At 37.8% G+C, this 47,497-nt stretch carries 37 protein-coding genes, 1 tRNA gene, 9 pseudogenes and 1 other annotated feature; of the genes and pseudogenes, 14 read left to right on the forward strand and 33 right to left on the reverse strand.

Features of this window, described 5'->3' with window-relative positions:
• Positions 1–174: pseudogene (locus F957_RS21900) on the reverse strand (hypothetical protein); the annotation flags it as partial.
• Positions 175–484: 310 nt separating this feature from the next.
• Here F957_RS21900 and F957_RS08635 point away from each other — a divergent pair.
• The 3 genes from F957_RS08635 to xseB all read left to right on the forward strand — a co-directional run bounded on the left by F957_RS08635 (position 485) and on the right by xseB (position 3,448).
• On the forward strand, positions 485–1,843 hold the full coding sequence (locus tag F957_RS08635; protein ID WP_016542000.1) for an amino acid permease: 1,359 nt from the start codon (positions 485–487) through the stop codon (positions 1,841–1,843).
• A 155-nt stretch (positions 1,844–1,998) separates the two neighbouring features.
• Entirely contained in the window at positions 1,999–3,258 is a 1,260-nt protein-coding gene (xseA, locus tag F957_RS08630; protein ID WP_016541999.1) for an exodeoxyribonuclease VII large subunit, read from the forward strand.
• A complete protein-coding gene (gene xseB, locus F957_RS08625; RefSeq protein WP_016541998.1) occupies positions 3,251–3,448 on the forward strand; it encodes an exodeoxyribonuclease VII small subunit in 198 nt (65 codons plus the stop codon). Before xseA ends, xseB begins: the two co-directional genes overlap by 8 nt.
• Before the next feature lie 215 nt (positions 3,449–3,663).
• Here xseB and F957_RS08620 read toward each other — a convergent pair whose 3' ends face one another.
• The 4 genes from F957_RS08620 to F957_RS08605 form a co-directional block, all read right to left on the reverse strand.
• On the reverse strand, positions 3,664–4,284 hold the full coding sequence (locus tag F957_RS08620; protein WP_016541997.1) for a thiol:disulfide interchange protein DsbA/DsbL: 621 nt from the start codon (positions 4,282–4,284) through the stop codon (positions 3,664–3,666).
• Positions 4,285–4,539: 255 nt separating this feature from the next.
• Positions 4,540–6,189, reverse strand: coding sequence for a phosphoethanolamine transferase (locus tag F957_RS08615; RefSeq protein ID WP_016541996.1), 1,650 nt, complete (start codon positions 6,187–6,189; stop codon positions 4,540–4,542).
• A gap of 539 nt (positions 6,190–6,728) precedes the next feature.
• Entirely contained in the window at positions 6,729–8,606 is a 1,878-nt protein-coding gene (locus F957_RS08610; RefSeq protein ID WP_016541995.1) for a potassium transporter Kup, read from the reverse strand.
• A gap of 38 nt (positions 8,607–8,644) precedes the next feature.
• Positions 8,645–8,854, reverse strand: a complete 210-nt coding sequence (locus tag F957_RS08605; protein WP_016541994.1) for a hypothetical protein — start codon at positions 8,852–8,854, stop codon at positions 8,645–8,647.
• Positions 8,855–9,143: 289 nt separating this feature from the next.
• Between F957_RS08605 and F957_RS08600 the strand changes: the two are divergent.
• Positions 9,144–9,401, forward strand: a pseudogene (locus tag F957_RS08600) (integrase); the annotation flags it as partial.
• A 1,493-nt stretch (positions 9,402–10,894) separates the two neighbouring features.
• On the opposite strand, the gene F957_RS08585 reads toward F957_RS08600, so the two are convergent.
• The 5 genes and pseudogenes from F957_RS08585 to F957_RS08570 all read right to left on the reverse strand — a co-directional run bounded on the left by F957_RS08585 (position 10,895) and on the right by F957_RS08570 (position 19,419).
• Positions 10,895–14,998, reverse strand: coding sequence for an RHS repeat-associated core domain-containing protein (locus tag F957_RS08585; protein WP_016541991.1), 4,104 nt, complete (start codon positions 14,996–14,998; stop codon positions 10,895–10,897).
• Positions 14,999–15,106: 108 nt separating this feature from the next.
• Positions 15,107–15,549, reverse strand: a pseudogene (locus F957_RS21905) (contractile injection system protein, VgrG/Pvc8 family); the annotation flags it as partial.
• Between the two features lie 463 nt (positions 15,550–16,012).
• Positions 16,013–16,102 (reverse strand) — tRNA-Ser (locus F957_RS08580).
• Positions 16,103–16,187: 85 nt separating this feature from the next.
• On the reverse strand, positions 16,188–18,218 hold the full coding sequence (locus F957_RS08575) for an NADPH-dependent 2,4-dienoyl-CoA reductase (protein ID WP_016541990.1): 2,031 nt from the start codon (positions 18,216–18,218) through the stop codon (positions 16,188–16,190).
• 283 nt (positions 18,219–18,501) lie between these two features.
• The gene (locus F957_RS08570; protein WP_016541989.1) at positions 18,502–19,419 is read right to left on the reverse strand and encodes a DMT family transporter; all 918 of its coding nucleotides are present in this window, start codon (positions 19,417–19,419) and stop codon (positions 18,502–18,504) included.
• Between the two features lie 156 nt (positions 19,420–19,575).
• On the opposite strand from F957_RS08570, the gene F957_RS08565 reads away from it, so the two are divergent.
• The 3 genes from F957_RS08565 (at position 19,576) to F957_RS08555 (ending at position 22,922) form a co-directional block, all read left to right on the forward strand.
• Positions 19,576–20,427 (forward strand): LysR family transcriptional regulator, encoded by an 852-nt coding sequence (locus tag F957_RS08565; protein WP_016541988.1) that lies wholly within the window; start codon positions 19,576–19,578, stop codon positions 20,425–20,427.
• A gap of 272 nt (positions 20,428–20,699) precedes the next feature.
• Positions 20,700–22,043 carry an argininosuccinate synthase gene (gene argG / locus F957_RS08560; RefSeq protein ID WP_004652848.1) on the forward strand — a complete coding sequence of 448 codons (1,344 nt, stop codon included), beginning with the start codon at positions 20,700–20,702 and terminating at the stop codon, positions 22,041–22,043.
• A 195-nt stretch (positions 22,044–22,238) separates the two neighbouring features.
• Positions 22,239–22,922 carry a pirin family protein gene (locus F957_RS08555; protein WP_016541987.1) on the forward strand — a complete coding sequence of 228 codons (684 nt, stop codon included), beginning with the start codon at positions 22,239–22,241 and terminating at the stop codon, positions 22,920–22,922.
• Positions 22,923–22,968: 46 nt separating this feature from the next.
• On the opposite strand, the gene F957_RS21910 is transcribed toward F957_RS08555, so the two are convergent.
• From F957_RS21910 to F957_RS08530, 5 genes are all read right to left on the reverse strand, one after another.
• Positions 22,969–23,205 carry a hypothetical protein gene (locus F957_RS21910; protein ID WP_016660403.1) on the reverse strand — a complete coding sequence of 79 codons (237 nt, stop codon included), beginning with the start codon at positions 23,203–23,205 and terminating at the stop codon, positions 22,969–22,971.
• A 362-nt stretch (positions 23,206–23,567) separates the two neighbouring features.
• Entirely contained in the window at positions 23,568–24,464 is an 897-nt protein-coding gene (locus tag F957_RS08545; protein ID WP_228129643.1) for a hypothetical protein, read from the reverse strand.
• 175 nt (positions 24,465–24,639) lie between these two features.
• Positions 24,640–24,990 (reverse strand): hypothetical protein, encoded by a 351-nt coding sequence (locus F957_RS08540; protein ID WP_016541985.1) that lies wholly within the window; start codon positions 24,988–24,990, stop codon positions 24,640–24,642.
• A gap of 146 nt (positions 24,991–25,136) precedes the next feature.
• The gene (locus F957_RS08535; RefSeq protein ID WP_016660405.1) at positions 25,137–25,697 is read right to left on the reverse strand and encodes a hypothetical protein; all 561 of its coding nucleotides are present in this window, start codon (positions 25,695–25,697) and stop codon (positions 25,137–25,139) included.
• A gap of 562 nt (positions 25,698–26,259) precedes the next feature.
• Positions 26,260–26,886: a hypothetical protein gene (locus F957_RS08530; RefSeq protein WP_016541984.1), complete on the reverse strand. Its 627-nt coding sequence runs from the start codon at positions 26,884–26,886 to the stop codon at positions 26,260–26,262.
• A gap of 118 nt (positions 26,887–27,004) precedes the next feature.
• Between F957_RS08530 and F957_RS08525 the strand changes: the two genes are divergently transcribed.
• Entirely contained in the window at positions 27,005–27,280 is a 276-nt protein-coding gene (locus F957_RS08525) for a hypothetical protein (RefSeq protein WP_016660406.1), read from the forward strand.
• A 31-nt stretch (positions 27,281–27,311) separates the two neighbouring features.
• On the opposite strand, the gene F957_RS08520 is transcribed toward F957_RS08525, so the two are convergent.
• Complete coding sequence (locus F957_RS08520; RefSeq protein WP_016660407.1) at positions 27,312–27,653, reverse strand: hypothetical protein; 342 nt, start codon at positions 27,651–27,653, stop codon at positions 27,312–27,314.
• Positions 27,654–28,523: 870 nt separating this feature from the next.
• Between F957_RS08520 and F957_RS20860 the strand changes: the two are divergent.
• A pseudogene (locus F957_RS20860) lies at positions 28,524–29,467 on the forward strand (IS5 family transposase).
• A gap of 111 nt (positions 29,468–29,578) precedes the next feature.
• On the opposite strand, the gene F957_RS08515 reads toward F957_RS20860, so the two are convergent.
• A complete protein-coding gene (locus F957_RS08515; RefSeq protein ID WP_008941921.1) occupies positions 29,579–31,303 on the reverse strand; it encodes a bifunctional protein-serine/threonine kinase/phosphatase in 1,725 nt (574 codons plus the stop codon).
• A gap of 51 nt (positions 31,304–31,354) precedes the next feature.
• Positions 31,355–32,164 (reverse strand): formate/nitrite transporter family protein, encoded by an 810-nt coding sequence (locus F957_RS08510; protein WP_008303564.1) that lies wholly within the window; start codon positions 32,162–32,164, stop codon positions 31,355–31,357.
• A 280-nt stretch (positions 32,165–32,444) separates the two neighbouring features.
• On the opposite strand from F957_RS08510, the gene cynS reads away from it, so the two are divergent.
• Positions 32,445–32,894 carry a cyanase gene (cynS, locus tag F957_RS08505; protein ID WP_008941922.1) on the forward strand — a complete coding sequence of 150 codons (450 nt, stop codon included), beginning with the start codon at positions 32,445–32,447 and terminating at the stop codon, positions 32,892–32,894.
• Between the two features lie 79 nt (positions 32,895–32,973).
• On the opposite strand, the pseudogene F957_RS21915 reads toward cynS, so the two are convergent.
• The 3 pseudogenes from F957_RS21915 to F957_RS21205 form a co-directional block, all read right to left on the reverse strand.
• Positions 32,974–33,081: pseudogene (locus F957_RS21915) on the reverse strand (metallophosphoesterase); the annotation flags it as partial.
• A 49-nt stretch (positions 33,082–33,130) separates the two neighbouring features.
• Positions 33,131–34,364 (reverse strand): annotated as a pseudogene (locus tag F957_RS21195) (IS3 family transposase).
• Positions 33,973–34,089, reverse strand: a sequence feature (AL1L pseudoknot). It overlaps the preceding pseudogene by 117 nt.
• Positions 34,365–34,414: 50 nt before the next feature.
• A pseudogene (locus F957_RS21205) lies at positions 34,415–34,552 on the reverse strand (transposase); the annotation flags it as partial.
• A 71-nt stretch (positions 34,553–34,623) separates the two neighbouring features.
• Here F957_RS21205 and F957_RS22085 point away from each other — a divergent pair.
• Both F957_RS22085 and F957_RS22090 read left to right on the forward strand, forming a co-directional pair.
• Positions 34,624–35,426, forward strand: a pseudogene (locus tag F957_RS22085) (tyrosine-type recombinase/integrase); the annotation flags it as partial.
• Positions 35,413–35,655 (forward strand): hypothetical protein, encoded by a 243-nt coding sequence (locus F957_RS22090; RefSeq protein ID WP_017396274.1) that lies wholly within the window; start codon positions 35,413–35,415, stop codon positions 35,653–35,655. The pseudogene F957_RS22085 and the gene F957_RS22090, both read left to right, overlap by 14 nt.
• A gap of 82 nt (positions 35,656–35,737) precedes the next feature.
• Here the strand turns inward: F957_RS22090 and F957_RS08485 are convergent, their stop codons facing one another.
• From F957_RS08485 to F957_RS08455, 7 genes are read right to left on the reverse strand one after another with little or no spacing between them, the layout of a single operon-like run.
• Positions 35,738–37,039: an MSMEG_0569 family flavin-dependent oxidoreductase gene (locus F957_RS08485; RefSeq protein WP_016541981.1), complete on the reverse strand. Its 1,302-nt coding sequence runs from the start codon at positions 37,037–37,039 to the stop codon at positions 35,738–35,740.
• Between the two features lie 10 nt (positions 37,040–37,049).
• Positions 37,050–37,340, reverse strand: a complete 291-nt coding sequence (locus F957_RS08480; RefSeq protein WP_008941947.1) for an MSMEG_0570 family nitrogen starvation response protein — start codon at positions 37,338–37,340, stop codon at positions 37,050–37,052.
• A complete protein-coding gene (locus tag F957_RS08475; RefSeq protein ID WP_016541980.1) occupies positions 37,333–38,379 on the reverse strand; it encodes a sll0787 family AIR synthase-like protein in 1,047 nt (348 codons plus the stop codon). Before F957_RS08475 ends, F957_RS08480 begins: the two co-directional genes overlap by 8 nt.
• Positions 38,379–38,942, reverse strand: a complete 564-nt coding sequence (locus F957_RS08470) for an MSMEG_0567/Sll0786 family nitrogen starvation N-acetyltransferase (RefSeq protein WP_016541979.1) — start codon at positions 38,940–38,942, stop codon at positions 38,379–38,381. Before F957_RS08470 ends, F957_RS08475 begins: the two co-directional genes overlap by 1 nt.
• A gap of 10 nt (positions 38,943–38,952) precedes the next feature.
• Positions 38,953–40,032, reverse strand: coding sequence for an MSMEG_0568 family radical SAM protein (locus tag F957_RS08465; RefSeq protein WP_002058083.1), 1,080 nt, complete (start codon positions 40,030–40,032; stop codon positions 38,953–38,955).
• Between the two features lie 35 nt (positions 40,033–40,067).
• Positions 40,068–41,060, reverse strand: a complete 993-nt coding sequence (locus tag F957_RS08460) for a Nit6803 family nitrilase (RefSeq protein ID WP_016541978.1) — start codon at positions 41,058–41,060, stop codon at positions 40,068–40,070.
• A 24-nt stretch (positions 41,061–41,084) separates the two neighbouring features.
• Positions 41,085–41,567, reverse strand: a complete 483-nt coding sequence (locus F957_RS08455) for an MSMEG_0572/Sll0783 family nitrogen starvation response protein (RefSeq protein ID WP_002058090.1) — start codon at positions 41,565–41,567, stop codon at positions 41,085–41,087.
• 217 nt (positions 41,568–41,784) lie between these two features.
• On the opposite strand from F957_RS08455, the gene F957_RS08450 reads away from it, so the two are divergent.
• Positions 41,785–43,710 (forward strand): sigma 54-interacting transcriptional regulator, encoded by a 1,926-nt coding sequence (locus F957_RS08450; protein ID WP_016660412.1) that lies wholly within the window; start codon positions 41,785–41,787, stop codon positions 43,708–43,710.
• A 51-nt stretch (positions 43,711–43,761) separates the two neighbouring features.
• Complete coding sequence (locus F957_RS08445) at positions 43,762–44,703, forward strand: LysR family transcriptional regulator (RefSeq protein ID WP_016541976.1); 942 nt, start codon at positions 43,762–43,764, stop codon at positions 44,701–44,703.
• A gap of 280 nt (positions 44,704–44,983) precedes the next feature.
• Here F957_RS08445 and F957_RS22135 read toward each other — a convergent pair whose 3' ends face one another.
• The 5 genes and pseudogenes from F957_RS22135 to F957_RS08425 all read right to left on the reverse strand — a co-directional run.
• Positions 44,984–45,196, reverse strand: a complete 213-nt coding sequence (locus tag F957_RS22135) for a TNT domain-containing protein (protein ID WP_081377758.1) — start codon at positions 45,194–45,196, stop codon at positions 44,984–44,986.
• Positions 45,197–45,469 carry a hypothetical protein gene (locus tag F957_RS08440; protein WP_008941961.1) on the reverse strand — a complete coding sequence of 91 codons (273 nt, stop codon included), beginning with the start codon at positions 45,467–45,469 and terminating at the stop codon, positions 45,197–45,199. It lies immediately after the preceding gene.
• 3 nt (positions 45,470–45,472) lie between these two features.
• On the reverse strand, positions 45,473–45,724 hold the full coding sequence (locus F957_RS08435; protein ID WP_010589574.1) for a polymorphic toxin type 46 domain-containing protein: 252 nt from the start codon (positions 45,722–45,724) through the stop codon (positions 45,473–45,475).
• A gap of 168 nt (positions 45,725–45,892) precedes the next feature.
• Entirely contained in the window at positions 45,893–47,134 is a 1,242-nt protein-coding gene (locus tag F957_RS08430; RefSeq protein WP_004682117.1) for a tetratricopeptide repeat protein, read from the reverse strand.
• Between the two features lie 16 nt (positions 47,135–47,150).
• A pseudogene (locus tag F957_RS08425) lies at positions 47,151–47,497 on the reverse strand (CAP domain-containing protein); the annotation flags it as partial.

Below are 47,497 nucleotides of genomic sequence, written 5' to 3' on the forward strand. Positions count from 1 at the left end.
GTCGATAAACAGATCAGTTCTACAGATAATCCATCATTAATGCCATGATAACCCTCTAGGCGTTGCAGCATGATTTGAGTATTTAGAGCTGTATTTTTAAAACCGCATACTCATCGCACGTTTTTGAGTGCCAACGCCTAATTTATCTAAGACGTTAAAGATATTATTCAACATTATTATTGCCTTATTCTTGATTGGCGAAAAACAACAAAAAGATCTGTCTGTTTCAACAACAAATTGTTAGCATTTTGTTTGATGATTGTGCATTCTTTTCCCTCATTTAAACCCATATTTTAATACTCAACTTCCTTTAAAGCGTTTTGTCCCCACCGCCATCTAGCAATGATTTAATATTATCGTCATAGTGAGAATCTCTGAAAACACCCGTTCATTTAAAGCCTTATGCTCTTAATCCTCTTTTCAAACTAGTCGATCTTCTTTCTATCCATTACAATCAGTTCTTTTTTATTCAGCGCAGCATATTTTGAGTAATTCCTCTCCCCAATTAAAACGTGGGCTAAAAAACCGTCATATCCAATTGATTGCGATGGGTGGTGCTGTGGGTACAGGTCTGTTTTTAGGCTCAGCTCAGGCAATTCAGTCCGCAGGCCCTTCGATTATTTTGGGCTATGCCATTGTCGGTTTGATCGCATTTTTGATCATGCGACAAATGGGTGAAATGATTGTAGAAGAACCTGTAGCAGGTTCGTTCAGCTATTTCTCACAAAAATATTGGGGAAGCTTCGCTGGCTTCTTGTCGGGTTGGAATTACTGGGTGGTTTATATTTTAGTGGCAATGACTGAGCTGACAGCGATTGCCAAATATATCCATTATTGGTGGCCACATATCCCTGCATGGATCTCGACTTTGTTTTTCTTCATTGTCGTCACCTGCTTAAATCTAGGCAATGTGAAGTTTTATGGCGAATCTGAATTCTGGTTGGCCATTATCAAAGTTGTTGCCGTTATTTCAATGATCCTGTTCGGTTTGTACCTATTACTGACCGCTGGAGCAGATTCGACTGCAAGTTTCACTAACTTATGGCAACACGGTGGCTTTTTTCCGCATGGCTTCTCAGGCTTGTTTTATATGCTGGCCTTTTTAATGTTTGCCTTTGGCGGCATTGAGTTGATTGGTATGACCGCTGCTGAAGCAGAAAATCCAGAAAAAAGTATTCCTCAAGCCGTCAATCAAGTGATTTTCAGAATTTTGGTTTTTTATGTAGCATCACTGGCGATCATCATGTCATTGATTCCTTGGAATCAACTTGATCTAGGGGGTTTGGATAAAAGCCCTTTCGTGATGATTTTCAGTCAATTAGGCATTGATTGGGCGGCGCATTTACTTAATTTTATTATTTTGACCGCAGCACTCTCGGTGTATAACAGCGGCATGTATGCCAATAGCCGTATGTTGTTTGGGTTGGCGGTACAAGGTAATGCGCCTAAGATTTTTGCTAAAGTCACTCAGCAAGGCGTACCAATGCCTGCTGTGATTTTTTCTTCTGTTCTTATTTTCGGTTGTGTCTTACTGAATTATTTTGTTCCAGAACAAGCGCTAAGCCATCTGATGTATATGGCTGTAGCAGCTTTGGTCTTAAACTGGGCGATCATTAGCTTTACCCATTTGAAATTTAAGCGTGCCATTCGATTAGAAGGCAAGACTGTAAAATTTCCAGCGTTATTCTCACCGTTTAGTAACTATCTGGTTCTCGCATTTATCGTCATGATTTTATATATCATGTGGACACAAGGCTTTAAAGAATCTGTGATACTGATTCCGGTCTGGATCATGTTTATGTTCGGATTATTTAAAGTTTTAAAATGGAATAAATCGCTTTAAAGCATAATCAGTCTTTCGCATCTACAGCACTCAACCATAAAACTGTAGATGCGTTATCCTCTATGCGAATCATAAATTTAGAGATCATAGGCCTGATTTGTTATCAGCTTACTCAATTTGCTACTATAGCTCTGTCCCCTTCATTACGCTATCCAATGTCCGAACCTCAATTCTCTCTTAGTGATTATCTCTCAGCGGTACAGGAAATTATTCGCCTGTCTTTTGATGAGCCTGTCTGGGTCAAAGCTGAGATTCGGAATTTAAATATTAAAGGTGGGCATTACTATCTTGAACTGGCTGAAAAAGAACAAGATACCGATAAAGTCATCGCAAGCTGTAAAGCCACGATTTGGAAATTCACTGCGGCTAAAATGGTGCTCAAATTTGAGCGCGAAAGTGGTATAGAACTCTCAAAAGATTTAAATGTACTGATTAAAATCAAGGCTCGTTTTGATCCGCAATATGGCTTTTCGGTCAATATCGAGGACATCAACTCAAGCTTTACCTTAGGCGATATCGCAAAACGTTATCAGCAGATCTTAGCTAGATTAAGCAGTGAAGGATTGGTACATCTGAATAAACAACTACCAACACCCTTTGATATTGAACATGTGCTGGTGATTGCACCAGAGAATGCAGCAGGATTGGGCGATTTCAAAAAAGATGCGGATGCATTACACAAAGCAGATGTTTGTCATTTTGTTTATCACACCGCGACCTTTCAGGGAAATACAGCCGCGCATAGTATTATGGAGTCTTTAAGCTCAGGGCTACGCCAATGGGCAAAAGACTATACCTTACCACCAGATTTGATCGTGATCATTCGTGGTGGTGGCGCCGTCAATGACTTAGCTTATTTAAATGACTATGATCTGGCTGCCCTGCTGTGTAAACGTAAAGTCCCAATCTGGGTGGGAATTGGGCATGAAAAAGACCGAACTATTTTAGATGAAATTGCACATCGCTCCTTCGATACACCGAGTAAAGTGATTGCTGGGATTCGTAATGTGATTTCAGAACGCTCGCAAGATGTCATGGATCATCTACAAAGGATTCAACTGCTTTCTCAACATCAAATTACAGCCTATCAAAGCCACAATGATCAGTTGCTTAATCGCATCAAATCGCAGGCTGAAAATCAAATTAGTACCAGCCATCTACACTTGCAAGTGGCGAAATCAGCGCTGCAATATTTTGCCAAACAGCAACTTAAAACCGCTTCGACACACATTGAATCTTTAATGCGGGAAACATTATTGCAAAATCCTAAAAATGTTTTAGCAAAAGGTTATGGCATTGTCCGTTGTGAAAATAAAGCAGTTCGCTCAATCCATCAGGTGCATTCGACAATTTCCATTGAAATGCAAGATGGCTATATCCATGCTAATGTAAATGAGGTAATTCATCATGACTAAGAAAGAGTTAAGCTTTAAGGAAGGTTACGAACTATTAAAAAGGAATGCCGATCTACTTGAAACGCAAGAAGAGCCGGATATAGATAATCTGATGAAGATCGTTGAAGAGTCAATGACGGCCTACAAAGCATGTAAATCACGCGTGGATGCTGTACAACAAGCATTGAATGAGACCTTTAAAGAGAATTAATTTCTAGTGTAAAGAAGTCAGTTCTATAATGAATCCTAAGAAACGATGACCATGTCGCGATAAAATTATGCTGCACTGATCTCGGCATTTTATTTTAAATCTTGAACACTTTCATGAACGAAGAAGTGTTGTCGCAACCACACTAACAACACCTTCATACGCTCTTGATTTACGGTATAAACTTTATAGGTTTGCCATTGATTTGTACACGGAAATTACTGAGCCTTACGCTCTTTATTCACTAAATATTCAACGACTTGAACAACTTTATTATCTCCACCTTGGACAATATATTTACCATTTACCACAACTGCTGGGACACCCGTAAGTTGATATTTCTGCGCCAATTGGTTTGATTCTGCAATTTTTGCCGTAATCGGGAAAGAGTCAAAGGTACTATTAAATTTTGCCTCAGAAACACCATATTGAGTAAAAAACTTGGCAAAAGCTTCTTTTTGTAAAACCTTTTCCTTACCTGAAAAGTTGACATGGAATAATGGGAGATGGGTACGTTTACGTACTCCTAAAGCCTCACTCACATAATATGCACGAGCGCCTTGTTCCCACATTGGATTCATTGCAGCTGGCGTACGCAGAAAATAAACATCTTTAGGAATGGTCTTTAACCAAGACTGCATATGTGGTTCTAATTTAAAGCAATAAGAACATCCATACCAAAAGAATTCTCGCACTTCGATTGTATTGGCTGGTGCTGAGGTTTTTACTGGATTTTGAACCACGGTATAATCTTTACCGGCAATAAAATCTGCGGCCATACTCGGTGTTGAAAATACTGCAACAATTGCAGCCGCACTGGTTAAAATAAACTTTTTCATTTAACTTATAGCTCTTACAGTCACTTCTAATCTAGTTAATATTTGCATTAAAATAAATATTTTAATCAGACATTAACCCCGACTTAATGATTACTCATTTAAAAAATCCCAAACACTCCGCAAAGTGAATGGGATGACGATATAAATATTTCACTGGAGGAACGTATATCGCTAAGTTATTATTTTTACCATACACTCAGCCTTAAAATAAATACCACATCACAAAAATACACATATCAACCTGTTTAATTAACCTTATTTTATATATGGACAAGTTGCTAGCATATCCGTTTCAGTATCAATAACTTTCGTTTTTATGTCGAGTAAACTTAACATGGTCGGAAATAAATTATCCTGACTCAATTCATTATTTTTTTGTGTCGACAAACATTTTATCTGCTCAGGGTTGGACTGTTTCCAACGTGTAGAGAACCACATGATCATCGGAATATGCGTTTGCTGTTGTGGTGCGATCATATAAGGTGCACCGTGTAAATACATACCACTTTCACCGGTGGACTCCCCATGATCAGACAAATACCATAAGCCAGTTTCATACTGTGTATTCTGTTTTAATGTTTCAACTAGCTGACTCAAGATGTAATCGGTATATAACAAGGTATTGTCATAGGTATTTTGCAAAGCTTCACGACTACATCCTTGAATAGCATTGGTATCACATGTGGGCCTAAAGACTTTAAATTCGGCTGGGACTCGCTTGTAATACGCAGGGCCATGACTGCCTAATTGATGTAATACAAGCAAACGAGGTTGAGTATCCCCTGGCGGAATAGATTGTAGATAGGATTTCAGACTATCAATTAAGATCTCATCAAAACATTCTCCACCTTTACACCACTTTTTCTGAATTGGTTCTGCAATCTTAAACGTCTCTACCCGGTCACAAACGCCCTTACAACCAGAATTATTTTCAATCCAAGTGACCTGATAACCAGCGCGCTGTGCAATATCAAGTAAGCCCTCTCTACGAGTGGCTAATCGTTCGTCATAGGATTTACGGGGCATCCCTGAAAACATACATGGAACAGAAACAGCCGTTGCCGTTCCACACGAACTCACTTTAGAAAAGTTCAATATGTCTTGTTGAGCCATTTCTGGATTGGTGAGTTTGTTATATCCATTTAAAGAAAAGTTTTCCGCTCTGGCTGTTTCACCCACTACAAGTACCATCAGCTTAGGTAATGCATTTTCACGTTGCAAAAGCCTTGCATCTTCACCATAACTGATTATCGGTAGATTCTTTTTAGGTGCTTTCTTTTTGTAATATGAAACAAAAGAGGCAATCATATTTTGTGGTGAAATCATTCCTTTTAAGCTGCGATTTTCACGAAAAATAGCGGCAAAATCGACATAGAAAATAAACAACATAATAATGACGATGGATAAAGAAACAACAGTAGTTAGAATTTTTCTGGTAATCTGAAAAATAAAAGGCTTGGTTTCAAGTCTAATTTTAACCATAGCAACAACAAAAATAGGGAGAATGATCATTCCCAATACCCAAACCAAAAGATACCAAGACCAAAGGTCTCGTGCTTCTGTAAAGTTGGTTTGCATCATGTTCTGGATTTGATCAGAAGTAATCCATACACCAAGTGAAGTTACGGTATAGGATGCAAATCCGCCAATTAAGATCAGAAAAATCGCAATGGGTTTTGCTGTCCAACGCCAGTTAAAAATCTGAAATATAAAATTATATGTAAAGATAACCACCAATATAGAAGCCATCAAAAACAGAAAACTTTGAAAACCTGAATAAGGGGTAAGATCTTGAATTTTTATAAAGAACGAAAAGTTTAAAAATAGACCTAACCAGATGGCCAATATAAAATTAAACTTTAATAATGAAACATCCTTACAAAATATTTTTTTAAACCAAAGCATTTCCAAACTTCCAAAAAGACACCCCAGCCTTTAAAAAATAAAACCCGAAATAAAAATTACATCACTCTAATTTCAAAAGTATATCTCAAATTTAATCTATATTTTAAATATGACAAAAATGTAATTTACACGTCATAATTTAAAAAATTAACTATAAAATAAAATATAAGAAGGAATAAAAAAATTATACGCCGATTAATTTAAGCTTGATGATGTAATGTGCACCGAGCTATATAAACAAAGTCAAAACAGCAAAAAATTGGCATAAAAAAACCACATCTGAGGATGTGGCAAAAGGTGTCGCTGTGCTTAAACTGCTTTACAATAATTTTAGGGTAGAACGGTTTGCTTAAATGAAACTGAAATGAAAGCATCATTCTTGGACATTTTGATCTTGAATATCATGTTATTCAGTCAGACCAAGCTTATCGCTCATAATGATTGGAAAGCATAAGTAAACAAAAAAAGCCCTTGTATTCACAAAGGCTGTCTGAATTTTGCTAAAACAATTAATGCTAAAAAACGCTTAGAACGCATTGTTAAATTTTAATCTGACTCCCCAGTTCCACTACACGATTAGTCGGGATTTGATAAAAATCACTGACTGGGCTGGTATTACGTTGCATTGAAATAAATAAATGCTCCCGCCAAGGCGCCATGCCATCCCCGACACTATGCATGATACGTTCACGTGAGATAAAGAAGCTAATCTGCATCAAATCGTATTCAAACTCTAGCTGCTCATAGGCTTGAGCCAATGCACGTGGTACATTCGGCTCATCTTTAAATCCATAGAAAATTTTAATCCGATAGAAATGATTATCTAAAGTTTCAACATCAATGCGTTCTTCTTGTGGGACATAAGGGACATCTTCTATCACCACCGTCACCAGAATATTCCGCTCATGTAACACTTTATTGTGCTTAATATTATGCAACATGGCATGTGGAACCACATTCGGCGTACCCGTGAGGAATACCGCATCCCCTGGTACACGATATACGCTATCACCAATACTTCTTAAAAATAAATCGAGTGACAATGTGTCATGTTCAAGCTTGGCAAAAGTGAGCTCTCGACCTCGCTTCCAAGTCATGAGTATGACCATTGCTACAGCGCCAATTAATAATGGTACCCAACCGCCTGAGAATATTTTTAAAGATGCAGCGGCAACCAAAACTGACTCTAGAATGAAAAATGGAATAATCAGTAGAAATACCTTCGGTAAGCTCCATTTCCAAGCATAGTAAATAAAGACCGCAACCAAAATCGTATCGCATAGCATGGTTAATGTAACCGCTAGACCATAAGCACTGGCAAGGTTTGAACTGGTCTGGAAGATTAAAATCAGAATTAAAATTGCGATCAGTAATAGCCAGTTTAGAAAAGGCACATAAATCTGCCCTTCTTCTGAATCAGAGGTATGTTTAATCCCTAGTCTTGGTAAATAACCCAATTGAATTGCTTGGCGTGCCAAGGAAAACACCCCAGAAATAACCGCTTGTGAAGCAATCACCGCCGCCATAGTCGCCAAGATAATCATCGGGTATAACGCCCAACTTGGCACTAATAAATAGAATGGGTTTTCAATCGCTGTTGGATTTCGCAGTAATAATGCACCTTGGCCTGCATAATTTAAAACTAAGCAAGGTAACACGACACTGAACCATCCAAAACGAATTGGACGTGGCCCAAAGTGCCCCATATCGGCATACAGCGCTTCCCCACCCGTGACCGTTAACACCACGGCCCCCATAATAAAGAAAGACTGAACCGGATGAGTAAAGATAAACTGTATTGCCCAATGTGGACTCACCATCCCCAGTACAACGGGTGTCTGTATCACACTGGCAATCCCTAAAATGCCAAGTGACAAAAACCAGACTAAGGTGATTGGTCCAAAAAACTTACCAACAAAGGCTGTGCCATGTTTCTGCATCAAAAACAGCGTGGTCACAATCACTATCGCAATGGGCACAATGAAGGGATCAAGCACATTGGTGGCAATCGATAAGCCTTCAACTGCAGAAAGAACGGATATGGCTGGGGTGATAATCCCATCTCCAAAGAACAAAGATGCCCCGATAAAACCAATTGCAATCAGATAGATTTTTTTTGTTTCTGATAATTTCGCTTTACGCAGGTTCAAGGCCAATAAAGCCATGATCCCACCTTCACCATTATTGTCTGCACGCATGACAATCGCGATGTATTTAATACTGATGATCAGCATTAAGCACCAGAAGATAATCGACAAAATACCTAATACATTTTCAGGTTGAATCCCCAAACCATGAGCCGCATGGAAGGATTCCTTTAATGCATAGAGCGGACTAGTTCCGATATCTCCAAAGACCACCCCAAGCGCTGCCAACGCGGTGGCAGGCAATGCTGCTTTTTTTGTAGTATTTTGCATAATGAGCTTTCTTTAACTGTTATAGGGCAAAACTTTGGTCATTTATTTTCTTTAAGCATATGCTCTATTTCTCGTGAAGAATACCCTCTCTCTTTAAGAATCTGAACAATAATCTGCTGTATTTCTTTCGATGCACCGACATATTTTTCGACCAGCACATCTAAGCTATCCCCCATCAGTATGTCTTTTTTATTAAGAAGCAGGTTATGAACATGATTGTCTTGATCAGATGTATTAAAGAAACCCATTAACCTATCCATAAGAATGATTGCAAAGTATATTTTAATAAACTTAAAAAAATGGCCGCGTAAAATTTGCGTAAATTTTTAGGCTACGGTTCCTAAACTCAGAATGTTCCAGCTCTTCTAAAAACACCTTCGGAGATCTAGCTTTAAGAATAAATTTAAGTTCGGGTTACTTTGGCTCGATATTGTTCAAGTCAACATTGTAGATGCTTGTTATTTAATAGTTACACTTGTTCAATATCACCTAGAATAAGGAAGATTGTCTTTTCCAATGGATGTGATTTTTTATGTGGAAGAAAAGCATAAAGAAAATGGCTTAAGCTATATTGATGCAAAACAGAATCGAGTAGTTACTACACATGGTTTTTGTTCTACTTTCCGTGACTGGTCAGCAGACAGAACTGATTACCCTCGTGAGGTGTGTGAGCACGTACTTGCACATAAATTACCAGATGAAGTAGAAGCTGCTTATCTACGTGGAGCTTATCTAGAAAAACGTAAAGGTCTAATGGCTGATTGGGCTAAATTCTGTAGTATGCTCTTTAACTAGATAACATAAAATGAATGTTTCAGAAATTTAAAACTGGAACAAAAACACCTACTATATAAAGACCAATATAGTGCAAATACTAAAGTGTAAAAATAAAACCCAATAGATCATGACAGACAGCCCCCAAGGTATTCACCAGTGCCAACAATTATACCGTCAGTAGCAACTCTCAATAACACTCCTGATGCTCAGTTAGTTCCCGATGTTCCCATAGGTTTTCCTAAATTCAATCAAAATTCACAATTTTTTAATATCTGAAATTCCTTCTTTTAGCCTGCTTTAAATAATACTTGTTAAAAATAAAAATCCCAGGTAGTAGTGAAAGAGCAAAAAAAACTAGATTAAAAATGAAATAATAATTATTTTTTGATATCAATTCCCTATAGCCATTAATTTCTGATCCAATAATCAGTGGAGCTGCAAAGAAAGGAATCATAAGTATATAAACAATTATTCCTATTAAATCGCTAACTAAGCTTTTCTTGTTGCTTACTGCCATAAGAATTTTAGAATATACATATATTATAAACATAAAATATATACAAAAAATCAAAAAGAACAAAAATGCATAGAACCACATCATGGAGCACATCCTACTTGTATATCGTTTGGTTTTAAACCACCGCCAACGTATTCTGATGAGCCAACCACCAAGCCTTCGAATACTGCACCAGCAAACATACCAGGATTACGATTGTATCCGCGAGTTCCTAATGGTTTTCCTATCATATTTACTCTTGTACCAAATCTACTTAGTACATGATTGACAGGGCCACCTATTGCACCAACAGCAGCATAGGAACCACAATCCAAAAAAAGACATAACATATTGTTTTTAAAAATATTACAAGAAGATTAACCTACCACACTTGCAACTCCTGAACCGACAGATATTCCTTGCCATCCTCCAGTGATACCATCAAAGATACCTCAAGCAATATCACCATCGTGGAGCTTATCTAAAAAAACGCAAAGGATTAATGGCCGATTGTGCAGAATTCTGTAGTACGCTACTTCGCTAGGCAACATAAAATGAATGCTTCTGAAATTTAAACCAGGAACAAAACACCTACCCTATATTTGACCACTATAGCTCTAACCTCATGTCACCTTATAAATAAGATTAGCTCTTTAAACAATAATACTATTTCATTTTTATTTCACAAAATACCCTAGTTTTTTAAGATCTTTTAAGAATTTATTCTTGAAAAATAAAATTCCAGGAAATAAACACAATATGTATCCCAAAAAAAGGAATACATTAATCAAGATTTCATTTTTCAACTTTAAATGTAAATCCTCAATTAAAGTAAATGGCAGAAGAAGTGGGAGAACTATATAAATGGCAAAAATTAAATACACCAAAGCACTAATAATATGTTTGAAAAAAAAACCTTTCTTGCCTAAATACTTTAAAACTATACCGTAGATGTAACACCCTATAAAGATCAATATAGTGCAAATACTAAAGTGTAAAAATAAAATCCAATAGATCACGGCATACAGCTCCCTAGGTATTCACCAGTACCAACAATTATACCTTCTGTAGCTGCCCCCAATAACATTCCTGGTATCCGGTTAATTCCTGATGTGCCTAAAGGTTTTCCAATTAAGTTTACTCGAATATAAGGACCGTAACGCCCTATCATATGATTTATAGGGCCACCTGCTGCCCCCCCGAGAGCCGCACCAGCAGCAGCTGCAAAGTCATAATTTCCTATGTCAGTATAATCCTTACCTGATATTGCATTTCCAGCCCCCTGACCTAATAAGCTTGCCGCTCCAGCTCCTATCGCTCCTCCAACAGCATGTGACGTTCCAGGCATAACTAGGCCAACTGCTGCCCCTGCCACAGCACCTGCAAATGTAGCTGTTACAGTTCTTCCAGAAATAAATCCTCCTATTCCCCCAGCTATGGCGCCATAAGCTGCCCCAGGAATCCCTACATTTCCCTGCTCATCTACAAAACTGATTGGATTATTCCCTACATAAGCATAAGTATTTAAACTACCAGCCAGGCCAATCGGATCACTTTGTGTATAACGCCCCACACTTGGATCATAGTACCGATTCCAGTTATACCAAAGTCCACTCTCCGAATCATAGTATTGTCCTGGGAAACCGATATTAAATTGGCCAATACTACTTTTAACTACAGTACTGTCATAACTAGTATTTTGAGATTTCCATACCACAGCTTTACCAGTATTAGTCAATACTTCTGGTCGACCTAAATGATCATTATGCACAAAGTTCAACTTATCACTTCGAACCAAGCCTATAATCTGACCATACAACCAGATATAAACTGTGCTGATATTCGTATTTGATGAATTGGACTCACCCAATAATCGGCCATCTGGTGCGTAAATATAGTTTACGTTATCTGCCCCACTATTCTTACGGGTACGTATATTAAATACATCATAATCATAGCTTATGTTATTAGTTCCAGTCTTTATAGATTTTAAGCGATTGAAGCCATCATAGCTGTAATCTACCGTTCCGCCATAACCAGTTTTCTTGATTAAATTCCCTAGCACATCATAGCTAAAGTTTTTAGCTTCTGTCATCGTTGTACTTGTTAACCGATTACCCGTATTCGTTTGATAGTTAGTTGTGAGGTTGGTATTTCCCAAACGACTACTACGGTTACCATTTTTGTCAAAAGTCCAACTCTCGGTATATTGTGCAGAAGCCGCTTTGGTTAATTGTCCTAAAAAGTCATAACTATAATTAGATGTTCGATTGGCTTCTAAATTATTATTAATACTACTAATCCAATTGTTTCCATTATAACTATGGCTTAACTTTTGAATAGTATCCGTATTGATTCCTATCAGTCTAAAATCTTTATCGTAACTAGTAGCACGGGTTAGTCCATTACCATAGGTCCAATTTTTGATACCACCATAAGGTTCATAGGCAATATTTTTAACTACATCTTGATCCACGCCTTGTATTTGTACTTTGACATTATTGACTCGACTCATAGTGTCATAGCCATAAGAAATTTTATAACTATTGTTCGCAAGACTTTCACTACTTAAGCGCCCATAACTATCATATGTCCAAGAAGTTTGATAATTTATACCATTAATAATCTTAGCCTGAACAATCACTTGCCCATCTTTAGTATATCCATATCCCGATGAGCTAATCCCGTCCGATGTCCCACACAGGCGACCTTTACCATTGGTACAATTATCATATACCCATGCTTGTGTTTGAGTTCCTGTTTGAGCTTTGGTTTGTCGACCTAATGCATCATAACTATAAGTCGTTATTACATTATTAGCGCGAGTGAGTTGAATCAGGTTGCCATCGACATCATAACTATATTTTGTTAATCCTGTATCTGGGCTTTGTGAAGTCAATAAATTACCAAAACCATCATATGTATAAGATGTAGTATTACCTTTACCATCTTTAACAGATATTATATTACCTTGCGCATCATAGCTCGATTGGATAATCGAACCATCTGGGCGTTTTTCTTGGGTTAAATGATTATTTGCATCATAACTATATGTTGTAACTCTTCCTAAAGAATCAATTTGTCTGATGACATTACCATTCCCATCATATTCATAACGGATATCTTGTCCATTATTACCTTTATTCGCAGTTGTCCAGCCCAATTGATTGTGTTCATTAATCATACTAAATCGGGTATTTGCTCCCTCTTTATAATCTAATCTCAATAATTTTCCAAGTTTAGAATATGTATAGTATTGACCGCTGATAATTGAACTTCCCACACCATGAGTAATGCTGGCAATTGTGCCATTATCATTATAGTTAATCGTCTCACGCATCCCATTGGTTTCAGTTTGCGTAACTCCAAACGTACCATATTGATAAGTCGTGGTTCGAACCTGACCACTGCCAAGCGTTTCTTTTTTATTGATGACTCGACTACGTGCATCGTAGCTATACTCTGTCACAAAACCATTGGGGTCAGTCACTTTACCAACATTCCCCAAACCATCATAATTACTATATGTCGTGATATGATCTAATGAGTTTTTATATTGAATAAGATTACCTGTTACATCATAGGTATATATTGATGTTTTTCCATTCGTATTAATTACAACATCTTTGAGCATACCATTACTGTGTATGGCATAACTATAACTAATACTGTCACAAGTAGTTGTACCTATTTTACTACATGTTTTTATACTTTTAATACGATTTTTCGCGGCTTCAGTCGAAGAATAATATGTATATGTTGTATCAGACGTTACTATGTCATTTGTTAAGTTTTCAACTTTACTAATTAAATAAGGTGAGTTAAGCCATGCGTATTTAGTTACCGTATTTTTAGAAGGTATTTTCTTCTGCAATAGCAACCCATTAGAATCACGTTGATAAGTTGTTTCTACACCATTCCAATCAACCTCTGAACTTACATATCCCTTATTATCATAATAAGTTACAGCATTGCTATTGGGACAATTATTTACTCCACTGCGTTCAATTTTTGTTAGTTTATCTTTGTTATCATTAGTATAAATATATTTAGAAACTGCACCTAAAGGATTAGTCACACTCGTATAATTATTTCCGTATTGTAGTTTATAAGTCTGAGTACCATCACTACGGCCACTTTGTATTGCCTTGTCTCCGTTATAAAGATAAGTCGCATAACGTTTTCCATCAATGGAAATACCTGTAAGTATATTTTCGTTTGCGCCATTTTCACCATAATGATATGTTTTTTTTCCTAAATTATCTGGATAGATAAGTTGGACTAAGCGAGAGCCATCCCATTTATAAGTGTAGTTTTTACCTGCTGGGTCAGTCACTTGAGTTGTACTACTATCAACTTTCTTTATTTTAATTGTTTTGCCATTCGTGTGGGTAATAGTAGTAATACCCGTAGAAGAATCCGTTGATTGTTCCCAACCAATACCATGTAAATTTTTTCTACTTTTTAAAAAGCCGAAATGCATACGTGGACTACGATTTATAATATTTACAGAATACGTTTCGATATCACCATTCGGCAAAGCATAAGGATTAGATACTTGGCCGAGATCTCTTAATTCCGTAATAGGAGAAAAAGAACCATCTGGTAGTTGCCGAGTAAACTGTACTTTATTTTGGAAAGCATAGATAGCAGCATCTCTTAAAAGAACATCATAATTACTAGCCCATTTTTGACCAAAGCTGGTTGTAGAAAGGCTTATACCAAAATCATTCAAAACATTTATCTTCTTATCCTGTGAATAATAGATTTGGGAGTAATTTAATGGCATTTCCCAAGGTGTTGTAAATGCAATCTCCTCATGCAGTTTTTCACCACTGTTAATTCTAATAGGGTTAGGAGTCTGGCAATTACTGTTTCCACCTTTCCGAAAAACACTAGCCGTTGGAGTTGAATTATAAATAGGATGTATTCCATTACGCATGTCTTGATAAAATGTTTGTGACATAGAGTTTATTTGATTTATATCTAGAATAGAATCTGGTGTGCCATAGACAGTCAAAGGTGGTAATGTCCCAACGTATTTAGGGCCTATTGCAAATACAGGGGTACTGACGATATTAGTAATTAGCAATATCGAAATGATCTTTTTAATTTGCATATTTTAGCACCTTTATAATTATTACAAAATTCACATAATTCATACCCAACATTGTAAATGATAATCAATATCAAATGCAAATAAAAACCATCTTTATGGGTGATCCTCCCATAAATGACTACGTTGCTGCCATTCTTTAAACAATATCTCTGCGATATCTCGAATGCTTCTATTTATGAACATAGAAGAGTTCCGACGATATTTAAGCAGAGCTGTTGGCTCTTATGCGGTGAGTTTTATAGGTTAAGATGCTATCTGATTACCCAATATCTACACCTGAGATAATACCTGTGGTACGGGTTAGTTGACCTTGGTCGGTCACTTGGTCAATTTCAACTTAGCTACCAATAAATCGCTTTAAAGGAATAACTGCGCTCGTTGATAGGCAAATCAATTCTGCCTTAAATCCCTCATTGAGTTGATGTTTCCCATCAATACGGTGCAAAAACACCTGAGCGTTTAGATCGAGATTAGAAAATGAAATATGCAAAGCACGTTTTTTGTGCAGTAAGCCCTAAACTGTCTAAGGCTTGAAATATATTGCTCAACATCTTGTTATAGGCTTTCGCTTAAATTTAGTGCATTTTACAAAGTATCATGGCGGTCCATCTATATAGATCTGTCTATTTATGACAATTTATATCACTCCACCTATAATGAGTGCTTTAAATCTCTCCTTCAAAAGGAAAGGCTACAATTCATAGCAAGAGTACATGAGCCACTTGGATTTTATCGTTATAAGGGAAATGGCATTACTTATTTTTTGGAAAGTATACACTGGTAATGTCTAATCTCAATTTCTTATACAGCTATCTCTAATGGTTCATCGTGAACCCTTTTTTATATATTTAAAATCTCTTTTTCATAGCCTAAAAGAGTTTAGAATTTTTTATGCTTATTTCCTACCCCATCCTAAATTATCCTGTTTTGACTTTTTACATCCAAAATTTGATGAGGGGTAAAATATTAGGCAAGAAAAAAGCCCTTGCAATAACAAGGGCTTAATTCAAAATTTGGCGGAAGCGGTGAGATTCGAACTCACGGAGGACTCACACCCTCGTCGGTTTTCAAGACCGGTGCATTAAACCGCTCTGCCACGCTTCCATGTGCGTAAGAATACAAAGCTTGCTCTCTTTATACAAGAGAAATTTAATTGCAATGTATTCAAATGCATAATGTTTCATCAATTTTAGAGTTTTGCGGCTAATTCAGCACCATCTCGGATCGCACGCTTGGCATCAAGCTCAGCTGCAAGCTTCGCACCACCAATAATATGGTAGTTTGCCGACGTATTTTCACCGTCTTTAGGCATGAGATCTTTCACCGACTCTTGCCCCGCACAGACCACAATGGTATCTACACGCAATAACTGATCATGACCATTATGCTCAACCCACAAACCTTCGTCGGTCACCGCTTTATATTGCACACCACGTAGCATACGCACGGCATGCTTTTTCAACTGCGCACGATGTACCCAACCAGAGGTTTTACCCAAACCAATTCCGAGTGGTGTGGTTTTGCGTTGTAATAAATAAATTTGACGCACTGGCATTTCAACTTCTGGACGTTGCATCCCACCTTCAGAGATATAGTTTGGATCTGGGTCTACACCCCACTCACGTTGCCATTCTGCTAAGGGTTGCGGCTGAGGTTGGTGCGGTGGTTTTAACAAGAACTCTGATACGTCAAAGCCAATCCCGCCTGCACCAATCACGGCGACCTTATGGCCCACTTCTGCACCACGTAATACTTCTGCATAGGACAACACTTGAGGTGCTGTACTGCCTTGAATTTTCAATGCACGTGGTACAACACCTGTAGCCACAACTACTTCGTCAAAGCCTTCACGTTCTAGCTGCTCTCGACTTACACGTGTATTTAAACGTACATCTACACCTGTTTGTTTGAGCTGTACTTTAAAGTAACGAATGGTCTCATGGAATTCTTCTTTTCCAGGCACCACTTTTGCCAAGTTAAACTGACCACCAACATCATGATTTGCTTCAAATAAGGTCACGGCGTGACCACGGCTTGCAGCCACTGTCGCAGCAGACATACCCGCCACCCCGCCACCGACAACCGCAATACGCTTTGGTTTTTGGGTTTTGATATAAACCAATTCTGTTTCATGACAAGCCTGTGGATTGACCAAACAGCTGACACGTTCATTCTTAAATGCATGATCCAGACAGGCTTGGTTACACGCGATACAGGTATTAATTTCATCCACACGATTGGTTGCTGTTTTATTTACCCAATATGCATCAGCCAAGAATGGACGTGCCATTTGCACCATATCCGCCTTGCCAGAAGCAATAATCTCTTCAGCGACATCAGGCATATTAATACGGTTTGATGCAATCACTGGAACAGAAACGTGCTGTTTTACCGCAGTGGTATAATCCACAAAAGCGGCACGCGGCACAGAGGTTACAATGGTAGGCACACGTGCTTCGTGCCAACCAATCCCTGTATTTAACAGCGTAATTCCAGCTTTTTCTAATGCTTTGGCAACCACAATCACTTCTTGCATGGTATTGCCATCATGCACCAAATCCAGCAAAGACAAACGGAATGCAATAATGAATTTTTCACCGACTTTAGCGCGAATCGCTTTGACAATCTCTACGGGGAAACGCATACGATTTTCAATATCACCGCCCCAACGGTCAGTACGCTTATTCACATGACTGCTGAGGAACTGGTTAATTAAATAACCTTCTGAACCCATAATTTCGACACCATCATAGCCTGCTTTTTTCGCTAAGCTCGCACAACGCGCATAATCTTCAATGGTTGCCAATATCTGAGAATCAGACATTTGACGTGGTTTAAATGGGTTAATCGGTGCTTGAATCGGAGAAGAAGATACCGAAAACGGATGATAACCATAACGACCCGAATGCAGAATTTGCATCAAAATCTTCGCGCCATGCTTATGTACCGCATGGGTGACTAAACGATGATGAGGAATATCGGCCAAACTATTCATGGTTCCGCCCGCAGGGAGTAACCAGCCCTGACGGTTGGGAGAAATACCACCTGTGATGATTAAGCCTACACCGCCCTTTGCGCGCTCACCAAAATAAGCAGCGAGTTTTGGATAATTAAAGAAACGATCTTCTAAACCTGAGTGCATCGAACCCATTACCACACGGTTTTTAATGGTGGTAAAACCCAAATGTAATGGCTTTAAGATATTTGCATAGCTAGTCATGGTATTCCTTCTCTAATTTTGGCTTTGCAACTTGTTGCATAGTACTTTAATACTTTTTTGTTGATTTGGGATGACTCTATCTAAAAATTTAGCTGTTGAAAGTGTCAATTTGGCTTAAACATATTAAATATTCTGCCGCTGCAACTCTAAATATTATTTATTGCAGAAGCACATCGACATAAAAAAGGCAGCCACAATAATCATAGTGACTGCCTTTATTTAATCTAAAAAACTAACTCAAGCTGATTGATCAATGCTTCGGTTTATTCTCATTCTACTCAATTTAATGTTGTTGATGACTCGAATAAGCCAGACGATTTTTCTGTGCTTTCATTTTGAGCGAACTCATCACAATGCCCGTACAGATAAAAGCAGCACCAATCAAGATATTGAGGGTCAGCGGCTCATGCCAGATTAAAGAACCAAAAAATAGACTCAGAATCGGGATACACATAATTGAAATCGAAGCGACAAAAGTATCAACCTGACTGACAATCCAGTTCCAAAGCACAAAGGCAAAACCAGTGCCTACCACTGCAATATAAAATAAAGCAGATTCGTTCAGTGGATTAAGCCAAACCTGAGTATCAACTGGTTCGAACAATAAGGCCATCACAAACATTAAACTTCCACCGAGTAACAGTTGCCAAATGGTGAGTTTGATTTTGTCATAGGTGGCAAAATTCTTTTTGATGTAAACCGTCGATAATGCCCAGAAAAAGCCTGAACCAATGAGTAACACCTGCCCCAGCAATGACATATTCATATGCACATGATGTAATTGCGGCCATAAAATTGCGATGAGTCCCAAGGTTCCTAAAACGAGCCCCAAGATTTTCTGGGTATTCAACCTTTCATTTAAAAAATAATGCGCTAATACAGCAATAAAAATCGGCATGGTAAATACCAATACAGCTGATAAACCTGAACCCACAAATTGCATGGCAAAGGTCTGCGTGGCATAAAAACCAAAACAGATCAATACACTTAAAATGATTAAGGGCTTCAACTCAGCTTGCTCAGGCAAAATGGATTTTTTTAAAATCCGTTGTACCAGCATTAATGTCACTGCAGCTAAAATCAACCGTGTAGAGATAAATAAAAATGGTGGAAACACTTGTAGGCTGTGTTTGACCAAGCCCCATAACGAACCCCAAACCAGACACAGCAACGCGATTGCACTCACGACTCGAATATTCACGTGTTGTACTCAACCGATAAAAAGTAAGCTTAGTGTATAAAATAAATGACATCATGAATAATGCTATGTTTTAATAGATACATCATTTTTTTTGATGCCTAATTCAATTCATCCTTTTTGATAGCACCTTTCGAATTGAAATATTGAGGACTTGCCGTGAATATTGATATTAGCGATATCCGATCATTTGTGACTGTGGCCGAGCTAAAAAGTATTACTGCCGCGGCAAATAAGCTCAATTATTTACAGTCTAATATGACTGCGAAAATCAAAAAGATTGAAAATCACTATAAGCGCCAACTGTTTATTCGTAAGCCCAAAGGTGTTGAACTGACTGAATCTGGCATGAATTTATATGCCCAATACAAAAAAATGATTTTTACTTGGGAAGAAACTGAAAATAAAATCTATCAACAAGAAAGCGTTTTACGCTTTGGCACCAATACCAGTCTAGGCGGGATGCGCTTCTACCCTTCCTTTAGTCAGCTGTATGAAGCCTACCCTGACCTTTCCATCACCATGAAAACAGGTCCAACAGGTTATATTGAGGATGAGATTTTAGCGGGCAATTTGGATATTGCTTATGCCCTAGGACATCCTAAACATAAAAATCTGCAATATATTCAAAAAGCGGATGATCAACTGGTGATTATTGGTAAAAACATGATCAACCATGACAGTCTCGAAGAATGTCTGAATCATCAAAATATCTTACTGGCTTCCGAACAATGCTGCTATGCCACCACCTTAGACAGCATCTACACAGACCATAAGCTTAAAAAGGGTGAACTCACCCATATTTACGATCATGAAGCTCTAATTCACTTTACCCAATTAGGTATGGGCATCTCGATGATTGCCAAATCTTTGATTGAAAAATATAACATTCAGTACTATCGCGAAACACCTGAACAATATCGTGATATTGGTTTATACCTGATCGCGCGTCATGATCATGTATTTACCCCGATCGAGAAACAATTTATTGGCTTAAATGATTCGCTTTGAACTAGACACTTTTTATAAAGAGCGTTTGCAACTCTTGATGTACTTTTCACTTGAGACTTTTTAAAGTTCAGGCCTGTTAACGCCTTATTGTGAATGCTTATCGTAAAACTTTATATTTTCCCGATGTTAATCTATTTTTCAAATGAAAAAAAAAGAATTCCTTTCCTAACAGAAAAAAAATCGATTTGAAAAGTGATATAGTACGGGACGTATAAATTCTCTTTGGTCACCGAAGTATTAGGGTGCCTATTTCGAAATAGTTAGGACTAGCAATGACTGATAATGCAACGATCTTGCAGCATGTACCAGTAGGTAAAAAAGTTGGGATTGCCTTCTCTGGTGGTTTAGACACTTCAGCAGCTTTATTATGGATGAAACAGAAAGGCGCAGAGCCTTATGCATATACTGCAAATCTGGGTCAGCCTGATGAAGATGACTATGATGCTATTCCAAAGAAAGCTGAACAGTACGGTGCAGTCAAAGCTCGATTAATCGATTGTCGTTTACAACTTGCGCTTGAAGGTATTGCTGCGATTCAATGTGGCGCGTTCCACATCAGCACAGGTGGTGTTCCTTACTTCAATACCACACCTTTAGGTCGTGCAGTGACAGGTACGATGCTTGTTACCGCGATGAAAGAAGATGATGTCAATATTTGGGGTGATGGTTCAACTTATAAAGGCAATGATATTGAACGTTTCTATCGTTACGGTTTATTGACCAACCCTGCGCTTAAAATCTATAAACCATGGTTAGACCAAACCTTTATTGATGAGTTAGGCGGCCGTGCTGAAATGTCGCAATTCTTAATCGACAACGGTTTTGACTATAAAATGTCAAAAGAAAAGGCGTATTCAACTGACTCAAATATGTTGGGTGCGACGCACGAAGCCAAAGATTTAGAATACCTCAATGCGGGTATTAAAATCGTAGATCCAATCATGGGCGTTGCATTCTGGAAAGATGACGTTGAAATCCAACCAGAAGAAGTAAGCATTACCTTTGAACAAGGAATGCCAGTTGCATTGAATGGTCAACGTATCGAAGATCCAGTTGAATTTATTCTTGAAGCGAACCGTATCGGTGGTCGTCATGGTCTAGGGATGTCTGACCAAATCGAAAACCGTATTATTGAAGCAAAATCTCGTGGTATCTATGAAGCACCGGGTATGGCTTTGTTACATATCGCTTATGAGCGTTTGGTGACTGGTATTCATAACGAAGACACGATTGAACAATACCGTATTAATGGTTTACGTTTAGGTCGCCTACTTTACCAAGGCCGTTGGTTCGATTCACAAGCGCTCATGCTTCGTGAAACTTCACAACGTTGGGTTGCTAAAGCGATTACTGGTACGGTGACTTTAGAATTACGTCGTGGTAATGACTACACCATCATGAACACTGAATCTCCTAACCTCACGTATGAAGCTGAGCGTTTAACCATGGAGAAAGGTGATTCAATGTTTACGCCAATGGATCGTATCGGTCAGTTAACTATGCGTAACCTCGACATTACCGATACCCGTGCAAAATTGGGTATCTATACTGAAACAGGTTTGCTTGCAGTGGGTCAAGGCTCTGCGATTCCTCAATTGGAAAACAAATCAAAATAAAAAATGGGTTAATTAATTTACCCATTTGAAAAGGCTGAATAATTTTATTCAGCCTTTTTTATTTTACCCAAGAAAATACGCATTACTGAATCATTGCATTTATAGAACAATATGTCGCAATTAAAGACTATTTATCGCCATTATGAATCGATAATATAAGCATTAAGCAAAACACAATAATTTGGGAGATGAAAGATGAATGCTTATCTACATCGTAGTGAAAACCGCGGTCATGTCAAAGCAGGCTGGTTAGACACCTATCATAGCTTTTCATTTGGTAGCTGGTATAACCCGAAATACATGGGCGTCAGCGCGCTTCGCGTGATTAATGACGATACAGTCGCTGCGCATAATGGTTTCGGTACTCATCCCCATGACAATATGGAAATCTTGACCTGTGTACTCGATGGCACTATTTCTCATAAAGACAGTATGGGCAATGAAGGCCAAATCAATGCAGGTGAATGGCAATTGATGAGCGCTGGAACTGGGGTCACCCACAGTGAAATGAACAAGCATGATAAAGCGGTGCATCTATTACAGATTTGGATTCAACCGAATGTGCAAGATGCTGAACCCACCTATCAGCAAATTCAACTCAACCCGAAAGATCATCCAAACCAATGGCACTTGATTGCTGGTGATCAATCTGCACCGATGTTGATTCGCCAAAATGCTGAAGTGAAAACTGCAGTGATTGAGAAAGATCAACATTTAGAGATTACAGCGCAGAAAAAAGTGAACTACGTGCATGTGATTTCAGGCGAAGTGATGATTGCCGATCATTTGGTTAAAGCGGGTGATGCTCTACTGTTTGATGAGACTGCAACTATTACTGCATTACAAGACAGTCAAATGATCTGGTTTGACCTACCTTAAACTCAGTTTAACTTGTACCCCTTACCCTCGAGGGGTACAAGCTTTTTCAATCATTATTGCTACTACTATTATCACAGCTGCTTGAGTCAGAGCTCGAGTCCACATTAAAACCGCAATCATCTACACGCTGATCATTATTATTCTGGATTGAATCGCAATTTGAAGTTGTTGATGAATATGGATGACTATAATCTGAAGAATCTGACGTAGCACCTGTTTTCTTAGTGAAGAAAAATAATAGAACTAAGCCAGCCACGATGACTAAAATAATAAACATCAGCATCACTATCCCCTATTGTGACCCAATCTTTATTTCACACTATAGCTTAATTCTTTTCAAAAATAATCGGCATTAAAAAAGCCCGATTAACGGGCTTTTCTACAACCTTGAACATTTTTAAAAACGACCTGAATCGTTTCGTTCGTTGTTAGCTGTGTGTTCAGGTTGTCATATCTTTATTCATTTAGGCAAGATTTCTCTTAAATCCCAAATAGTATATGACTTCCTTATTGATTAAATTAGCACCAATAGTGAGTTAGGTCAAGGGTCGATCTGCTTATAAAACATCATCGACTTGAGGTATGAGAACGTCCAATCAGTTTTTATTTCAAAACCTTTGATCAAGCCACTTGGCTATTTACCAACTACTTTTTTATTTGTGTTTCTACATAAGCATGCTGAGACTCAACGTATTTAAAGATACTTTTTTCGGATTTTGAGGTTTTTCCCTGCTGAATATATGTGATTTCAACAGGATAATATTTTGATTGATCAACTATAAGCTTCAATTTTGAAGTCGTTGTTGATGCCAAATTTGCATCAGCATAGTATGATGCTGTACTACCACCCGCGTGAGCCAAATTTAATATTTGCACATCACCAAGATCTGGTAGCAAAATACCATACCAGTTTGATGTTTCTTGTCCACCTGCTCCAGTAAAACTTGCAAGGACATGACTACCCATCATTGTACGTCCAAAGGGTTGCAAGTTTGCTTTTAACTGAGCCATAAAATCACTACGCAAATGTCCATCGGCTGAAGGTACTTCATCTTGGTTAAATGCGGCATTTACCAACTCAAAAGTTCTATTTTGCTTTTTATAAATCAGTACATCTACCGTGCTTGAGCATGCTCGACAACCCGCGATATAACCATCATGAAAGTTAACTTTTTCGATAATCACTAAATAGCGATTCTCTCCTTGTGTATTTTTATACTCAACTGTCGGATGAATAAAGCCAAGTACAGTTGGTTCAAGCAAGACATAAGGATATGTAGCAAAATAGTCATCAATCTTGCTTTTATCTAATTTAAAATGATCTGATGGTTTCTCATTTTTATAAGCCGTTTTTAAAATTAATTTTTGGTCTAATTGCGCTTCTGAATACTGTTTCAGCGGCGCTGCAATTGTGTCGAGTAATGGGTTAATATTCTGACATGCTGTCATCATACTCAATATTGAAAAAACCATTAAAATCTGATAACTCTTTGGCATTATTTGACCTAATCTATAAAAATTTATTCTAAATTGACTGGACATGAATCCAATCTTACTGACTTCAAGTAAATGATTATACAGAGCTTAACATCATCTTTTTATATATTTAAATAATGCATAAAAACTATAAATCTACAACCAATTATGTTTCTAAAGAAAATAAATAAGCCAAGGGGATTTCTACCACGCTCTGATGCAATGAGATAAAGTCCAAAATTTATTCACAACGAAACTTACTATTTATTATTTTACGTTTCGAGTCTTGATATGCATTAAAAGCAGCGTCATATTTTTCATTCAAATACTCTTGTGTGATGGCATCATCTTTCAGCAATTCTACTGTACTTTTTAAGTCAGCCTTTATATATGCATACATATCTACTTCTGCTTTCTTTCTATTACATTGCTTTTGCAGGAGCAACTCTTCGTCTTGCCTAGTCAGTACATCTTTTGCATTTTGCATTGCTTCAACATTCATTTCCTCATTTAAAGCAAGCTTAAATTTTTCTTGAAGCGAAACAAAACCTTTTTTATATTCTAGACTAAGTTCAGCATTCGTTGAGCTCATCACAAAAAATGATATACATACGAGCAAGAATTTTTTCATATTATTGAGATTACACCTGATGAATGATAGCTCGATATTACCAAATATCATACATAAACCAAATTTTTCAAATAGCCCTTATCTAGCAGACCTTCATAAAAATAAGCCTATACTGTAGCAATAATTTTTTCGCCATAGGTCTTTTCTCTTGATGATCCATAAAATTGAAAAACAATCTTTTGTCTATTCAGAGATTTAATGATTAAATCTGAGAGTGTATTATTACTCAATGCATGACTGACACTCGTAAAAACTTCTCTACAATTTTCCAAATACCAGTCCAAAAGCTCACTTTCTGAAAATTTTTCATCATCATGTTGGATAAAAGCGTCATATTTTTCTAGATAAGATGTAAGCCTCACAATAAGATAAGGATCTAATCTATCAACAGGAAATGGGTCATATTCCGTAGGCATCTCATCAAGTTTTTTTTCTGGAAAAAATATTAACTTTCCAGAGTCAAACCAAAATTCCACCGCAAAGTAATCCCAAATTTCGCTCTTTATTTTTAAACAAAATTCACTCAAATATGCATAGAACACTTTATTTATATCAGTTGATAGACCATCGCCTTTAGCATTTTCATTACAAGTGAAATCTATATGGCAACCATCTTTTTTAATAAATTGAATTGACATATTAATATTAGGATCTCTTTTATCAATCATTACTCTCTATCATAATCCTCACCTAAAAACCTAAATTGATTGGTTCAATAAGGCTTTGAATATGTATCATAATCTTTTTCGATGGGTACTACTGCTCGACTAAGAAACCTTGCTGTTTTCTGTGGAGTTTCACTAGACCACATCATTTGTGTAGTAATCCTCTGTGTACAAAGAATAGCTCCAGCTTATTTCGATCTTGTTTAAACCCTAACTTTGGTTGATCTACAGGTGCATGTGTATGCCTTTCATGGCATTAAGTGTTTGCACACCAACCGAATGAACTTAGTCAGACGACAATTGCAACTCACCATTGCTAAGATTAACTGGCGTAGGATTCCGCATAGTTTGTAAGTTATCTGCGCCAACTTTTTGTGTAGAATCAGCAGGTATAATCTAGTTACCTGCTGTTACATTTTTCTTAATGCTATCAGATGTACCTGTTCCAGCTCCTTCAATAAGCTTTGATTGGCTATCCTGCTTCGGACTTTGTATACCATGCATAATAATTACCCATAAAATGTTTATCATGTATGATTTAATTTTAAGTGTTAAATGTCCAAACTTACAGAGGTATATCTACAGCATAAATTGGATCAAAAACCACACTCACAAACCCTGCTCGAAATATATATTTTTCACCAACAAACTCAGGGACATATTGAATATCGGTATCTAAATCGTCACCATGCATTGCGATAACAGCATTTCCATAATTTGGATTTGACTCTACAACAGCAAGTGTACTTGCAAATGTAAAATCTACTAATTCCAATGTAGGTAATGTTATCCAAACATGAACTTTATTGGGTTTTGTTGGGTCTACAGGATTTTCAAGGTTAATCAATCTTTTTTCCATTGGCTCATGAAAAATTTTGAGTCCATCCTTTCTTACAATATGCCCTATAGTAATAACCCCATTTACCCCAAAAAATTTATTAAAATCATCCACAATTTTTAAATGAATTGCCAAACATTGGTTAGACAACTCTTTATAAGATATGTCATAAAAATTTATCGATTCACAAAATTTATTAACACTCTCAACGGTTATAAGTCTTTCTTCTGAATTTTCAAATTTTGAGTATTCCCCCAAACCTAATTCACTTGTTCTTTTAACAGCAAGATTAAAATCATTCTCATATCTACTAATACTCTTTTTTAAAAACAACGATTTGATTTTCTCTAGCATAATGAATAATTAATTTTTCAAATTATCAACAAATATACTAAAGCTTGAATTTTAAGCAATTTTAGGTAACTATAAATTACAAATTATCAAAAATTCAAGTAAGGGAATAAGTTTAATTATGTTTAAAATTCATCATGTTGAAGATCATATTATTGATATTGCACAATCTCTTAACGATAAAAATATAGTTATTTTTGCTACATACAATTCTAGGCTTCAAAACACAATCTGTAAAATAGAAGAAGCAGAGTTAGATTTAGAAAATATAATATGTCAAGAAAGACAAGTTGCTAATGATTGGGTCGAATTTATTTATTTAGAATCTGTTTCTTTTCAAGAACTTGAAAATGAATTTTTAAAATTTTGTGCTATAAATTTCAATAGTGGTATATAAAATTAATCATACATACCATCATATCTGTAGACTAATAAATATAATTATGACTCGTACTTTCTGATTCACTTTTACTATAACATGTACTTGTTGAAGCTCCTACACTCATGCTGGCTGAAACATGCATGACAGACATTGTACTAGCTGCAAATTGTCCAACTGATTTTGCTGTCTCTAAAGCTAACTGACCTTTTTGCAAAGTATTCTGTCTATTACCCTCGCATTCCTTTAACTGCAATTCAGCGAAAGTAATGTTAGTACTAACATTCATGTCAGCATAACGAGCTTGTGTCTCATTATTTGCAATCTCAATACTCACAATCCATCTCTTAACACATTTATATTTAAGTTCATCATAATCAAGTAATGACATATCAATCTTTACCAATTGAAAACTACACAACTTTTTCTAAATAGCCTTATATATCAATGTTCTTTTTTAGAACCCTTTCCTCATCATAGAATCGTAAGTATTTAAATACTCCTCCAAAGTTACTATGGATGCATCCCACCCTTGTTTTTAAACAAGTCATCGATTTTTCTTTGAGTGTTTGGAGCAATATTATCCTTACTTTTAACCGAGTGTATTCGATTTAAGGTAATTTCAGAATTACCTGTTACATTTAGATAATTACCCAAACCTAACCACGACCACTTACCATTTTCTTTTTTATAACGAAGAAGCCATGACCTTTGACCCGTTCTCGCGGCCCCGAAAGTAAAGGTTATCTCCATCCAAAATACGATATTCTTTTACATTTGGATCCGGTTCTAAATTATCTAAAACAGTTGTAGCTAAGCGCTTTACCAATCTTGATCTCTGTTCTTTTCATTATAAATCTCTGTACACCCAGTATGATTATTATAACTGTGTACAGTAAAAGCTTTGTTATAAGAGGTTAAATACCGCTATAAAAAGCTAAAAAAAAGCCCTGAATCTATATAATTCAGGGCTTTGGAGTTCATGTAACTTCATAAAAAGTTATATGACTTTAATATCTTGGTAGGTATATCCAGACTCGAACTGGAGACCTCTACGATGTCAACGTAATATTTTCATATTAAAATCAACAACTAAAGAATAATTGGTGCTAAATTGGTGCCAATTTTTTATGTAACAATATATTATCATTAATACTTATCGATAATAAAACCAATAAAAACTTTCCTTTATTTTTTAATTGTTATCGGCTTTGTTGCACAAACCTATCTGTAAAGGGTTTTTCAGCGATATAATTTTCAAATGAAGAAGCCTACACACAAAATCTACCGCACAACCAATTGGCCCGCATATAACCGAGCACTTATGAGTCGCGGAAATATTGCCATTTGGTTTGATCCTGCTACGCAATGGTATGCGCCATCAAAAGGCAAACAAGGGCGAAATCAAACCTACTCCGACGCAGCCATCCAATGCTGCTTAATGATTAAATCCTTATTCCGTCTGTCTTTACGTATGGTCACTGGCTTTGTGCAAAGTCTGATTAAACTTTGCGGATTAAATTGGATAGCTCCAGATTACACCACGCTTTGTAGAAGACAAAAGCATATTAATATTGCAATCAATTACCAAAAAAGTAGCGATGGGCTGCATCTACTCATAGACTCTACAGGCATGAAGTTTCTAGGTGAGGGCGAATGGAAACGCAAGAAATATGGACCTGAATATCGTCGCCAATGGCGTAAACTTCATATTGGCATAGATGCTAAAACTCTACAAATACGCGCTATTCAGCTTACAACCAATAATGTCAGTGATTCACAGGTGCTTGGTGATTTACTTAATCAGATTCCACAAGATGAGCAGATTGACTCTGTTTATACCGATGGAGCTTATGACACCAAGCAATGCCGTGAGGTCATTGCAGATCGGCAAGCGCATGCGGTGTTTCCACCTAGAAAAAATGCGAAACCTTGGAAAGATACAAAGAGCAGCTCGCTAGATCGAAATGAATTACTTCGAACAGTTAATCTTGGAAGCAGTGCTTCTCAGGCAGGACACTATGGAAAAAATCAGGCTATCATCGGTGAAGTTTGGTTGAAACTAAGATGCACTGCATTAAATTATTAGGAGATAAACTCAGAGCAAGGCGTTTTGATAGCCAAGTCAATGAGATTCATGCACGTGTAGCAGTCCTCAACAGATTTACGGAATTAGGTCGACCACTTACCCAAATTACGCCTTAAATTTAGCTCAATTAGGGGCGCTTTGCATTTCAAATCTTTGTGCAACAAAGCTGTTTGAATAAAAACTTATCTATGTACCTTCAATTTTAAGCATGGTTTGATCCTATCTTTTCAAATAAATGGCCATGCAATACTCAGTAAAAATAATAGCCCTAATACGGCGCAACTCATTTGCCAAAAACGTAAAGGATCTCGTTCAATGATTGCTGGTGGTTTAGAGTTTAATAATTCTTTGGAAGGATGCATTAGATTATGAATGAGTTCAGACAAGGCCTCAAAACGATGTGTCGGTTCAATACTCAGCGCTTGGCCTAAAATTTTATCTAACCATATAGGTAAATCAGGCCGATATTTCCTGATGGAATGATATTGAACTTTTTTAAGCTGCTTTAAACTGTTACAGCGAGCTAAATCTGTGCCATAAGGTAATTGTTTGGTGAGTAAATAATAGGCCATGACCGCCAAAGAAAATTGGTCTGAATGTACAGATGGCGAATGATCAATAAAATACTCCGGTGCCATAAATGCTAAGGTTCCGAGTGGTCGATTCGCATTTTTAGGATTAATTTCGACCAGGCCTCTTACTGCTGTTGAACCATAATCAATCAGTTTAATTTTCATGGCATTTTCTGCATTTAAAACCATGATATTCTTTGGCCGTATATCCTGATGCAGCATCTCCAGCCGGTGCATTGCATTTAAAGCCAAGGCCGTTTGTTGCAAAATTGGTAAAATATCATCGAGCTTTAAAGGCTTTTCCTGGCGATGCAGCCATTGAGCCAAGGTTTCACCCTGCAAATATTCATAACATTGGAATAAATATTTTTTCTCAGTGTTATGTGGATAACAGTGCATCAGGTTGTCATGTTTCAGACGTTTCGATACCCAATCTTCGAGTTGAAACTGCTCTACGGCATTTTTATCTTGCTGTAAATCTACCCCCAAAGTTTTTATGACCAAAGGCTGCTGCTGAGTATCGTGTGCCAAATACAGGCAACTGCGATGATTTTGGTGCAAAATCTTATCAATCACATAACCTTCAAAAACTTCACCTTTACTGAGCTGTTGTGGAAATACATAATCCTGCTGAATATGAAACTGATTCAGTTCAGGCAACTGTTCTACACGGATCACCTGGAAACTTAAGTTATCATCACTGCCCTGTTCTAAAGCTTTTTCAACTAATCCTTTGGCAAGTTGATTTAAATCTGCATCTATTAAAGTTAAATCTAATAATTGTTGATCTGTGACAAATTCATAGACCCCATCGGTCATTAGTAAAAAAATATCTTTTTCTTTGAGTTCAATATTTCGATAATCAATTTCAATACGATAATCCGCACCTAAGGCTCGACTAAGATAATGCTCTTTGGAAGACAACCAGACACGATGATCATGGGTTAGTAATTCAATTTCATGATCGCGAATGCGGTAAATACGACTATCACCAACATGAAAAACATGGGCTTGTTGCTGTTTTAAAATCAGTGCAGATAAGGTACAGACATACCCTCGGTCTTTATCAAAACGTCCTTGACTTTGTTGAGTCTGTGCATAAAGCCATGAATTGGTCGCGCGGATCACTCGTTCTGCTGAAGTCTGTGTACTCCAGGCATCTGAAGTAGAATAATAGTCAGATAAAAAACTACCAACGGCTGTTTCTGCTGCAAGATGACTGACATTACTGCTACCGATTCCATCCGCTATAACACATGCAATACCTTTCTGTTTCAGCACATGTCCTTCGGGCAGATATACTCCATGGAAATCCTGGTTCTGTTGTTTAACTCCGGCAGTAGAATATTGCCCAATAGTGACTTTTAATGTTTTTTTCATGCTGAAAGCTCAAAAAGGGATCTATATGATCCCTTTATAAAATGATGAATGTTAAAATTCTTTTTTAACACCAGTACGGACATGGGTGGTATAAAGTGCCAGACCTGTTAATGCCAAACCGCCCACCAGATTACCTAAAGCAACCGGCAGTTCATTCCATAGGAAGTAGTCAGCAATCGAGAAGTCACCGCCCATCATCATGGCAAATGGGAACAGGAACATGTTCACGACAGAGTGCTCAAAGCCCATGGCAAAGAACAGCATAATTGGCATCCACATGGCAATAAATTTGCCACTCACCGTAGTAGACATCATCGCGCCAATGACACCTAATGACACCATCCAGTTACACAGCATGCCACGGATAAAAATAGTCATCCAGCCGGCGAATCCGTATTCGGCATAACCTAATGTCCGCTCCTCGCCAATATGCGCAATTTTTACGCCGACAGGGTTTGGATCCGCTGCAAAACCCATGGTATAAACCGCTGCCATGAGCACCGCAACGACTAAACAGCCTGTAAAGTTCCCTACAAACACCAAGCCCCAGTTTTTTAGAATACGTCCCCATGTCACCCCTGGGCGTTTATCTAGCCATGCCAGCGGCGTAAGTACAAACACCCCAGTTAATAGGTCATAGCCCAATAAATACAACATACAAAAACCAACTGGAAACAGGAGCGCACCAATCAATGGTGATCCTGTTTGCACGGCTATGGTAATGGCAAATACCGCTGCCAAGGCCAGAATGGCCCCTGCCATAAAGGCACGAATCAATACATCACGGGTTGCCATATGCAATTTGGATTCACCCGCATCTACTACTTTTTTTGCAAACTCCGCAGGAGCAAGATATGCCATGTTGTCGTCCTCTTTTTCAATATACGGACCTGTTTTTCGAAAAAAAGACGCCTAAGATCATTGAAGACCTTAGGCGCCGTTGCCTTGAATATTAGAACAGGTAATGGTGAATGGCGTCGTTGCCATGTATATCGAAATATAAGCAAAAGCTATGCCACAAATAATTAACAATCACTTAAATATTCATTTTCTATTTAGCATGAACTCTAGAATGCTGTTGGCATGATATCTGCATTATGCGTTCTGCATACATTCATTTGATAATAATTTGGAGAGGATTATGATTACCCATCGTCAACAAGTAACTGACATGATCATTTCAGCGAAAGTTTTAAAGTCAATTAAGTGGTCAGATGTTGCCAAAGAGATTGGTCTTTCTAAAGAATGGGTAACGGCTGCCTGCCTGGGACAAATGGCATTTAATAAACAGCAGGCAGAGAAAATTGGTCAGATTTTTGACCTTAGTGATGAGGCAGTAGCATGGCTGCAAATTGTACCTTACAAAGGCTCTTTACCGACCAGTGTGCCTACGGACCCTTTAATTTACCGCTGGTATGAAGTTGTAAATGTATATGGTTCGACTATTAAAGAGCTGATCCATGAAGAATTCGGTGATGGCATTATGAGCGCAATCGACTTCAGCATGAATATTCAGCGTGAGGAAAACCCGAACGGTGACCGGGTAAATGTCGTATTGTCTGGCAAGTTTTTACCTTATAAAACCTATTAATTAATCGTTTGATAAAGCCATCATATTGATGGCTTTTCATTTCTTCGTAAGGAGATCTTTTATATCACCGTCTTTATCCTTATTTAATTTTGACTATACACAGCTTCTGGGTATAAGAGGAACCGACATCAATATAGTGACAGTTATCAATCTGGGTATGTTTTTTCACAATGGTATGCCCTAAATAGGTTTTGAACTGAACCGTACCGGGTTTGTCGGAGACTTTTTTATTTAAGTTAGGCCACCTGACCTAATGGGTTAATTTTATGATAGTACATTGCTTCAAAATCAAAAGGTGACACATAACCTAGTGCACTATGTACACGCTTTTTATTGAACCAATCTACCCAGCTTAGTGTCGCAAGTTGTACATCCGCTAAACCTTGCCAATCCGCTTTTAAATATTCAATCACCTCTGTTTTGTATAAGCCATTCACCGTTTCAGCCAAAGCATTATCGTATGAATCACCGGTCGTACCGACTGATGCTCGTAAATTTGCTGCTTCTAAACGATTGGTATAACGAATGGAAAGATATTGCACACCTCTGTCACTATGATGAATCACGTTCTTTGGCATGCCTCGATCATGCAATGCTTGCTCCAGTGCATCGAGCACCATATCTGTATTCATCCGTGTCGATACTTTCCATCCAACAATTGCTCGTGAGAAGACATCAATAATAAATGCAGTATAAACCCAGCCTGAATTTGTTTGAATATACGTGAAGTCACCCACCTGAGAAGCATTGCTTCGCAAGGGTTTGGATGATCAGCATTAAAATTACGTTTCACTAAATCATCTGCCCGTTTTTGGTCATCTCGGTTACGGGTGGTTTGTTTATTCTTACCACGCCAAACACCTTGTATACCTAGCTTTTGCATCAATCGAGCAATTGTACAACGTGCAATAACAGAGCCTTCACGTTTCAGTTGTTGCCAGACTTTACGTGCGCCATATCGACCTAAACTTTCCTTCCAAATTCGTTTAATTTGTTCAGCATGATGCTCATCATGTAGATCTCGTTTCGCTCGATGTTCTGGATTTACTGTGAGATCTAGAGTCCGGTAATAGGTTGAAGGTGCGATTGGTAAAATCCTACAAATCGCTTCAACACCATATTGATCTTTATTGTTATGGATAAAATCCACCATTACTTGTGTGGGCGGTCGAGCTCCGCCTGGGCGAAAAAAGCGGCTGCTTTACGTAGAATTTCATTGGCACGCTTTAATTCTTTAATTTCACGTTCCATTTGCTTCATTTTTTCTTGATCAGATATCTGTTGTACTTTAATAGGATTTTGCTGATCTAAATGCTTTTGATGCCAGGCACGAAGTGTTTCAGGAGTACAACCGATCTTAGGCGCAATTGCTGTGATTGCAGCCCAAGTAGAAGGATAATCTTTTTCAGATTCAATCAATAATTGAACCGCTCTTTCTCTGATTTCAGGGGTATATTTTAATTTTGTCATCGGGATAGTCTCTCAGAATATTGACTCTCCGACAAACCCGGTACGGTTCAGCCATATTTAGCACGCCACTTGTAGAAAGTCGCATTACTCATGCCATGTTCACGGCACAGGGTAGTAACAGGCGTGCCAGACTCCGCCTGTTTCAAAATAGACATGATCTGACTGTCAGTAAATTTAGATGTTTTCATGCAGAATCTCCTGCTCTAATCTTAAGAGAAAATTCTACTTTTACTTCCTTTTATTTTTAGGGGGGATTACCTATACCAGTCAACCCATTTTTCAACTGTTTGAGTACAAACTTTCTGAATTAACTGAAGATGTATTTTGCGATTGGCTTGATCACAATGACTTCCGTCCAACAACATCAGCTAAAGCATACAGACTTACACGAGCTTTCCTGAATTGGTGCGAGGAACACGAGGATTATGAAAACTTAGTGCCTCCAAAATCATACAACTCAAAAAAAGTTAAAGATAAGGTCCCTTCCCCAAAAGCCAAGAATGATTGTTTGATGAAACAGCATCTAAAACCATGGTTTGAAGAGGTAAATAAGTTAACTAGTAGAAAAATAGCGATTTTTTGATATGTAGTTTAATCACTGGTTGCAGAAAGAATGAGCTGCTTTCATTAAAATGGACAGATGTCGATTTTCGTTGGAAAACAGCAAAAGTTAGAGATAAAATTGAAGATGAAGGTCGCCTAATTCCTCTGACGGCATATGTTGAAAGCCTATTTTTAGAACTAAGGAAAAATTCTGATTCTAAATTCATATTTAGCAGTAAGGGTGCTAAATGCGGTCATATTGTCAATCCTTACGATAGCTTAGAGAAAATATGTAAAAAACTAAATATTGAACTTACTCCCCATGGATTGAGGAGATCATATAAAACGTTAGCTATTTGGGCAAAAATCAATGAAGGATCTTTAGCACAGATATCAGGTCATAAACCAAGTGCATTAGTTGTAAGGCACTACATCGTACGACCTATGGATATGCTACAAGAAACACTACAAGAATATGAGGATTGGATTTTGCAACAAGTGCGAAATGGCATTAATTGAAATGCCTCGACACGGAATTAGGTCGACCACTTACCTAAGTTACGCCTTAAATTTAGCTCAATTAGGGCGCTTTGCATTTCAAATCTTTGTGCAACAAAGCCGTTTCCAAATCATCATTCCTGTATCAGGACATGCTAAGCAGGTTTTAACGGGAAGTTCACTATTTAAAAATGGAACAGGAAGAAATTCCCATGGTTCAGTATTAGTATTAATTACAAAAGGTTGTTGATTCATTATGGCTATCCTATGTTTTTTAACAATATTGGAGATTTGATGCAGCCGAAAGTTGAGACTATTCAGCTACCTGATAATTAGGCCAATGATGATAATGTTGAGGATATATGCTGTGGTGTAACATTTAATTGTTGAATGAGATGATCAGCAATAAACTCAGCATCTTTAGCAACATCCATAAAACGTCCTGAACCCCATGTGTTTAACCAAGGTAAACCAATAAAGCTTACTTCAGGGTCAACGGTAATACCGCGATCATGTTTTGGATATCCATTTGTCTGGAATATATCTAAATCAATCCAAGAATAGTCTGGTCTAAATCCGATACACCAAATGATCGAAGTGATGTTCTCTTCAACTAAATCAATATGGGTAATTTCCTGTTCTGGCTGCCAAAGTGGCTGATATACAGATGCTGGCTCTTCAGTCACAATATTATTTTTCTCTAGATAGTCATCAATAGAGGCATTAATACGATTGTAAGTTGCATCTGCCATGTCTAGGTTCTGGATTAAATCTGGACGGAAGACAAACTGTCCTTCCTTATAGTCCTCAAATCGTCCAAACAATCGCATACCTTCTAATGCAAATTTACGTAGATCAATATCACGACCACCATCTCGCCCAGTCACATAATGATTAGTGCTGTTACGAACCTCTTCACTATATCGGTGATCTTTGACGGTTGTTTCGTAATAACCCATTTCATAAAGCCACTTCACTACGTCTTTACCACGATAAAAACGCGCACAGCGTGGTGCATCTCCCGTAGAAAGATAAACCTTTTTACCTGCCAAATGTAAATCTTCTGCAATTTGGGCACCTGATTGTCCTGAACCGACAACCAAGACATTACCTTCAGGTAACTGTTCCACATTAAAATATTGTTCTGAATGCATTACCAACACTTGTTCAGGGACTTGATCACTTAGTTTTGGATAAATTGGGGTGTGATAACCACCAGCCGCTACAACTAATTGTTTCGCAGTCGTTGTGCCTAAACTGGTTTCAATTTCAAAGTGTTGAGGTGCAATTTTTGCAACATGCTTAACCTGAACATTCAATAAAACTGGTGGATTCAGTTTTTCAATGAAGTCGTCGAGATATTCAACAATTTCATTTTTTTTCATAAATCCATCAGGGTCATTGCCGTTATATGGATGCTCTGGAAGCAAACATTGCCAATTGGGGGTAACCAAAGTGAAATTATCCCACCGTTTACTGCGCCAGCTATGGGTCAACTCTGATTCTTTTTCTAGAATCACATGATCAATTCCTGCTTTTTGTAAATAATGACTGATACATAACCCTGCCTGGCCACCACCAACAATCACGACATCATAATTTGGTTGTAAATCTTGAATTTGCATATTAAGCATCTTGTTCCCCTTATTCATTGTGCATTTCAGTAATTTCAATTTGGTCTTCGTCTTTTAAGGCGAATAAGTTAGCTTGGCGTTTAATCGTGGATAGGCTGTCCATGGCTGAACTACATGCAAAGCCATAACGTACTCGTACTCGTTCTGATGCAGCAGATAACCCATCTTCAGCCAACTTTAAAAACTGTATTGCTGGATATGAATGTCCTTTAGCTAGATATTCATAAATCACCGTGGATGGAGAGTAATATTGAATCAGCTCGCCATTCGGCCATTTCACGGTAAAATTCACGCTAGGCATATGCTGCCTCCTTCTCTATCGGCTCAATCGGATCCGACTGAGCCTTTAACTTTTTTAAAATTTCAGCATAGTTAAAACCAGTAAATGTTTGCTGATGAAAATCCCAAAATTGAGCATTTTGCTTCTGATCATGCACATAAACTTTTCCACTGGCATTACTTTCACCAATCACTGCACAGCAGATACCCTGACTGTCAAATAATTCAATGATTTCTTCGCATTCGCCTTCATCAGCTGTCAGCAAAAAACCATAACTAGGAAAGATTTGCAGCCACGTCTGCCAGTCCACATTTTGTGGTTTTGGAATTTTTTGAAGGTCTATGTCTGCGCCACTTTGCGTTGCCTCAAGTAGCATGAGCAGGCTGCCTAAAATGCCTGCATTACTAATGTCGCGTGCGGCATATACGATTCCTTGTTGTGCAAGTTGCGGCATTACTGAGAGCTGTGCTTGCAAAATACGTCCCGATACACGTTCAAAGCATTTCCAATAGACAGTGTTAGGATGAAATTGACCTTGTAGATTTAAAGCAATCAAAATCTTTTGCTGTGGTTTAACATGCAAAACCGACAATAATTTCTGTGCTGTTCCTTGAATGGCAACGGATAAAGCAGGCTGATAACTTTCAGCGATATTGCTATGCCCACCAATCAATGCAACATCATAAGCAGTACAAGCATCTTGCATGCCTTGCATTAATAATTGAGCATGCCCAACATTTGTATGCCAAAAGCTATTTACAACAGATAATGCACGACCACCCATTGCTGCAATGTCACTGATATTGGCCATGACTGCAGACCAACCCGCAAAATAAGGATGATTAGCAACAAAACCAGGCAACATCCCTTCACACGCATGTAAAATATATTGTCCTTGGACAGCAACAGCGGCAGTATCATCTCCAGGATAAGCGTATAAAGCTTGCAGAGAATTCACTTTATCCAGATTTGGGATCATTACACTTTTAGCAATCACCTGTTTTGATTGCATAGCTGGAGTTTGTCTCAAATATTCAAGAAGTTGATTGAGTGACATCATCATTCCACCTCTTTTTGCATATAAGCCTGCATGACCACATGCTGTAGCGGATAATGTTCAATTTGAGCTTGCATCATCATATGTGGAATTTCAGCAACCATTAATTCACAGACACTGTTCCAACATAATTTCTGAAAATAACGCTCATTTTGTTGCTGTACAGTCGCTAAGAATGTTTGACATCCTAGATTTTTTGCCGTCGACACTGCTGCATTAATCAGCGCTTTACCAATAGCATGATGATGGCGGTATAATGGCTCTACACATAAACGCCCACCCCACCATGTATTTGCTCCATCCGGGAAGATCCGCACTGCACCTATGACATGATCATGCTCACCAAACATTTGCCCAATCGCAACAATACCTAGAGCTTTAAAGTCATATTCATCACGGTCTTCTTTTAGAATCTTTTGTTCATCGCGAAAAGTTGCCTCTCGCAGGCGATAATATTGACGACGTTCCCAGTCTTCAGTGACCACCTTGATAACAATGTCATCTGTGACAAACTGTTTAAGGTCTTCATTTAATTCTATTAACCATGGATAACCAGAAAGTTGCATACTGTTTCTCCTACTCATAAGCTTTCAGTGAAGAACATGCTCCACATTTGGCACAACCCGCTTGAGTGTCTTCCGAGTTAAGCCCATGTAGACGGAGTTGCTCACCAATTTTTGGATAGAGTGCCTGCATAAAGGCTTGCTCAGGTTTTGAATGATGTTCAAGTGCTGTTCCCTGAATTGGTACAAATGGCACTACAAACGGATAAACGCCCATCTCGGTCAAGTTGGCAGTCATTTCAATGATTTCTTTTTCTGTATCGCCTAGCCCAGCTAAGATATAGGTACTTACTTGCCCCCGACCAAATACCTCAACTGCCGCCTTAAATGCTGCAAAATATGTATTAATTGAAACTTCTGCTTTACCCGGCATAATTTTATGACGTACCCGATCACTCACCGCTTCAAGATGCATACCAATTGACACCGCACCTGCATCTTTTAACTTTTGAAACCATGCAAAATCATCGGGTGGCTCACATTGCACCTGTATAGGTAACTTCACTTCAGCACATATTGCTTTTACACTGTCATATAAAATCTCTGCTCCACGGTCTGGAGTATTAGGTGTGCCAGTGGTAATGACCATTTGCTGTACACCATCGAGTTCCACAGCTGCTTTTGCAACTTCTGCGAGCTGTTCAGGACGTTTCCGAATTAAAGTACGACCACTTTTTAAAGATTGGTCAATCGAACAAAATTGACAAGCCGTAGCTTTATCATTCATACGAATGCAATGTTGTAATACTGTTGTTGCCAAGACATCGTGGCTATGCAAAGTTGCAATTTGCTCATATGGAATACCTTCGTCTGTAGTTAAGTCATAAAACTTTGGACGAGATGGGGCTGTTAATGTTGCTACAGGAATCCGGTTTTTAAATACGATCACTTGGTCAGAATCTGGATCAGCTTTGGCACTGTATGGAGACTCTTGTGCAGCTAGATTCAACACTGGAATCATCATCGTCTGCCCATCTAGGCTGAGTGCCTTATGATCACTTGGCCCTGCACCGCCTTTACGAGATAGACCAAATTCACCATCCCATTTCAGACCGTTACATTGCAAATCAGTCAAAAGTTGTATTGCAGACATACTCACCCCTCTCTATAGAATTGGTTTAATAAGGCTTAAACCTGCTCTTCCGTAAATCTGGAAATCTTTTCAAGATTTGTTAAATCCAAGGATTCGACTTTAAGTTCATGTAGTACCTGTGTCGGACGACGATCAATCAATAAACTTAATAATTCTGGACGGCTATAATGACCAACCGAATCCATCATGCGTTTACGTTTATCAATTAATGAAAAGTCTAAGTCAGCGATACAATAACCTTCACCCTGAGTAACAGGTTCGGCTAGAAATTTCCCTTCAGGCGATACAATAGCAGTGAAGCATCCACCTGAAATTGGACCAATTTCACAACCAGTGTCTTTCATAATTTGTTGTTGTTGCTCAGGATGTAGCCATGCCGTCGCATTAACTACGAAACAACCTGACTCCAAAGCATGGTGCTGAATAGTGGCACTGATCTGATCAGCGAACACCTGTCCGACTAATGAACCAGGGAACATGGCAGCATGAATCTGTTCTCCATCTGCCATTAAGGCAAAACGTGCCAAAGGGTTATAATGCTCCCAGCATGCCAGTGACCCAATACGCCCGACAGCAGAATCAATCGCACGCAACCCACTGCCATCGCCTTGTCCCCACACCATACGTTCATGATAAGTTGGGGTAATTTTTCGACGATGCTGAATAATCGAGCCATCAGCATCAAATAACAGCTGTGCGTTGTAGATTGTTCCACCCGCGCGCTCATTAATCCCAATAGAAACCACCATTTTTGCTTCAGCACAGGCTTGACCAATCGCAAAGGTTGCTTCAGAAGGGACAACCACAGATTCATTGAGAAGCTTTAAATGTTCCTTACCCATTGCAAACGGTGGTTGTACAAAAGAAAAGTAAGGGTAATAAGGCACTACCGTTTCAGGAAAAACAGCAAACTGTACGCCTTGTTTACCTAGCTCTAAAATCGTATTACAGATTTTTTGTACGGTTTCCTTTTGGCTATAAAGCACTGGACTACACTGTACTGCTGCTGCTTTTACAATCTGATTCATGTCTTATTCCCCTTTCTTAAATCTTTAAACAGTCCAAGTATCAATGATCAGTGCATTGTCACGACGCATCAGTAATTTCAAGTCCATTACATCTAAAGGATTGATTGGACGAATCCCTGGCATTAATGCTTTTTCGGTTTGACCATATAGCGCTTGTAATGCGAATCGGCAGGCATAAACTTCACCACCTTCTTCCATAAAGGCTTTAAGCTGATTATTGACCGCCAAATGTCCAGGAAAAGCTTCAGCACCTAAAGTTGGGAAACCACGTTGTACCCCCAACTGAACACCTGGACCGTAGAGCAAAATTTTGGTTTCAAAACCTTTGCGTAATAATCGTTTTGCTTGTAAGACATTAACCAAGCCAATAGAACCTTCAAAGGCAACGGTGTGGAAAGTCACCAATGCTTTTTCACCCGGCTGAGCTTTTACATCCTCAAATACTTTTTCTTCATAATCGACAAGAAAATCACCATCTTTGTATTGTTCAATATCTACTTTAGGCATAGCCGTTCCTCATATCTACGGTTTCGATTCAACCAACTGTTTTGGTCTATCCGTGTTATTGCGAGAGCTGTGCCAAGATCTATTTTCTGGTAGGAATTAATTTTTATGTCATTGAAATATAATAATTAATATTTTCAAAACTGCTCTTTTAGATGATAAATATAGTGCTGGAAGGTTATGATTTTTCGTAGTATTATGAAATTTCATAACCTATTCTATGAAATTTCGTAGCATGAATAATACCGACTTCATTTCCGATTGGGTTACTACTGAGAATTCAATTCGTCCACTTGCATTTGAACACACCTCTCAAGCCTTACTCGTTTTAGACCCACATCAAAATCAGTTTATTGATGTAAATATTAGTGCTACGAAATTACTCCGCTATGAACGCCATGAGCTGATTCAAAAAACTATCACCTCTATTTTTGGTCATTTTAGTCAACTCCCAGACTTAGTGGCATTTACAGAAGAAACACTAGCTAAAGGCTATGCATGGAATAATGAGCTATATGCTTTTGATAAAAATGGAGAAAAAATTCAATTCGATGTCAGCTCTGTTTCAATCCCATATAAGAATAAGACTCTGCTCATTTGGTCCTTAGTCGATGTCAAAGACTTAGAGCTACGTCAACTGAATAAAAATGCAGATAAAGTCATTCGTGCAGGGCTTAAAGAATGGCAAGCTCTACAAGAACTTTTTATTGATTCTGACACTGGCAAGCATTTGCTGCTAAGCTCAGTAGGTGATGGAATTTATAGTATCGATAAACAAGGATTATGTACCTTTATAAATCCCGTTGGCGCGAGAATGCTAGGATTAAAACCAGAAGATGTGCTTAGTAAAAATATCCATAAAATACACCACCATACTCATGAGAATGGTACGCACTATCCTGTCGAGGAATGCCCAATCTACGCAGCTGTACACGATGGTGTAGTACATGAAGGAATACAAGAGATTTTCTGGCGACGTGATGGCAGTTTTTTTCCTGTGGAATTTACAAGTACACCAATCATCCGTGAAAGCGAGATCATTGGTGCAGTTGTAGTCTTTAGAGATATCAGCGAACGCTTAAATACAGAAAAACAACTCACCCATGCTCTTAACGAACTACAAGACTTAAAAAGTCGACTAGAACAACAAAATGAATATTTACAGGAAGAGATACTACAAGAGAATCAATATCATGAAATTGTGGGAAATAGTGCCTCAATTTTACAAATCATTGAAAAAATTAAAGTAGTTGCTTCTACTGATGCCAATGTCATGATTTATGGCGAATCTGGTACAGGAAAGGAACTGATTGCACGTGCAATCCATCAATCTAGTCATCGTAAACAACAACCTCTTATACGTGTTAACTGTGCAGCCATCCCCTCAGAACTATTTGAAAGTGAATTTTTCGGGCATGTTAAAGGCGCATTTACGGGAGCAGTGCGTGATCGAGCGGGGCGATTTGAACTTGCAGATCAAGGAACATTGTTTCTAGATGAAATTGGTGAAATCCCACTAGAATTACAAAGTAAATTATTAAGAGTATTACAAGAAGGAACATTTGAACGAATTGGTGAAGAAAAAACTCGCCACGTTGATGTCAGGATTATTGCAGCGACTAATCGTAATCTCAGAGAAGAAGTTAAGCTCAAAAATTTCCGTGAAGACTTATACTTCCGCTTGAATGTATTCCCGATTCACTCACCCGCCTTACGAGATAGAAAAGAAGATATTCCTCTATTAGTTTCACACTTTACCAAGCTGATCAGTGAAAATCGTAAAGTGCCTTATTTACCTTTTTCACAAAAACACATCCTCGAACTGCAACACTATGACTGGCCGGGTAATATTCGAGAATTACAAAATGTGTTGGAGCGAGCATTGATTACTGCCAAACATGGCGCTGTTTCATTTAAATATTTACTGGAACAAGAATCCTCTCAGACTATGCAGCACAATCACGCTACAGCAATTGAGCAAGTCCTATCGATACAACAGCTTAAACAGTTAGAAACTGAAAATCTTCAACTGGCAATCAAACAATGTGAAGGTAAAATTTTTGGTGATGAGGGTGCAGCTAAGCTTTTAGGGATTAATCCAACGACACTGATTTCAAAATTAAAAAAATTAGGTATTAAATATTAATGGATATTCAATACCTTACCAACAAATGAATAATCACATTGGGATAAAGCAATGGAAATCAATAGAATTGGTGATATTTCTGCTTTTGTAGCTTCAGTCAGATATGGCAGTTATACTCTTGCAGCGAAACATTTAGGTTTATCACGATCTGCTATTGGTAAAAGTATTGTTCGTTTAGAAGAACAAATGAAAGTGCGACTATTAAATCGAACGACACGAAGCTTAAGCTTGACTGATGAGGGGCAAATTCTCTTTGATTATTGCCAGCAGATTTTAGAAGGTTTAGAAGATTTAGAAGAAGTTGATCATGTAATGGCTTCACGTCGCCTTGAACCGATTGGTACTTTAAAAATTACAGCTCCTCACTCACTTGGAAATCGATATATTTTACCCATTTTAGACACCTTTCTAAAAAAATGGCCTGGATTAAAAGCAGACATTTCTTTTACAGATCGCTTTGTTGACATCATTGAAGAAGGCTTTGACATAGGTATTCGTGTTGGTGAACCCAAGGATGATTCTCGACTTTTAACACGGACCATCGCATGGCAAAAAATGCAGACATGTGCATCACCACAATATATTAAATTACATGGTTCCCCCCAAACTCCAGAAGATTTAGCAAAATTTGATACAATTTTTCTAAATGGTAGCAACAATCGTAGAAGCTGGAAATTCAAGACAGACTCGGGGATCTATGTTTTTGAAGGTCCTGAGAAGATGAAAATCGATAGTTCAGATGCTATCTTGGCATCTGCAGTTTCAGGGTTTGGTATCATACAACTACCCACCTATATCACACAAGAAAGTATTGATCAGCTCCAACTTATTCCTCTTCTTGAAAAATATACAGTTGAACCCGAGCCTATTCGCATTATTTATCCAAGCAAAAAACATTTGTCTCCAAGAATCAGAATGTTTATCGATTACCTCGTTGAACAATGGACTGTATTGCCTCCTTGGGAAAGAATAGACTCAGGCACTAAAACTTGAGTCTACAAAAAAATTTTGATTAATTAGGGCTTTGTTGCACAAAGATTTCATAACTATATGATTTTAAAAGTTTTGATTATTTCTTGATCCAAAATTAAATTTATTTAAATCAGATGCTTACATATTTATGCAACAAAGCCAGTCAGGAATATTCCTTTCCGTATAATAAACATTCCACATCTCTCTCTCCTTTAATATGCTTACGCACTCAGAATTTTTTATTTTGTCGAAAGCATAACTACTATCATGCACTCCCAACGAAGACAAATATTGAATTAACTTACCTCTTGTCATTACGAATTTCCTTTAAATATGGATTATTAGGATCTAAAAGTTCCTGAACAGATTTTGGCAACTTATACTGAGTTCCTTGGCCAGGTTGTCCAAACCATGGTAAGATTTTTGATTCAGCTGTAGGAGTAATAGGCTTTATAACTTCATATTGCCTATAAGGTTTATTTAATGAGCTAAAAGGTAATGCACGTTTTTCAATTCACATGGATTTATTCATTTTTCTTGCTTCATCAGCTACCCTATAAAAAATTTCTGAAGCTATATCATCTAAAGGTTCAATTTCCCTTACTGTCTGTACCCCAATAATAATTTCAGATATTCGACTTTTATCAATATCCATATTTTTTTCAAAACTTATTAAATATTCAATTTGGTTATAAATAGATTTCAACACAATTAAATCTGGATATAAACCTATTAGATTCTCGCATTTTTCTAGTGCAATATAAAATAGTTCTAGCCGTTTATTCATTAATCACTTCACCTGTTTTAAATTTTCTTTGTTTGGAACAAAATACTGTGTACCACCACCTTTTGCTGGATAAGGTTTATTCGGATCAGTCCATGTATCAACAATTTCTTTAGCTTTTGATTTAAGCACCTCTGTTTCCTTTACTGGAGCAAAAGTAATTGGCACTCTTCCTGCTGGGTTAATTCCTAAATGGTTTGCTGGAGTACCAACTGGTGCAAAATAATTGCCAATTCTACCATCTTTAATATGTTGCACATATTTTTCATCTATTTTCAATATCGAATAAAAGCGTTAGTAAGTTCAACATCATTTTTAATTGGTTTAATATTCACTGATATTTCCTCATTCTTATAGTGTCCTCCAATTCCCAATACCTAGAAACAGGAGGATAGACATCAATATAGCTATTCTAATTTACGAGTATTATTTCAGCTTTGAATAAAACTTATTCTTACTATCATACTGATAAGGTACAATTTTATTTACTTTAACCATCTGACTATTGTCGTTCAAATCCGTTCCCTGATATTGAATCTGGAATGGATAAAATGGTTGTCCATTTTTGTTAACTTTGATTGCTGAAGAATAGCCGTACTCTGGTTGTTCTGAAACTTTTCCTTCTTCGAACATTTGTTCAACAATATAGTCGTCTTCATTTAACAGAAGAAGTGACCACACGCTTTCCCCATAACCATTGCCGTAATAACCATCAATGGTATAGCTTCCTAGTGTATTGTTTCCAAAAGCTTGTAAGTTCTTTTTAAATTCTTGAGCATTCCATGAGGTTCGACCATATCCCTCTATACTTTCAATTCCCCCTTGGGCTGTTTTTGAAATCATTTGGAATTGTCCATTGTCCAATTTTTTAAAGAGATATAATTCCAAAGTGCCTCGTGTAGCATGTGAAGTTTCTATCCTCCCTTCGATTGCTAAAGTCACTTCCACAGGGACTAAATAACGGGCTTCCCCCTGCATATTCTGGTAAGTAATAATAGGCGCGATACTGATTACAGCATCAGTGAGATCATCCAAGTCGCTAGGCTTATTAACATAGTAGTATTTGCCACTTCCCCAGTAATCATCTTTTCCTCTTTCTCTGGATGATGTCACTTTATAAAAACTTCGAGCAACGGTATCTGTACTTAGGTTAGGGAGTACAACTTGCTTAAAGTTCTTAGGTTCAAGCTTGGATGTATCATAGTATTTAATGGCTGTTGTAGCTGTTTGTACTGATGTCGTTTGAACAGCATTGAGCTGCTGTGCTTTATTAGCCTGCAATACATTGTATAACTTGACCGCTTCAGGTTGTCCCTGCCGTGCAGCACTTTGCAACAAGGTAACGCCCTTTTTTGCATCCTGTGGTACACCATCCCCATTAAGATACATGACTGCTAATGCGTACTGTGAAGGAGCAAAACCATTCACTGCTGCCTTGGAAAACCATTCAGCCGCTTTTTTATGATCTACAGGTACACCTTTCTTTCCTAAGTAGTAAAGCATTCCCATATTATGGTGACTTTGATTATTATCTCCTTTGGTCACGACTTGTGACAGTACATAGTTCAGTCCTGCCGACAGGTTCACTTTCTTGGTTTCAGCAGATACTGTTGAACTGGTCATTACCATACTGTTAGCGACAGCAAGATGGAGTATTAATTTTTTCATCTGATTCTTATCCTTATTAATCATTCACATTAAACCAGTAGGAATATTCTTTAGGCTGACCATTCACCAAGACATTGCTGAGTTTGACGTCGTAGATCACATTCAGTTTCAAATCGTCGAAGTTAAATTGGATATGGTTAGGAACTCCGATATTTTCATAGCGTATATTGCTGATCTTCTGTTTAGCTCCACTACTTCGTTCAGTGACAACAACAGTGGCTTTGGCGTAATCCACATTTCGATTGGCAAAGAAATTCTTTTGATCGGTTAAAACTGAAATCGAGAGAATTGAACCCGCCATATAATATTTGGCTGGATAGTTGTGGTAGGGATAGGCAATCACACCGAGTGGTGCAGTGGTTG

This window comes from Acinetobacter gyllenbergii CIP 110306 = MTCC 11365 (assembly GCF_000413855.1).
GTDB classification, from domain to species: domain Bacteria; phylum Pseudomonadota; class Gammaproteobacteria; order Pseudomonadales; family Moraxellaceae; genus Acinetobacter; species Acinetobacter gyllenbergii.

What these genes read in the sequence shown, in the direction of transcription:
- argG (WP_004652848.1), top strand. Translation starts at nt 20,700, where the DNA reads ATGACTGATAATGCAACGATCTTGCAGCATGTACCAGTAGGTAAAAAA.
- xseB (WP_016541998.1), top strand. Translation starts at nt 3,251, where the DNA reads ATGACTAAGAAAGAGTTAAGCTTTAAGGAAGGTTACGAACTATTAAAA.
- F957_RS08485 (WP_016541981.1), bottom strand. Translation starts at nt 37,039, where the DNA reads ATGCTTAATATGCAAATTCAAGATTTACAACCAAATTATGATGTCGTG.
- F957_RS08610 (WP_016541995.1), bottom strand. Translation starts at nt 8,606, where the DNA reads ATGCAAAATACTACAAAAAAAGCAGCATTGCCTGCCACCGCGTTGGCA.
- F957_RS21910 (WP_016660403.1), bottom strand. Translation starts at nt 23,205, where the DNA reads ATGCTGATGTTTATTATTTTAGTCATCGTGGCTGGCTTAGTTCTATTA.
- F957_RS08440 (WP_008941961.1), bottom strand. Translation starts at nt 45,469, where the DNA reads ATGAATAAACGGCTAGAACTATTTTATATTGCACTAGAAAAATGCGAG.
- F957_RS08525 (WP_016660406.1), top strand. Translation starts at nt 27,005, where the DNA reads ATGTTTAAAATTCATCATGTTGAAGATCATATTATTGATATTGCACAA.
- F957_RS08450 (WP_016660412.1), top strand. Translation starts at nt 41,785, where the DNA reads ATGAAATTTCGTAGCATGAATAATACCGACTTCATTTCCGATTGGGTT.
- cynS (WP_008941922.1), top strand. Translation starts at nt 32,445, where the DNA reads ATGATTACCCATCGTCAACAAGTAACTGACATGATCATTTCAGCGAAA.
- F957_RS08575 (WP_016541990.1), bottom strand. Translation starts at nt 18,218, where the DNA reads ATGACTAGCTATGCAAATATCTTAAAGCCATTACATTTGGGTTTTACC.
- F957_RS08465 (WP_002058083.1), bottom strand. Translation starts at nt 40,032, where the DNA reads ATGTCTGCAATACAACTTTTGACTGATTTGCAATGTAACGGTCTGAAA.
- F957_RS08445 (WP_016541976.1), top strand. Translation starts at nt 43,762, where the DNA reads ATGGAAATCAATAGAATTGGTGATATTTCTGCTTTTGTAGCTTCAGTC.
- F957_RS08555 (WP_016541987.1), top strand. Translation starts at nt 22,239, where the DNA reads ATGAATGCTTATCTACATCGTAGTGAAAACCGCGGTCATGTCAAAGCA.
- F957_RS08510 (WP_008303564.1), bottom strand. Translation starts at nt 32,164, where the DNA reads ATGGCATATCTTGCTCCTGCGGAGTTTGCAAAAAAAGTAGTAGATGCG.
- F957_RS08605 (WP_016541994.1), bottom strand. Translation starts at nt 8,854, where the DNA reads ATGGGTTTCTTTAATACATCTGATCAAGACAATCATGTTCATAACCTG.
- F957_RS08460 (WP_016541978.1), bottom strand. Translation starts at nt 41,060, where the DNA reads ATGAATCAGATTGTAAAAGCAGCAGCAGTACAGTGTAGTCCAGTGCTT.
- F957_RS08545 (WP_228129643.1), bottom strand. Translation starts at nt 24,464, where the DNA reads ATGTCCAGTCAATTTAGAATAAATTTTTATAGATTAGGTCAAATAATG.
- F957_RS08515 (WP_008941921.1), bottom strand. Translation starts at nt 31,303, where the DNA reads ATGAAAAAAACATTAAAAGTCACTATTGGGCAATATTCTACTGCCGGA.
- F957_RS08455 (WP_002058090.1), bottom strand. Translation starts at nt 41,567, where the DNA reads ATGCCTAAAGTAGATATTGAACAATACAAAGATGGTGATTTTCTTGTC.
- F957_RS08585 (WP_016541991.1), bottom strand. Translation starts at nt 14,998, where the DNA reads ATGCAAATTAAAAAGATCATTTCGATATTGCTAATTACTAATATCGTC.
- F957_RS08480 (WP_008941947.1), bottom strand. Translation starts at nt 37,340, where the DNA reads ATGCCTAGCGTGAATTTTACCGTGAAATGGCCGAATGGCGAGCTGATT.
- F957_RS08430 (WP_004682117.1), bottom strand. Translation starts at nt 47,134, where the DNA reads ATGAAAAAATTAATACTCCATCTTGCTGTCGCTAACAGTATGGTAATG.
- F957_RS08475 (WP_016541980.1), bottom strand. Translation starts at nt 38,379, where the DNA reads ATGATGTCACTCAATCAACTTCTTGAATATTTGAGACAAACTCCAGCT.
- F957_RS08520 (WP_016660407.1), bottom strand. Translation starts at nt 27,653, where the DNA reads ATGTCATTACTTGATTATGATGAACTTAAATATAAATGTGTTAAGAGA.
- F957_RS08615 (WP_016541996.1), bottom strand. Translation starts at nt 6,189, where the DNA reads ATGCTTTGGTTTAAAAAAATATTTTGTAAGGATGTTTCATTATTAAAG.
- F957_RS08620 (WP_016541997.1), bottom strand. Translation starts at nt 4,284, where the DNA reads ATGAAAAAGTTTATTTTAACCAGTGCGGCTGCAATTGTTGCAGTATTT.
- F957_RS08470 (WP_016541979.1), bottom strand. Translation starts at nt 38,942, where the DNA reads ATGCAACTTTCTGGTTATCCATGGTTAATAGAATTAAATGAAGACCTT.
- F957_RS08530 (WP_016541984.1), bottom strand. Translation starts at nt 26,886, where the DNA reads ATGCTAGAGAAAATCAAATCGTTGTTTTTAAAAAAGAGTATTAGTAGA.
- F957_RS08540 (WP_016541985.1), bottom strand. Translation starts at nt 24,990, where the DNA reads ATGAGCTCAACGAATGCTGAACTTAGTCTAGAATATAAAAAAGGTTTT.
- F957_RS22090 (WP_017396274.1), top strand. Translation starts at nt 35,413, where the DNA reads ATGGCATTAATTGAAATGCCTCGACACGGAATTAGGTCGACCACTTAC.
- xseA (WP_016541999.1), top strand. Translation starts at nt 1,999, where the DNA reads ATGTCCGAACCTCAATTCTCTCTTAGTGATTATCTCTCAGCGGTACAG.
- F957_RS08535 (WP_016660405.1), bottom strand. Translation starts at nt 25,697, where the DNA reads ATGATTGATAAAAGAGATCCTAATATTAATATGTCAATTCAATTTATT.